Source organism: Micromonospora sp. C31 (genome assembly GCF_018070575.1).
Classification (GTDB): Bacteria; Actinomycetota; Actinomycetes; order Mycobacteriales; family Micromonosporaceae; genus Micromonospora.
Genome location: NZ_JAGPXN010000004.1, coordinates 169,314 through 225,828 on the forward strand (window position 1 = coordinate 169,314; position 56,515 = coordinate 225,828).

49 protein-coding genes (2 of these 49 only partly in view) are annotated in these 56,515 nt (G+C 73.7%); 27 read left to right on the forward strand and 22 right to left on the reverse strand.

Going from position 1 to position 56,515, the window contains the following annotated elements:
- Positions 1-185, forward strand: partial view of an ATPase gene (locus KBX06_RS08365; protein ID WP_210833665.1) — the 3' portion only. The gene continues 349 nt to the left of window position 1, outside the view; 185 of the gene's 534 nt are visible here — the last part of the coding sequence; the start codon falls outside the window, past its left edge; its stop codon occupies positions 183-185.
- 43 nt (positions 186-228) lie between these two features.
- On the opposite strand, the gene KBX06_RS08370 is transcribed toward KBX06_RS08365, so the two are convergent.
- From KBX06_RS08370 to KBX06_RS08380, 3 genes are all read right to left on the reverse strand, one after another.
- Positions 229-1,071: a hypothetical protein gene (locus KBX06_RS08370; RefSeq protein WP_210833666.1), complete on the reverse strand. Its 843-nt coding sequence runs from the start codon at positions 1,069-1,071 to the stop codon at positions 229-231.
- A 392-nt stretch (positions 1,072-1,463) separates the two neighbouring features.
- A complete protein-coding gene (locus tag KBX06_RS08375; protein ID WP_210833667.1) occupies positions 1,464-1,892 on the reverse strand; it encodes an OsmC family protein in 429 nt (142 codons plus the stop codon).
- A gap of 87 nt (positions 1,893-1,979) precedes the next feature.
- Positions 1,980-2,927 (reverse strand): serine/threonine-protein kinase, encoded by a 948-nt coding sequence (locus KBX06_RS08380; protein ID WP_210833668.1) that lies wholly within the window; start codon positions 2,925-2,927, stop codon positions 1,980-1,982.
- A 170-nt stretch (positions 2,928-3,097) separates the two neighbouring features.
- Here KBX06_RS08380 and KBX06_RS08385 point away from each other — a divergent pair, with 170 nt between their 5' ends.
- Positions 3,098-3,331, forward strand: coding sequence for a hypothetical protein (locus KBX06_RS08385; RefSeq protein WP_210833669.1), 234 nt, complete (start codon positions 3,098-3,100; stop codon positions 3,329-3,331).
- A 24-nt stretch (positions 3,332-3,355) separates the two neighbouring features.
- Here KBX06_RS08385 and KBX06_RS08390 read toward each other — a convergent pair whose 3' ends face one another.
- A complete protein-coding gene (locus KBX06_RS08390) occupies positions 3,356-4,207 on the reverse strand; it encodes an arginase family protein (RefSeq protein WP_210833670.1) in 852 nt (283 codons plus the stop codon).
- A gap of 37 nt (positions 4,208-4,244) precedes the next feature.
- Between KBX06_RS08390 and KBX06_RS08395 the strand changes: the two genes are divergently transcribed.
- Positions 4,245-4,931, forward strand: a complete 687-nt coding sequence (locus KBX06_RS08395; protein ID WP_210833671.1) for a helix-turn-helix domain-containing protein — start codon at positions 4,245-4,247, stop codon at positions 4,929-4,931.
- A 72-nt stretch (positions 4,932-5,003) separates the two neighbouring features.
- Here KBX06_RS08395 and KBX06_RS08400 read toward each other — a convergent pair whose 3' ends face one another.
- Positions 5,004-5,402 carry a VOC family protein gene (locus KBX06_RS08400; RefSeq protein ID WP_210833672.1) on the reverse strand — a complete coding sequence of 133 codons (399 nt, stop codon included), beginning with the start codon at positions 5,400-5,402 and terminating at the stop codon, positions 5,004-5,006.
- A gap of 189 nt (positions 5,403-5,591) precedes the next feature.
- Between KBX06_RS08400 and KBX06_RS08405 the strand changes: the two genes are divergently transcribed.
- From KBX06_RS08405 to KBX06_RS08420, 4 genes are all read left to right on the forward strand, one after another.
- The gene (locus KBX06_RS08405) at positions 5,592-5,741 is read left to right on the forward strand and encodes a hypothetical protein (protein WP_165947858.1); all 150 of its coding nucleotides are present in this window, start codon (positions 5,592-5,594) and stop codon (positions 5,739-5,741) included.
- A gap of 8 nt (positions 5,742-5,749) precedes the next feature.
- The gene (locus KBX06_RS08410) at positions 5,750-7,174 is read left to right on the forward strand and encodes a class I SAM-dependent methyltransferase (RefSeq protein WP_210833673.1); all 1,425 of its coding nucleotides are present in this window, start codon (positions 5,750-5,752) and stop codon (positions 7,172-7,174) included.
- A 61-nt stretch (positions 7,175-7,235) separates the two neighbouring features.
- A complete protein-coding gene (locus tag KBX06_RS08415; RefSeq protein WP_247685521.1) occupies positions 7,236-9,251 on the forward strand; it encodes a sulfatase-like hydrolase/transferase in 2,016 nt (671 codons plus the stop codon).
- Positions 9,252-9,496: 245 nt separating this feature from the next.
- A complete protein-coding gene (locus tag KBX06_RS08420) occupies positions 9,497-10,780 on the forward strand; it encodes a citrate synthase (RefSeq protein WP_210833675.1) in 1,284 nt (427 codons plus the stop codon).
- Positions 10,781-10,937: 157 nt separating this feature from the next.
- Here KBX06_RS08420 and KBX06_RS08425 read toward each other — a convergent pair whose 3' ends face one another.
- Positions 10,938-12,329, reverse strand: a complete 1,392-nt coding sequence (locus KBX06_RS08425) for a glycosyltransferase family 4 protein (protein WP_210833676.1) — start codon at positions 12,327-12,329, stop codon at positions 10,938-10,940.
- A gap of 331 nt (positions 12,330-12,660) precedes the next feature.
- On the opposite strand from KBX06_RS08425, the gene glgX reads away from it, so the two are divergent.
- Genes glgX through treZ form a run of 3 tightly spaced genes read left to right on the forward strand, consistent with a single transcriptional unit; the run spans position 12,661 to position 18,834 of the window.
- A complete protein-coding gene (gene glgX, locus KBX06_RS08430) occupies positions 12,661-14,778 on the forward strand; it encodes a glycogen debranching protein GlgX (RefSeq protein ID WP_210833677.1) in 2,118 nt (705 codons plus the stop codon).
- A 1-nt stretch (position 14,779) separates the two neighbouring features.
- The gene (gene treY / locus KBX06_RS08435) at positions 14,780-17,104 is read left to right on the forward strand and encodes a malto-oligosyltrehalose synthase (protein WP_210833678.1); all 2,325 of its coding nucleotides are present in this window, start codon (positions 14,780-14,782) and stop codon (positions 17,102-17,104) included.
- A complete protein-coding gene (treZ, locus tag KBX06_RS08440; protein ID WP_210833679.1) occupies positions 17,101-18,834 on the forward strand; it encodes a malto-oligosyltrehalose trehalohydrolase in 1,734 nt (577 codons plus the stop codon). The genes treY and treZ overlap by 4 nt, the downstream gene beginning before the upstream one ends.
- Positions 18,835-18,854: 20 nt before the next feature.
- On the opposite strand, the gene KBX06_RS08445 is transcribed toward treZ, so the two are convergent.
- The 4 genes from KBX06_RS08445 to KBX06_RS08460 all read right to left on the reverse strand — a co-directional run bounded on the left by KBX06_RS08445 (position 18,855) and on the right by KBX06_RS08460 (position 23,005).
- Positions 18,855-19,730: an alpha/beta fold hydrolase gene (locus KBX06_RS08445; RefSeq protein WP_210833680.1), complete on the reverse strand. Its 876-nt coding sequence runs from the start codon at positions 19,728-19,730 to the stop codon at positions 18,855-18,857.
- A gap of 116 nt (positions 19,731-19,846) precedes the next feature.
- Entirely contained in the window at positions 19,847-20,746 is a 900-nt protein-coding gene (locus KBX06_RS08450) for a hypothetical protein (protein WP_210833681.1), read from the reverse strand.
- Positions 20,747-21,121: 375 nt separating this feature from the next.
- On the reverse strand, positions 21,122-21,607 hold the full coding sequence (locus KBX06_RS08455; RefSeq protein ID WP_210833682.1) for an NUDIX hydrolase: 486 nt from the start codon (positions 21,605-21,607) through the stop codon (positions 21,122-21,124).
- Between the two features lie 39 nt (positions 21,608-21,646).
- Positions 21,647-23,005, reverse strand: coding sequence for a hypothetical protein (locus KBX06_RS08460; RefSeq protein WP_210833683.1), 1,359 nt, complete (start codon positions 23,003-23,005; stop codon positions 21,647-21,649).
- 231 nt (positions 23,006-23,236) lie between these two features.
- Between KBX06_RS08460 and KBX06_RS08465 the strand changes: the two genes are divergently transcribed.
- Positions 23,237-23,401, forward strand: a complete 165-nt coding sequence (locus tag KBX06_RS08465) for a hypothetical protein (RefSeq protein WP_210833773.1) — start codon at positions 23,237-23,239, stop codon at positions 23,399-23,401.
- Complete coding sequence (locus tag KBX06_RS08470) at positions 23,388-24,530, forward strand: helix-turn-helix domain-containing protein (protein WP_210833684.1); 1,143 nt, start codon at positions 23,388-23,390, stop codon at positions 24,528-24,530. The genes KBX06_RS08465 and KBX06_RS08470 overlap by 14 nt, the downstream gene beginning before the upstream one ends.
- A gap of 65 nt (positions 24,531-24,595) precedes the next feature.
- Here the strand turns inward: KBX06_RS08470 and KBX06_RS08475 are convergent, their stop codons facing one another.
- From KBX06_RS08475 to KBX06_RS08490, 4 genes are all read right to left on the reverse strand, one after another.
- Positions 24,596-25,078, reverse strand: coding sequence for a cation:proton antiporter regulatory subunit (locus KBX06_RS08475; protein ID WP_210833685.1), 483 nt, complete (start codon positions 25,076-25,078; stop codon positions 24,596-24,598).
- A gap of 119 nt (positions 25,079-25,197) precedes the next feature.
- Positions 25,198-26,781, reverse strand: a complete 1,584-nt coding sequence (locus tag KBX06_RS08480) for a class I SAM-dependent methyltransferase (RefSeq protein ID WP_210833686.1) — start codon at positions 26,779-26,781, stop codon at positions 25,198-25,200.
- A gap of 86 nt (positions 26,782-26,867) precedes the next feature.
- Complete coding sequence (locus tag KBX06_RS08485) at positions 26,868-27,485, reverse strand: TetR/AcrR family transcriptional regulator (protein WP_210833687.1); 618 nt, start codon at positions 27,483-27,485, stop codon at positions 26,868-26,870.
- Entirely contained in the window at positions 27,482-28,534 is a 1,053-nt protein-coding gene (locus tag KBX06_RS08490) for an alpha/beta fold hydrolase (protein ID WP_210833688.1), read from the reverse strand. The genes KBX06_RS08485 and KBX06_RS08490 overlap by 4 nt, the downstream gene beginning before the upstream one ends.
- Positions 28,535-28,932: 398 nt before the next feature.
- Here KBX06_RS08490 and KBX06_RS08495 point away from each other — a divergent pair, with 398 nt between their 5' ends.
- The 4 genes from KBX06_RS08495 to KBX06_RS08510 all read left to right on the forward strand — a co-directional run bounded on the left by KBX06_RS08495 (position 28,933) and on the right by KBX06_RS08510 (position 33,310).
- Entirely contained in the window at positions 28,933-29,916 is a 984-nt protein-coding gene (locus tag KBX06_RS08495; protein ID WP_247685484.1) for a serine protease, read from the forward strand.
- A gap of 366 nt (positions 29,917-30,282) precedes the next feature.
- Entirely contained in the window at positions 30,283-31,236 is a 954-nt protein-coding gene (locus tag KBX06_RS08500) for an SRPBCC family protein (RefSeq protein WP_307854515.1), read from the forward strand.
- A 26-nt stretch (positions 31,237-31,262) separates the two neighbouring features.
- On the forward strand, positions 31,263-32,435 hold the full coding sequence (locus KBX06_RS08505) for a zinc-dependent alcohol dehydrogenase (RefSeq protein WP_210833689.1): 1,173 nt from the start codon (positions 31,263-31,265) through the stop codon (positions 32,433-32,435).
- A gap of 170 nt (positions 32,436-32,605) precedes the next feature.
- Positions 32,606-33,310: a GNAT family N-acetyltransferase gene (locus tag KBX06_RS08510; protein WP_210833690.1), complete on the forward strand. Its 705-nt coding sequence runs from the start codon at positions 32,606-32,608 to the stop codon at positions 33,308-33,310.
- A gap of 103 nt (positions 33,311-33,413) precedes the next feature.
- On the opposite strand, the gene KBX06_RS08515 is transcribed toward KBX06_RS08510, so the two are convergent.
- The gene (locus tag KBX06_RS08515) at positions 33,414-34,892 is read right to left on the reverse strand and encodes a glutamate--cysteine ligase (RefSeq protein ID WP_210833691.1); all 1,479 of its coding nucleotides are present in this window, start codon (positions 34,890-34,892) and stop codon (positions 33,414-33,416) included.
- Positions 34,893-35,075: 183 nt separating this feature from the next.
- Between KBX06_RS08515 and KBX06_RS08520 the strand changes: the two genes are divergently transcribed.
- The gene (locus KBX06_RS08520; protein WP_210833692.1) at positions 35,076-35,414 is read left to right on the forward strand and encodes a DUF3817 domain-containing protein; all 339 of its coding nucleotides are present in this window, start codon (positions 35,076-35,078) and stop codon (positions 35,412-35,414) included.
- Between the two features lie 46 nt (positions 35,415-35,460).
- Here KBX06_RS08520 and KBX06_RS08525 read toward each other — a convergent pair whose 3' ends face one another.
- Positions 35,461-36,009: a hypothetical protein gene (locus KBX06_RS08525; protein WP_210833693.1), complete on the reverse strand. Its 549-nt coding sequence runs from the start codon at positions 36,007-36,009 to the stop codon at positions 35,461-35,463.
- 142 nt (positions 36,010-36,151) lie between these two features.
- Here KBX06_RS08525 and KBX06_RS08530 point away from each other — a divergent pair, with 142 nt between their 5' ends.
- The 3 genes from KBX06_RS08530 to KBX06_RS08540 are packed head-to-tail and all read left to right on the forward strand — an operon-like array spanning position 36,152 to position 40,166.
- The gene (locus KBX06_RS08530) at positions 36,152-37,276 is read left to right on the forward strand and encodes a Vms1/Ankzf1 family peptidyl-tRNA hydrolase (protein WP_210833694.1); all 1,125 of its coding nucleotides are present in this window, start codon (positions 36,152-36,154) and stop codon (positions 37,274-37,276) included.
- Complete coding sequence (locus KBX06_RS08535; protein ID WP_210833695.1) at positions 37,269-39,029, forward strand: thiamine pyrophosphate-binding protein; 1,761 nt, start codon at positions 37,269-37,271, stop codon at positions 39,027-39,029. The genes KBX06_RS08530 and KBX06_RS08535 overlap by 8 nt, the downstream gene beginning before the upstream one ends.
- Before the next feature lie 51 nt (positions 39,030-39,080).
- Positions 39,081-40,166 (forward strand): iron-containing redox enzyme family protein, encoded by a 1,086-nt coding sequence (locus tag KBX06_RS08540; protein ID WP_210833696.1) that lies wholly within the window; start codon positions 39,081-39,083, stop codon positions 40,164-40,166.
- A 58-nt stretch (positions 40,167-40,224) separates the two neighbouring features.
- Here the strand turns inward: KBX06_RS08540 and KBX06_RS08545 are convergent, their stop codons facing one another.
- Entirely contained in the window at positions 40,225-40,455 is a 231-nt protein-coding gene (locus KBX06_RS08545; RefSeq protein WP_210833697.1) for a CDGSH iron-sulfur domain-containing protein, read from the reverse strand.
- Positions 40,456-40,677: 222 nt separating this feature from the next.
- Between KBX06_RS08545 and KBX06_RS08550 the strand changes: the two genes are divergently transcribed.
- Positions 40,678-42,090 carry a hypothetical protein gene (locus KBX06_RS08550; RefSeq protein WP_210833764.1) on the forward strand — a complete coding sequence of 471 codons (1,413 nt, stop codon included), beginning with the start codon at positions 40,678-40,680 and terminating at the stop codon, positions 42,088-42,090.
- A gap of 229 nt (positions 42,091-42,319) precedes the next feature.
- Entirely contained in the window at positions 42,320-43,459 is a 1,140-nt protein-coding gene (locus tag KBX06_RS08555) for a SigB/SigF/SigG family RNA polymerase sigma factor (protein ID WP_210833698.1), read from the forward strand.
- Positions 43,460-43,563: 104 nt separating this feature from the next.
- Here the strand turns inward: KBX06_RS08555 and ctaD are convergent, their stop codons facing one another.
- From ctaD to KBX06_RS08580, 5 genes are all read right to left on the reverse strand, one after another.
- Entirely contained in the window at positions 43,564-45,585 is a 2,022-nt protein-coding gene (ctaD, locus tag KBX06_RS08560; protein ID WP_210833699.1) for a cytochrome c oxidase subunit I, read from the reverse strand.
- A 105-nt stretch (positions 45,586-45,690) separates the two neighbouring features.
- Complete coding sequence (locus KBX06_RS08565; RefSeq protein WP_210833700.1) at positions 45,691-46,419, reverse strand: ATP-binding protein; 729 nt, start codon at positions 46,417-46,419, stop codon at positions 45,691-45,693.
- Positions 46,420-46,525: 106 nt separating this feature from the next.
- Positions 46,526-46,978: a DUF4383 domain-containing protein gene (locus KBX06_RS08570; protein ID WP_210833765.1), complete on the reverse strand. Its 453-nt coding sequence runs from the start codon at positions 46,976-46,978 to the stop codon at positions 46,526-46,528.
- 191 nt (positions 46,979-47,169) lie between these two features.
- Entirely contained in the window at positions 47,170-48,327 is a 1,158-nt protein-coding gene (locus KBX06_RS08575; protein WP_210833701.1) for a glycosyltransferase, read from the reverse strand.
- Between the two features lie 73 nt (positions 48,328-48,400).
- Positions 48,401-49,399, reverse strand: coding sequence for a glucosyl-3-phosphoglycerate synthase (locus KBX06_RS08580; protein ID WP_210833702.1), 999 nt, complete (start codon positions 49,397-49,399; stop codon positions 48,401-48,403).
- A 208-nt stretch (positions 49,400-49,607) separates the two neighbouring features.
- Here KBX06_RS08580 and KBX06_RS08585 point away from each other — a divergent pair, with 208 nt between their 5' ends.
- From KBX06_RS08585 to KBX06_RS08605, 5 genes are all read left to right on the forward strand, one after another.
- A complete protein-coding gene (locus KBX06_RS08585) occupies positions 49,608-50,615 on the forward strand; it encodes a Gfo/Idh/MocA family protein (RefSeq protein ID WP_210833703.1) in 1,008 nt (335 codons plus the stop codon).
- On the forward strand, positions 50,608-51,696 hold the full coding sequence (locus KBX06_RS08590; RefSeq protein ID WP_210833704.1) for a zinc-binding alcohol dehydrogenase: 1,089 nt from the start codon (positions 50,608-50,610) through the stop codon (positions 51,694-51,696). Before KBX06_RS08585 ends, KBX06_RS08590 begins: the two co-directional genes overlap by 8 nt.
- A gap of 48 nt (positions 51,697-51,744) precedes the next feature.
- Complete coding sequence (locus KBX06_RS08595) at positions 51,745-53,559, forward strand: ABC transporter ATP-binding protein (RefSeq protein ID WP_210833705.1); 1,815 nt, start codon at positions 51,745-51,747, stop codon at positions 53,557-53,559.
- A 97-nt stretch (positions 53,560-53,656) separates the two neighbouring features.
- A complete protein-coding gene (gene secA2 / locus KBX06_RS08600) occupies positions 53,657-55,948 on the forward strand; it encodes an accessory Sec system translocase SecA2 (RefSeq protein ID WP_210833706.1) in 2,292 nt (763 codons plus the stop codon).
- A 182-nt stretch (positions 55,949-56,130) separates the two neighbouring features.
- Positions 56,131-56,515, forward strand: partial view of a GAF and ANTAR domain-containing protein gene (locus KBX06_RS08605; RefSeq protein WP_210833707.1) — the 5' portion only. The gene runs 356 nt beyond the window's last position; only the first 385 of its 741 coding nucleotides appear in the window; it begins with the start codon at positions 56,131-56,133; the stop codon falls past the right edge of the window.

A 56,515-nucleotide genomic window follows, 5' to 3' on the forward strand; every position in this document is an offset into this window, starting at 1 on the left:
AGGCGCTGCACGCCCGGCGCCGGCGCGAGGCCCGGGTGGACCGGATCCTCGACGGGCTGACCGTCGAACCGGTTGCCGCGGACACCCCGACCGCCGCGGCCGGCGTGCCGGCGACCCGGATCGCCGGCCGTGACGACGCGGAGGCTGCCGGCGAGCCACCGGGGGGCAGGGCCGGGAGCCGCTGACCTCCGCGTCCCCGTCCGGGCCGTGCGCGGCCCCGCGGCGCCGTCAGGTCAGTGCGGCGACGACCGTGGTGGCCAGCTTCTCGTGCTGGGCGTACGCGTCGGGGAAGGCCGAGACCTGTACGGCCTGGGCGGCGCCGGCCACGCTCATCTGCTGCCAGCCCGGCACGTCCCGCAGCGCCTCGTAGAAGGCCCGCGCGGCGTACGACGGGCGCATCAGTTCGCGTACCGTGCCCCAGCCGCTGCTCGGGCGCTGCTGGAACAGGCCCACCGAGTCGTGGTCGGCGCCGCTGCCCTGGTGCGGATACCGGCTGGACTCGGGAAGCACGTCGCTGGCGAGGTTGTGGAGCCTGCTCTCCTGCATCGCGGTCGCCACGGCGACGACCAGGGCGCGGCGGGGCATCTTCAGTTCGACGCCCACGTCGACGATGGTCTTGGCGTTGTCCATCTGCGCCTGGGTGAGCCCGGCGACCGGGCGTGGGCGGGGCGGCGGGGCGGGCTTGCGTGGGGCCTTCCGGGTGGCCGAGGGGGTCGGCTTCGGGGTCGGAGCGGGGCTGAGCGTGGGGGAGGGGGAAGCGGCCCGGTCGAGGGACCGCGAGGCGCGGTCGTCGTCGACGGCCCGCTCGGCCAGCGCCTCGGCGACGGGCTCCCGCGCGGCGTCGGCATCATCGCGCGTGCCGGCGAACGCGGCCACGCCGAGGCAGCAGGTGACGCCGGTGGCGAGCGCGACCCGGACGGGGGTCGAGGTGAGCAGGGTCCGGCCGACGCGACGCTGCCGTTCCGGAGCGCGATGACGGCCGATCGCCCGTTCGGTCGAGGCGGGGTCGTCCGGACGGGTGGCCGGTCGATCCTGGGTCGGGTTCTTCTCGAAGGGGGCGTCGGGGTGCACTCGCCGAGGTTAGAAAGGTGAGGGCGCCTTGCCATCGGCCGATCTGGTGGCTTGGGTCACAATATGTGCCGATCGGAGCGCTTGTTGGGCTCAAGGTGGCATCAATGGTGCCTTCTTTCCTTATTCATCCTTCCGCAAATATCCGATTGGCAGTGCCTAATCGGGCGAAAAGTCGATCTTGGGCCGGGAGTCGCGGGCGGAGCGGATCCTCCACCGAACGGTGGAGGTCCTTCCCGACCGGCCGGCCGGGCGTCCCTCGGTCCCCGGGGCGACCCGACGCGGCAGGACCGGCCGTGGCCCCGGTTCCTCCCGCGCCCGCCCCCGGGGCCACCCGCGGTCGGTCGGTCAGTGCCGACCGTGGCCCCGCGTCCGCCCGGGCCACCCGCAGTCGGTCAGTGCCGGCCGTTCTCCGCCGGGGTCACGGTGAGCCGGTGCCGGCTGCCGTCGCCGCTGGAGAAGGGCCACAGCCGGTCCGCGTGCTCCACGAGCTCCGCCAGCTGTTGCCGGCTGAGTCCCGCCGAGGAGATGGAGGCGTGCACGTCGGCCCGGTACCGGCCGTCGTCGTCGCGCCCGAGCTTCGCCTCCGCGCGTACCTGCACGGTGTGTGCCTCGTTGGTGATCTCGCCCGCCGCCTCCACCGCCGCGTGGTGCAGGCAGGACGCGAAAGCCGCGGCGAGCAGCTGCTCCGGGGTGAGCCCCGAGCAGTGCGGCGCCAGCGGAGACGCCAGGGCCGTGGACAGGCTTCCGTCGTCGGTGTGTACGTGGCCGCCCTCGGCGGTCGCGGTGGCCGTCTCGTTCAGCCAGGAGCTCGATTCCGGCATCGCGTTCCTCCCGTCGCTCAGCCGCCCGGCTACCCGGCCCCCGGGCCGTGAAACCGCAGGGGGCCGGCGGGAGGGCCGCGGGAGTGCTCAGCCGGCTCGGGTGGACCAGTCGGGCAGGGGGGCCGCCTCGGTCGCCTCGGCCGCCGCCCGCTCGGTCCACGGGGACATCGCCCCGACGCGCTGCCGCGGCACCGTGGGCTGCCGCAGCGGCACGTACACCCGGGCGTCCACCGCCTCCGCCAGCAGCAGCGCCGCCATCAGGCTGGACGGTCGCTCGGTCGGGTCGTCGGCCAGGCAGGTCGCGCACAGGTCGGCCACCTCCGGCGGCAGCCCCTCGATCTCCGGCAGCGGTCGCGGCGGATGCCGGAGCCGCGCGCCCAGCAGCTGGGTCGTGGTGCCCGCCTCGTACGGCAGCCGCCCGGTCAGGCAGTAGTAGAGCAGGACGCCGAGGGCGTACATGTCGGCGGCCGGGGTGGCGGGCGCCCGTTCCAACTGCTCCGGCGCGAGGTAGGCCGGCGTACCGACCACCATCCCCTCCGGTGACCGGTCGGGGGTGCCCGACGGGGTGGCGATGCCGAAGTCGAGCACCTTCACACCGGTCGGGGTCAGGATCACGTTCGCCGGCTTGACGTCGCGGTGCACGATGCCGTGCGCGTGGGCGGCGGCCAGCGCGGCGCTCACCTCCGCGCAGACCCGTACGGCGATGCGCCAGTCCAGCGGCCCGGCCCGCAGGTGCGCGGCCAGCGTCTCGCCCTCGGCCAGCTCCATGACGATGTAGGGAACCTGGTCCTCCGAGCCCGTTCCGCAGGTGCCGAAGTCGTGCACGGAGGCCACGTTGGGGTGCACCAGCCGGGCCGCGGAGCGGGCCTCCGCGCGGATCCGCTCCACACAGGTGTCCTGGCCCTCCTGCCCGGGGGACATCACCTTCACCGCGACCGGACGGTCCAGCACCGCGTCGTGGGCCCGCCAGACCTCCGACATGCCACCGATGCCGATGCGCTGTTCGAGCCGGTACCGCCCGTCCAGCGTTCTCATCGACTGCTCCCCGCGCCTCGTGGCCCGTCCCGTGACGGGTCGCCAACGCTGCGGTACCCGGGGTCCGATCAGGGCAAACCGCTGCCGGATCCGGGCGGGGCGGCCCGCTGTTGGGGTAGCTTGCGAGCCAGGGCCGGTGTCGGGCGGTAAGCGGGAAGGCGGGCGCGCGGATGAGCGAGGTGACCGTACGCTTCGTCGGCGGCCCGGCCCACGACCTGGTCCGGGCGGTGCCCGCCGAGCCCGACGGCTGCCCGCCCGCGCACTGGATCCTGCGCCACCCCGGCGGCGTGGGCCCGGCCACGGGTGGCGGGCCGGACCACCTCTACCGGCGCGAACCTCCCGTCGGCGACGACACCTGGACGATGCGCTTCGTGCACACCTACCCGGTGGGCATGACTGAGTGAGTCCACGCCCGGACGCGGGGCCGTTCAGTCGGCCAGCAGCTCGGCGAGGGCCTGCCCGATCCGCTCGGCGTGCCGCCCGTCCGGGTCCTCGTCGGCGTTGAAGTCGGTGACGCTCATCCCGATCAGCCGACCCGAGCGCACCAGTGGCCGGGCCAGCGCGATCAGGTCGGCCCAGTCCAGGCCGTCGGGCTCCGGGTAGCTGATCGCCGGCAGCACGAGCGGGTCGAGCACGTCGAGGTCGAGGTGCAGCCAGGCGGGGGTCGTACCGGCGGCGAGGTCCCGCCCCACCGTCGCCGCGTCGGCGCCGCGCAGCCGGGTGGCCGGCACCAGGTGGACGGCCGGGTCGACCCGCGGGGCCTCCCTGCCGGCCGTGGCCCGGTCGAGCGGCCGGTGGCCGAGCACGTGCACCTGGTCGGGGTCGACCAGCGGCCCCTCCCGGTCGAGGACCCCCGCCGGGCCGTGGTCGGTGACGATCGACAGGTCCATGTCCGCCGCCTCACCCGTGGGCGAGGTGCGGCCGTCCTCGAAGTCGAGGTGGGCGTCGAGGAACCACAGGTCGAAGCCGGAGGGCAGCCCCTGCAGGATGCCCGGCAGGATCGCGCAGTCGCCGCCGAGCACCAGCGGGTGGCGCCCCGTGCCGATCAGCGTCGTCACCCGTACGGCGATCGCGCGGGCGGCGCGGCGGACCTGGTCGACGCCGACCACCCCGGTCTCCGGATCCCGGACCGGGTCGGTGATCAGGGCGTCGACCGCGCCGGCGTCGGCCACGCCCAGCCGACCCAGCAGCCCGGCGGCCCGCAGTGCCGCAGGCGCCCGGTGCTCGCCCCGGCCACGTCCGGAGGAGTCGAGGGGAGCGTCCAGCACCGACCATCGCACCCCCGGAGGCTATCCGGACCGTGGCAGGCTGGGCGGCATGTACCAGGAACGTCCCGCCGGGTTCGCCGGCGCGGTGCTCTGGACCAGCACCACGACGGCCGGCGCCGCACCGACCCGGGTGCTCCCCGACGGCTGCGTCGACCTGCTCTGGTCGAGCCGCCGCGGGCTGGTGGTGGCCGGGCCGGACCGCACCGCCCACCTCAGCGGCGGCGGGCCGGCGGAGCGCTGGGTGGGGCTGCGGCTGCCGCCGGGCACCGGCCCGACGGTGCTCGGCGTACCGGCGGTCGAGCTGCGCGACCGGCGGGTGCCCCTGGCCGGGCTGTGGGGCGAGCGGGACGTGGCCCGGCTGACCGAGCGGGCGGAGACGGCCCCGGCCGCCGTGTTGACGGAGATCGCCGTGCGGCGGCTGCGGGCGGCCGGCGGGCCCGATCCGATCGGCGCCCGGGTCGCCGCCGCGCTGGCCGCCGGCGCCACCGTGACCGCGACCGCCGTCGCGGCCGGCCTCGATCCGCGCGCCCTGCACCGGCGGTGCCGGCACCTGTTCGGGTACGGCCCGAAGACCCTGGCCCGGATCCTGCGGATGGGACGCGCGCTGGCGCTGGCCCGCGCCGGCACCCCCCTCGCCGAGGCGGCGGCCCGCTGCGGCTACGCCGACCAGGCCCACCTCACCCGGGACGTGCGGGACCTGGCCGGGGTGCCGCCGACCGCGCTGCTGCCCCGCTGAGCTCCTGACTGCGCCGGCCGACCGCCGATCGGGCGCCCGGGGCGCCTGGCACAGGGGTCCGCCAGCGCGCGGTCACCCCTGCGGCGGGAGGGGGGCGAACAGGTCCACGCCGTTGCCGTCCGGGTCGCGCACCACCGCGTACCGCTGGCCCCAGTGGGCGTCCCACGGGGGCAGGTGGCCCTCGTGGCCCTCGGTCACCAGTTCCGCGTAGAGCCGGTCCACCTCGGCCGGGTCGGCGCACCGGAAGGCGAGGCCGGCCCCGCCGCCGCTCCCGGGCTTCCAGTCCGGGTCGAACGCGCGGACGGTGTCGGCGGTGTCCCAGGCCAGCCGCAGGCCGCCGGGGAGGGTGACCTCCACGTGCGGCGCGGTGTCGGCGTCGGCGGGGATGTCGAGGCCCAGCCGCCGGTAGAAGGCGAGGGAGCGGGGCAGGTCGGTGCTGACCAGGCCGATGAGGTCGAGTGTCGGTGCCATGGCTCCCACCGTAGGGGGCGCCCCGACGGGCGTCTTGAACGAAACGGACAGCGGACGGACTGCCGGGTGTGGGCTCCACGAGCGGGACGAACGGCGTAGCGTGTCAGACAACTCCGGCTTTGCGGGCAAATCACCCAGTGGCTTCTGCCCGTGTACGCCGATCTCGAGACGCGAGGGAAGGAGCGGTCGGTGGAACACCTGGCCTACCTGGACGCGGGGTCCGGCAGCCTGATCGTGCAGGCGGTGGTCGGCGGAGTGGCCGGCGCCGCGGTGGCGGCCAAGCTCTACTGGCGGCGACTGGTCGACCGGTTCCGCCGCCAGCCCACCGATCAGCGCTGACCCGGCCGATGCCGAACTCCCGCACCGGCCCGCGCGCCGAGCCCGCTTCCTTCCGCGACCCCGCCAACCGGGTCTTCCACCTCGACGGCGACGTGCTGCGTGGGCTGGACGAGCAGGCCGCCGGGGAGTGGCGCGCGCTGACGGCCAGCGAGTTCTTCCCGCCGCTGCTCGCCACGGGCAAGGTGTGCGGCACCGAGGCGGTCGAGTCGCCGACCGTGCCGTCGGGCGCCCGGTGGGCCGCCGTTCTCCGCCACGAGCGCATCCCGTTCGTCTCCCACCCGTACGAGTGGTCGTTCACCATGCTGCGCGACGCGGCACTGCTGCACCTGGAGATCCTGCGCGCGGCCCTGCCGGCCGGGTTCACCACGAAGGACGGCTCGGCCTACAACCTCCAGTGGCGGGGCGTCGAGCCGGTGTTCATCGACGTCGGCTCGTTCACCCCGGCACGCGACGGCGAGCCCTGGGCCGGCTACCGGCAGTTCTGCCAGACGCTGCTCTACCCGCTGCTGCTCGGCGCCCACCTCGGGCTGGACTTCCAGCCGTGGCTGCGTGCCCGGGTCGACGGCATCGAGCCCGACCAGATGCGCCGGCTGTTCGGCGGCGCCCGGCGGCTGCTGCCCGGGGTACCCACCCACGTGCACCTGCACGACGCGATGCAGCGGCGCAACGCCCGCGCCAGCACCGCCGACGTGCGGTCCCAACTGCGGGCGGCCGGCTACTCCCGGGAGTTGGCGCTGGCCACCGTACGCGGGATCGAGAAGCTCGTGCGGCGGCTGGAGCCCCGCCCGGCGGCCAGCCACTGGGTCGACTACCAGCGCACCTGCGCGTACACCGCCGACGACCGGGCCGCGAAGGAACGCTTCGTCACCGAGGCGCTGGCCGACGGGCCGCGGCCCCGTCTGGCGCTGGACCTCGGCGCCAACGACGGCCGGTACGCCCGGCTCGCCGCCCGGCACGCCGACTACGTCGTCGCGGTCGAGCAGGACCCGGGCGTGGTGGACGGGCTCTACCGGGACCTGCGCGCGGCGGGGGAGCGGCGGATCCTGCCCCTGGTGATGGACCTCGCCGACCCGTCGCCCGGCGGCGGCTGGCGCGGCGTCGAGCGGGCCTCGTTCGCCGACCGGGCCGACGCCGACGTGGTCCTCGCCCTGGCCGTCGTGCACCACCTGGCGATCGGGCGCAACGTGCCGCTGCCCGAGGTGCTGGACTGGCTGGTCGGGCTCGCCGCCCCCGGCGCCCGCGCGGTGGTGGAGTTCGTCCACCCCGGCGACCCGATGGCCCGGCGGCTGCTGGCCAACAAGCCCGAGGGGCTCTTCCCCGACTACCGGCCGGCCGAGTTCGAGCGGCTGCTCGCCGCGCGCTGCCGGATCGTGCGACGACTCGACCTGCCCTCGGGCACCCGGACGCTCTACGCGGCGGTCGTTGGTGGCTGAGCCGGCGCCGGCCGACCGGCCGCCGGGCGACCCCGCGTCCGGTGACCGGCCGACGGTCGGGTTGCCCGCTGGCGACCCTGCGCCCGCTGGCCGGCCGGGTGGCTGGCGTACGGAGCTGGGCCGGCTGGCCGAGGTGGCCGGGCTGGTCGGGCTCGTGGTGACCCAGCCGCTGCTGGACGTCCTCGGGCGCAGCCCCGACTTCTTCCTGTTCCACCGGGCGGACCGCCGGGAGATCCTGCTGCTGGTGGCGTTGGTCGCGCTGGTGCCCACCACCGCCGTGGCGCTGCTCGGCGCGCTGTCCCGGCTGGCCGGCCGAGCCGCCCGATCGGTGACGCACACGCTGCTGGTCGGCCTGTTGCTCGCCGCGCTGGCCGTGCAGGTCGGCCGGCACGGTACGCCGCTGCGGGGCGTACCGCTGCTGCTGCTCGCCGCGGCGGTCGGGGCCGCCGTGGCCGCCGCGCACCGGCGGTGGCGGGCGCCCGGGCGGGTGCTGCGCCTGGCCGCGGCCGGGCCGCTGCTGTTCGTGGGGCTGTTCGTGTTCGCCTCGCCCACCTCGACGGTGGTGCTGCCCCGCGGCGAGGGCGGCGCCGCCGGGGTGCCCGGCCCCGGCCACCACCCGCCGGTGGTCGTGCTGGTCCTCGACGAGCTGCCCCTGGTGTCCCTGCTCGGCCGCGACGGGCGCGTCGACGCCGCCCGGTTCCCGCACTTCGCGGAGCTGGCCGGCGGCTCCACCTGGTACCGCAACGCCACGGGCGTCAGCGGCTGGACGCCCTACGCGCTGCCGGCGATGCTCACCGGCCGGTACCCGCAGCGCGCGGCGGCGCCGCACCACTCGCAGTACCCGGACAACCTGTTCACCGCCCTCGGTGGCCTGTACGACGTGCGCGCCGAGGAGAGCATCACGCGGCTCTGCCCGCCCAGCCGCTGTGAGCAGCCGGTCGGCCCGGAGCAGGGGATGGGCGTGCTCGTCCGGCAGGCCGGCGGGCTGCTGCGCCAGGTCGCCGCCCCGGTCGACAGCCGCGTCGACCCGGCGGACTCGTACCGCGAGCGGACCCGCGCGGAGGCGGGCGTCGACGCCGCCGAGCCGGTGCCGACGGACCCGAAGTTCCGCTGGGACAGCCTGGACGACAACCAGCCGGCCCGGTTCACCGGCTTCCTCGCCGGCCTGCGGCCGGCGCCCCGACCCACCCTGCACTTCCTGCACCTGCTGATGCCGCACTCGCCGTGGGCGTACCTGCCGTCGGGGGCGCGCTACGACGCCCCGGACGACCTGCCGAACGACGGCGACGGCTGGCCGGAACTGGCCCGCCGCAGGCACCTGGCGCAGCTCGGCTACACCGACCGGCTGATCGGGGAGACCCTGCGCACCCTGCGTTCCACCGGCCTCTACGACCAGGCCCTGCTGGTGGTCACCGCCGACCACGGCGTCAGCTTCACCCCGGGCGCCCAGGGCCGGGGTATGGGCGCCGTCCGGACCGCCCCGGGCGAGGTCGCCTGGGTGCCGACGTTCGTCAAGACCCCCGGCCAGCGCGCCGGGCGCATCGACGACCGGAACTGGCAGCACGTCGACCTGCTGCCCACCATCGCCGACGAGGCGGCCGTCCGGCTGCCGTGGCCGGTCGACGGCCGCTCCGCCCGGCAGGCGCCCCGTACGGAGGGGGGCAAGGTCTTCTACGACCGCCCCGGCGAGCCGACCTCCATCGCCGGCGGCGTGCCGGACCCGGTCCCGCCGCCCGCGCCCCACCCGCTGGTGGGCACCGCCGTCGGCGACCGCCCGGCGGGCGGCACCGCCCGCGTCGCCAACCTGGCCGCGTTCGCAGCGGTGGACCCGGACACCGGGCGGCTGCCGGCCGCCGTCTGGGGCGACGTGCCGGACGAGGTGCCCGACGGCACGCCGCTGGCGATCGCCGTCAACGGCCGGGTCGGCGCGGTGGTCCCCGTGGTCGCCCGCGATGCCGGCGGACGCCGGTTCGCCGCCCTGCTCGCCGACGACCGCCTCTACCACGTCGGGGCCAACCGCCTCGCCGTCTACCGCGTGGCCCCCGACGGCGCCCTCCTCCGCCTGACCCTCACCTGAGCCCTGCCCTTTCACCCCCGCCCCACCTCCCCCGCCGCCAGGACGCGCGATGATCAAGGGGTTGCGGGCCTCCCTGCGTCGTCGCTGCCCGAGCGTCCGAATTGCGCGGGTTTCCCGGCTCGCTGGTCGGGAAACGGGTGACGCATGCCTCACCGTCGAACCACGACGGGCGGTGTCACCTCGACCGTGATTACGGTAAAAGCGAAGGCAATTCAACGCAGATCTGCCGGCGAAGCGAGGGAAACATGACGGAAGTCAAGCTCGATCACCCCGGTGGGCAGCTTTCGATGCCGGTGCAATCCGCGGTCGAGGGCCCCGCCGGCATCGGGGTGGGCAAGCTGCTGAAGGAAACCGGGATGACGACGTACGACCCCGGTTTCGTCAACACCGCGGCCTGCTCGTCCGCCATCACCTACATCGACGGCGACGCGGGGATCCTGCGCTACCGCGGCTACCCGATCGAGCAGCTCGCGGAGAAGTCCTCCTTCCTGGAGGTCTCCTACCTGCTGATCTACGGTGAGCTGCCGACCCAGCAGCAGTTGACCGAGTTCACCGAGCGGATCCGCCGGCACTCGCTGCTGCACGAGGAGATGCGCCGCTTCTTCGACGGCTTCCCGCGCGAGGCGCACCCGATGGCCGTGCTCTCCTCGGCCGTCAGCGCGATCTCCACCTTCTACCAGGACAGCCTGGACCCGTTCGACTCCTCGCACGTCGAGATGTCCACGGTGCGGCTGATGGCGAAGGTGCCCACCATCGCCTCGTACGCCTACAAGAAGTCGATCGGGCAGCCGCTGCTGTACCCGGACAACTCGCTCGGCTACGTGGAGAACTTCCTGCGGATGACCTTCGGCGTGCCGGCGGAGCCGTACGAGGTCGACCCGGTGATGGCCAAGGTGCTGGACATGCTGTTCATCCTGCACGCCGACCACGAGCAGAACTGCTCCACCTCGACGGTGCGGCTGGTCGGCTCCAGCAACGCCAACCTCTTCGCCTCGGTCTCGGCCGGCGTGAACGCGCTCTTCGGCCCGCTGCACGGCGGCGCCAACCAGGCCGTGCTGGAGATGCTGGAGAAGATCCAGGCCGACGGCGGCGACGTCGGGTCCTTCGTGCGCAAGGTGAAGGACAAGCAGGACGGCGTGAAGCTGATGGGCTTCGGCCACCGGGTCTACAAGAACTACGACCCGCGCGCGGCCATCGTGAAGAAGGCGGCCCAGGACGTGCTCGGCCGGATGGCGAAGCCGGACCCGCTGCTGGACATCGCCATGCAGCTGGAGGAGATCGCCCTCGCCGACGAGTTCTTCGTCTCCCGCAAGCTCTACCCGAACGTGGACTTCTACACCGGCCTGATCTACAAGGCGATGGGCTTCCCGACCAAGATGTTCACGGTGCTCTTCGCGCTGGGCCGGCTGCCCGGCTGGATCGCGCAGTGGCGCGAGATGATCAACGACCCGGAGACCAAGATCGGCCGCCCGCGGCAGATCTACACGGGCGCCCCCGAGCGGGCGTACACCCCGTTCGAGCAGCGCTGACCCCCGGCCGTACCGACGGCGGAGGCCGCCGACCCGCACCCCGGGGCGGCGGCCTCCGCCGTCTCGCGCTCCGTGCCCCGTCCCCCACCCGCCACCGGTAAGGAAGGGCCCCTTCCTCTACCGGAAACGATAGGAAGGGGCCCTTCCTTACACCCCGTCAGCGCAGGCCGGCGGCGGCCAGCAGGTTGCCCCCGGGGAGAGACGGCACGGCGCGACCCCGGGTCACCCGCTCCGCGGCGAACGATCCCGAGGTGGCGATCGCCGCCGCGTAGGCCGCGGCCGTGCGCTGCGCGATGGCCGACCAGCCGTAACGCTCGTGCACCATGACGCGGGCGCGGCGGGCGAGCTGGCGGGCCCGCTCCCGGTCCGACAGCAGCGCGTCGACGGCGTCGGTCAGCCCGTCCGGGTCGTGCGGCCGGAAGGTCATCCCGGTCACCCCGGGCTCGACGATCTCGGCGAGCCCGCCGGTCGCGGCGACGGCCAGGGGCGCGCCGGCGGCGGCGCCCTCAAGGGCCACCATGCCGAACGGCTCGTAGATGCTCGGCACGGCGAAGCAGTCCGACGCGGCCATCACGGCGGGCAGGTCGGTGCCGCCGAGGAAGCCCGGGAGGCTGACCGTGCCGCCGAGGCCCAGGCGGTGCACCTCGGCCTCCAGTTCCGCGCGGTACGGCCCGTCGCCGACGATGACCGCGCGCAGCCCGGGGTGCCGCTCGCGCAGCCGGGGCAGCCCGGCGATCAGGTGCTGCACGCCCTTCTCGTAGACCAGCCGGCCGGCGAAGGTGACCAGCGGCCCGTCCCCGGCGAAGCGGGCGCGGGCGTTCGCCACCGCGGCGGCCGGGACGCGCCAGCGGTGCGGCTCGACGCCGTTGGGCACCACGTCGACCCGGCCCGCCGGTACGCCGAACAGCCCGGTCACCTCGTCGCGCATGTAGCCGGAGCAGACGATGACCCGGCCCGACTCGCCGGCCAGCCAGTGCTCGACGCCGTGGATGGTGCGGTTCATCTCCTCCGGCAGCCAGCCCTGGTGCCGGCCGGCCTCGGTGGCGTGGATGGTGCTGACCAGCGGGATGTCCAGGTGCTCGCGCAGGGTCATCGCGGTGTGTGCGACGAGCCAGTCGTGGGCGTGGACCACGTCGTAGGAGCCGGCCTCGGTGGCGCGCAGCGCGGCGCGGGTGAGGGTGTGGTTGAACGCCATGGTCCAGGCCAGCAGGGAGGAGGTGGCCAGCGGGAAGGTGACCGGGTCCTCGGCGGCGCGGACGATGCGGACGCCGTCGGCGTACTCCTCCAGGGGTGCGCCGTCGCTGTGGCGGGTGACGACGGTGACCTCGTGGCCGGCGGCGGCCAGGGCGACCGACAGGGCGTGCACGTGCCGGCCGAGGCCGCCCACCAGGACCGGCGGGTACTCCCAGGAGAGCATGAGGATGCGGCGCGTCTGCGGGGGCGTGCCCGGTCCGGCCGCCGTCGGGAGCTGCGGCCGGGAGGTGAGGGTGGGCCGGTGGACCCGGCCCGGGATGGTGGTGGGCTGCTCGTCGACCCGCAGGGTCGTCACATCAGTCTCCGTCCATGCATGGTGGATCGCGCCGGCGACGGTGGCGGCGAAAAGGGTGAGAGGTGGCCGAAGGGCCGAGTGGCGGGCGCGCGGGCGTGCCCCCGCACACAAGCAAAGGGCATCCGGACCGATCGCGCACCTCGAAAGGGGCCAAGGTGACGGACGCCACCTGAAGGTTCACCGCAGATCAGTCGGGTGGATACCGGTCGTCGGCCGATCGGGTGGATTGGCGGCGGAACGTGCGGGGCAATACCCGCACGCGTGCCGCCGGCCCTCGCCGTGTGGTGCGCTCACGGTGCGGTGCGCGCTCATGATCTCGCGAAGGAGCGACATGCAGGTCTGGCCGGGTGAGCGGTACCCCCTGGGGGCCACCTACGACGGGATGGGCACCAACTTCGCCATCTTCTCGGAGGTGGCCGAGCGGATCGAGCTGTGCCTGTTCGACGAGTGGGACACCGGGGCGGAGCGGCGCGTCGAGCTGCGGGAGGTCGACGCGTACGTCTGGCACGCGTACATCCCCGGCATCGAGCCGGGGCAGCGCTACGGCTACCGCGTGCACGGCCCGTACGACCCGGCGAACGGGCTGCGCTGCAACCCGGCCAAGCTGCTGCTCGACCCGTACGCCAAGGCGGTCGACGGCGACGTGCGGTGGGACCCGGCCGTCTACGACTACGAGCACGGCGACCCGGAGCGGATGAACACGACCGACTCGGCGCCGTTCATGCCGAAGTCGGTGGTGGTGAACCCGTACTTCGACTGGGGCAACGACTCGCCGCCCCGGGTCCCCTACCACCACTCGGTGATCTACGAGGCGCACGTGCGCGGCCTGACGATGCGCCACCCGGACATCCCCGAGGAGCTGCGCGGCACGTACGCCGGCCTCGCCTCGCCGCCGATGATCGAGTACCTCACGAAGCTCGGCGTGACCGCCGTCGAGCTGATGCCGGTGCACCAGTTCGTGCACGACCACCGGCTGACGGACCTGGGGCTGCGCAACTACTGGGGCTACAACACCGTCGGCTTCTTCGCCCCGCACCACGGCTACTCGGCGCTCGGGCACCTGGGCCAGCAGGTGCAGGAGTTCCGGGGCATGGTCAAGGCGCTGCACGCCGCCGGCATCGAGGTCATCCTCGACGTGGTCTACAACCACACCGCCGAGGGCAACCACCTCGGCCCGACGCTGAGCTTCAAGGGCGTCGACAACGCCAGCTACTACCGGCTCAGCGAGGACGACCGGCGCTACTACGTCGACTACACCGGCACCGGGAACAGCCTCAACGTCCGCAGCCCGCACTCGCTCCAGCTGATCATGGATTCGCTGCGGTACTGGGTGACCGAGATGCACGTCGACGGGTTCCGCTTCGACCTCGCCGCCACCCTCGCCCGCGAGTTCTACGAGGTCGACCGCCTCTCCACCTTCTTCGAGGTGGTGCAGCAGGACCCGGTGGTCAGCCAGGTCAAGCTGATCGCCGAGCCGTGGGACGTGGGGCCGGGCGGCTACCAGGTGGGCAACTTCCCGCCGGTGTGGACCGAGTGGAACGGCAAGTACCGCGACACCGTGCGCGACTTCTGGCGCGGCGAGCCGGCGACCCTGGCCGAGTTCGCCTCCCGCATCTCCGGCTCCGCCGACCTCTACCAGGACGACGGGCGCCGCCCGTTCCACAGCATCAACTTCGTCACCTGCCACGACGGCTTCACCCTTCGCGACCTGGTGTCGTACAACGACAAGCACAACGAGGCCAACGGCGAGTCCAACCGCGACGGCGAGAGCCACAACCGGTCCTGGAACTGCGGCGTCGAGGGCGACACCGACGACGAGGCGGTACGCGCCCTGCGGGCCCGCCAGCGCCGCAACTTCCTGGCCACCCTGGTGCTGTCGCAGGGCGTGCCGATGATCGGTCACGGCGACGAGCTGGGCCGCACCCAGCGCGGCAACAACAACGCCTACTGCCAGGACAGCGAGCTGGCCTGGGTCGACTGGGACGACGCGGACACCGACCTGCTGGAGTTCACCCGCAAGCTGGTCGACTTCCGCCGTCGCCACCAGGTGTTCCGCCGGCGACGCTTCTTCACCGGCCTGCCGGTGCGCTCCCGGCTGGTCGACGAGCCCCTGCCGGACCTGGCCTGGTACACCCCCGACGGGCGGGAGATGACCGGCGAGGACTGGGGCAACGACTTCGGCCGCGCCGTCGCGCTCTTCGTCAACGGCGAGGGCATCCGCGAGCGCGGCCCGTACGGCCAGCGCCACCTGGACGCCTCCTTCCTGCTCTGCTTCAACGCCCACGACGCGCCGCTGGACTTCACCGTGCCCGGCCCCGAGTTCGGGCAGCGCTGGGAACTGGTGATCAGCACCGCGGAACCGGAACCGGAGAAGACCACCGTGGTCGAGGCGGGCGGCACCCTCTGCGTGCCCGACCGGTGCGTGGTGGTGCTGGAGAGGAATGCCTGACATGTCGAACACCCCTCGACCCGACGCGCCCCGGGTGGGCGCCACCTACCGGGTGCAGGTGCGCCCCGGCTTCGACCTCGACGCCACCGCCGAGCTGGCCGACTACCTGGCCGGCCTCGGCGTCACCCACCTCTACAGCGCGCCCCTGCTCACCGCCACCCCCGGCTCGGCGCACGGCTACGACGTGGTCGACCACCGCGCCGTCAACCCGGAGCTGGGCGGCGAGGCGGCCCGGCTGCGGCTGCTGCGGGCGTTGCGCGCCGCCGGGCTCGGTCTGGTCGTGGACATCGTGCCCAACCACGCCGGGGTGGCCGTGCCCGCCGCGAACCCCGCCTGGTGGGACGTGCTGCGCCAGGGCCGGGGCTCGGCGTACGCGGCCTGGTTCGACGTCGACTGGGACCGGGGCCGGCTGCTGCTGCCGGTGCTCGCCGACTCCCCGGACGCCCTCGACGACCTCAAGCTCGCCGACGGGGAGCTGCGCTACCACGAGCACCGCTTCCCGGTCGCCGACGGCACCGGCGACGGCACCCCCCGCGAGGTGCACGACCGGCAGCACTACGAGCTGGTCTCCTGGCGGCGCGGCGACGCCGAGCTGACGTACCGCCGGTTCTTCGCCGTCTCCGACCTGGCCGGGCTGCGGGTGGAGGACCCGGAGGTCTTCGCCGCCACCCACGAGCAGGTCCTGCGGTGGGCGGCGGCCGGGGAGGTCGACGGCATCCGCGTCGACCACCCGGACGGGCTGCGCGACCCCTCGGCCTACCTGGCCCGGCTGCGCGCCGCCGCCGCTGACGTGTGGCTGGTGGTGGAGAAGATCCTGGAGTACGGCGAGGAGCTGCCGGACTGGCCGGTGGACGGCACCACCGGCTACGACGCGCTCGCCGCCGTCTGCGGGCTCTTCGTCGACCCCGACGCCCAGGGCGACTTCACCGCCCTGGACACCCACCTCGTCGGCCGGCACACCTCCTGGGAGGACCTCACCCACGACACCAAGCTCGCCGCGGCCACCCGGCTGCTGTCGGCCGAGCTGACCCGCCTCGCCGCGCTCGCCGGTGACGTCGACCGCGACGCCGCCCGGGACGCGCTGGCCGAGCTGGCGGCTGCGTTCGCCGTCTACCGGGGCTATCCACCGGAGGGCGCCCGGCACCTGGCTGCCGCCCGCGCCGAGGCCGGCCGCCGCCGCCCCGACCTGACCGGCACGCTCGACGCGCTCACCCGCCGGCTGCGCGACCCCGACGACGAGTTGGCGAAGCGCTTCCCGCAGCTCACCGGCGCGGTCATGGCCAAGGGCGTGGAGGACACCGCCTTCTACCGGTGGAGCCGCTTCGTCGCGCTCAACGAGGTCGGCGGCAGCCCCGCGCACTTCGGCGTGCCGCCGGCGGAGTTCCACCGCTTCGCCGCCGCCCGGCAGGTGCGCTGGCCGGCGAGCATGACCACGCTCTCCACCCACGACACCAAGCGCTCCGAGGACGTCCGGGCCCGCCTCGCCGTGCTCAGCGAACTGCCGGGCCGCTGGGCCGACCTCGTCGCGAGGTGGACGGCCCGCGCGCCGCTGCCCGACCCGGCCTTCGCGCACCTGCTCTGGCAGACGGCCGTGGGCGCGTGGCCGATCGAGCGGGAGCGGCTGCACGCGTACGCCGAGAAGGCCGCCCGGGAGGCGTCGGTGTCGACGAGCTGGGCCGACCCCGACGCCGCCTTCGAGCGCGCCATGCACGACGTGGTCGACGCGATGTACGACGACGCGCGGTTGCACGCCGAGCTGACCGCCTTCGCCGACGAGATCACCCCCGCCGGCTGGTCCAACTCGCTGGGGCAGAAGCTCGTGCAGCTCGCCATGCCCGGGGTGCCCGACACCTACCAGGGCACCGAGCTGTGGGACAACTCGCTGGTGGACCCGGACAATCGCCGCCCGGTCGACTTCGCCGTACGCCGGGGGCTGCTGGCCCGCCTCGACGCCGGCGGGCCCCCGCCGGTGGACGCGGACGGCGCGGCGAAGCTGCTCGTGGTGTCGCGGACCCTGCGGCTGCGCCGCGACCGCCCGGAGCTGTTCACCGGCTACCGGCCGGTGCCGGCGCACGGGCACGCCGGGCGGCACGCGCTGGCCTTCGACCGGGGCGGCGCGGTGGCGGTCGCCACCCGCCTGCCGTTGGCACTGGCCCGCGCCGGCGGCTGGGGCGACACGACCCTGTCACTTCCCGTTCACGAGTTGACCGATTTGTTCACGGGCCGGGTCTACAGTGGCGGGCAGGCTCCGCTGGCCGACCTGCTGGCCACCTACCCCGTCGCGCTACTGGCTCCCACCACCGAGTCCGTGGAGGCTGCGAAATGACCGAATTCACGGTGTGGGCGCCGCAGGCCGCCCGCGTCCGGCTGCGACTGCCGGGCGACGCCGACCACGAGATGCGCTCCGGCCCCGACGGCTGGTGGCGCGTCGAGGTGCCCGCCGCCGGCTCCGGCACCGACTACGCCTTCCTGCTCGACGACGACGGCCGGGCGCTGCCCGACCCCCGCTCGCCCTGGCAGCCGCACGGCGTGCACGGCCCGAGCCGGCGCTACGACCACACCGCCTTCGAGTGGACCGACCAGGCGTGGACGGGCCGGCAACTGCCCGGCGCCGTCCTCTACGAGCTGCACGTCGGCACGTTCACCCCCGAGGGCACCTTCGACGCCGCCATCGGCCGCCTCGACCATCTCGTCGACCTCGGCGTCGACATGATCGAGTTGCTGCCGGTCAACGCCTTCAACGGCGAGCACAACTGGGGCTACGACGGGGTCTGCTGGTATGCCCCGCACCAGCCCTACGGCGGGCCGGACGGCCTGAAACGGCTGGTCGACGCCGCCCACGCCAAGGGCCTGGGGGTGATCCTCGACGTCGTCTACAACCATTTCGGGCCCTCCGGGGCCTACGCGCCGATGTTCGCGCCGTACCTGACCGAGCAGAGCAACACCTGGGGCCGCACCGTCAACCTCGACGGCCCCCACTCCGACGGCGTGCGCCGCTACATCGTCGACAGCATCCTGATGTGGCTGCGCGACTACCACGTCGACGGGCTGCGGCTCGACGCCGTGCACGCCATGCCCGACTCGCGTGCGACCTCCTGGCTCGAGCAGGTGGCCATCGAGGTCGAGGCGCTCGCCACGCACCTCGGCCGGCCGCTGTCGCTGATCGCCGAGTCCGACCTCAACGACCCCACGCTGATCACGCCCCGGGAGGCCGGCGGCTTCGGCCTGCACGCCCAGTGGAACGACGACGCCCACCACGCCCTGCACACGCTGCTCACCGGCGAGCGGCAGGGCTACTACGGCGACTTCGGGTCGCTGGAGTGCCTCACCGACGTGCTCACCGGCGGCTTCTTCCACGCCGGCACCTGGTCCAGCTTCCGCAACCGCCACCACGGCCGGCCCGTGGACCGCCAGCGGACCCCCGGCCACCGGTTCGTCGCCTACCTGCAGAACCACGACCAGATCGGCAACCGGGCCACCGGCGACCGGATCTCCGCCACCCTCTCCCCGGGGCTGCTGCGCGTCGGCGCGACGCTGCTGTTCACCGCCCCGTTCACCCCGATGCTGTTCATGGGGGAGGAGTGGGCGGCCAGCACCCCGTGGCAGTTCTTCACCAGCCACCCGGAGCCGGAGTTGGCGACCGCCGTGGCCACCGGCCGCAAGCGGGAGTTCGCCGCCCACGGCTGGCCGGAGGGCGACGTGCCGGACCCGCAGGACCCGCAGACCTTCGCCCGTTCCCGGCTCGACTGGGCCGAGCTGGACAAACCCGAACACCGCGAGATGTACGAGTTCCACAAGCGGCTCATCGCGCTGCGCAAGAGCCGCCCCGACCTGTCCGACCCGAGGCTGCACGCCGTCGACGTACGCCCCGGCGACCAGTTCCTGGTGATGCGCCGGGGCGAGACGCTGGTGGCGGCGAACCTGGCCGCCAAGCCGCAGCGGATCACCTTGCCGGGGGTGGCCCGCCGGGTGCTGCTGGCCACGGGGGAGGGGGTGTCGGTGACCCGCGACCGGATCGAGCTGCCGGCGGAGACGGCGGCGGTCGTGGCGCTCTGAGCGGCGGAGTCCCGCGAGGGTCAGCCGGCGTCCAGCACCTCGCGCAGCCTGGCCGCGAACTCGACGGGCTTGCCCGCGTAGCCGTACTCGCCGCCGAGGAAGCCGCCGTGGTGGCTCGGGAAGACCACGGCCTCCTGGCCGAGCAGCGCCGCGGTGGCAACGGCCGTACGCGCCGTGTAGGTCTGCGCCGACTCCTCGCCGACCGCGATCACGACCCGGGCCGGCGTCGCGGTGAGCGCCGCCACGTCAAGGTGGTAGTCGGTGACCGCCCCGGAGTCGTTCGACAGCAGCGGGTCGTCGCGGGAGCCGTCGTCGTCGGCCGTCAGGCCGAACGCCGCCGGATCGGGTGCGGGCTGGGCGAAGTAGGCGTCGGTGAACTCGCCCTGCCAGGAGACCATGGCCAGGAAGGCGGCCATGCCGACGCCGGCGCCCTTCGCCTGGTAGGCCTCGTGGACGGCGTGCTGCGCGCGCTCGGCGGCCTCGGCGTCGGGGAGCACGGAGTTGATCGGCGGCTCGTGCGCCACCAGCGTGCCGACGTCGCCGGGGTGGGCCACGACCAGTTCGAGCGCGGTCACCGCACCGCCACTGCTGGCGAACACGTCGACCGGGCCGCAGCCGAGCGCCTCGATCAGCAGGTGCAGGTCGGCCGCCTGCTGCTGCGGCGTGTGGTCCGACCGGCCGTCGGTGCGTGCGCTGCGGCCCAGGCCGCGCGGGTCGTAGGTGACGACCGTCCGGTCGGTGAAGTGGGCGGCGAGCGCGCCGAAGCCCTCCGCCGTCATCGGTTGGCCGATCATGAGCAGCGTGCGGTGACCGCCGGGGGCCGACCCTGGACTGCGCACGTCGTAGACCAGGTCGACGCCGGGCGCGGCGAGCGTGCGGGTCTCTGTCGTCGTCATGCCGGCGAGCGTACGACCGACGGGCGACAGAACGGGTGCCACGCGCGGGAGCGGCACCGGACAGAACCGGGAGCCGCCCGCGGTGGGACGGCTCCCGGGTGGATCCCGTCGACGGGCTACCTGGTCGCGCAGATCGCGTACGACCGTAGGGTCCAGTTGCCGGCGAACGCGTCCTCCTCGTATGCCCCCGAGGTGACCGCGGTGGGCGCGGTGACGGCGCTGCCGAACGGCCGGAAGTCGTCTACCACGACCTCACCGAGCGCCCCGTTGACCTCGAAGCCGGCCCCGGTCATCTCCTGTCCGTTGACGCAGGCCGTGGTGGTGAAGCGGGAGTCGTTGGAGTTCAGGGCGCTGATCGTCGTGACCCGCACCAGCCCCGGGATGGGGTTCGCGCACATCGCGTACGCCCTGACGTTCCAGCTGCTCAGGAAGGTGTCCACCTCGTACGCCCCGACGGTGACGGCGTTGGGCGCGCTGACCGGGCTGCCGTTCGGGCGCAGGTCGTCCACGACCCCCTTGCCGGTGATGCCGGTCATCTCGAAGCCGGTGCCGGTCAGCACCTTGCCGATGGGGCAGGCCGCGGTGGCGGCGTGGAAGTCGTTCAGGTCGGTGGCGCTGACCGCCGTCACCCGGATCAGACCGGGCAGCGGGTTGGCGCAGATGGCGTAGGCGGTCACGTTCCAGTTCCCGGCGAACGCGTCCGCCTCGTACGCTCCGACGGTCACGGACGTCGGGGCGGTGACGGTGCTGCCGTTGGGCCGCAGGTCGTCCACCACCACCTCGCCCAACGCGCCGTTGATCTCGTACCCGGTGCCGGTGAGCACCTTGCCCGCCGGGCAGGTCGCGGTGACCGAGCGGAAGTCGGTGGAACTGGTCGCGCTGACCGCGGCGATCCGTACCAGGCCCGGCACGGCGGCCGAGGCCGGTCCCGCCGGGAGGACCGTCACCCCGGCGATGCCGAGCACGAGGACGAGCACGCGGACGGTGAGGCGGCGGGCTCCTGTTTGATGTGACATTGCGTCGCTCCTGTTCCCCTACTCCGGCGCAGGCGCCGGTGCGCCCCGCTACGGGGCGGCTATCTAACGTGCTCACGTTAGGTAGTTGAGCGACCAGGGGTTATCCAAGATCTGACTACTGCCAGTAATGGACCGAACGCTACTCAATTGGCATTGATGGGCATACCATGGCTGATCCGCCCGAACGCTGGTGAATCCAGTCAGCGGTGGTGGGCTTGCGGCCACCGTCCGGCAGAACTGGCGTGCCGTCGCCCGTCCGCCTTCGGCGAGCCCGACCAAGGGTGTGGTGGAGATCCCCGACGGGTGGGCGTCGCGAAGCTCAGCGGCGTGCCGACCCCGAACCGGTACGCCGTGATCGACTTCAAGGTGGGCGTGTCACGGTGAGGTAGCGGCGCCGCCGGCAAGGTAGACCGGGATTTGTCGGACTCGGGCTCGTGCCGCCGCGTCGGCGCGGGGAGCGACGTTCGCTGGGAGTCGCCGCTCAACCTCCTCAGGCGAGAAGAAGGCGACATCTTCCAGTTCCTGGCCAGGTAGGTCGATGTCCGCAAGGCTGGCGAGCGTCCCGCAGTCGAAGGTGAAGTGGATCAGGGCGCGTGGCCGCTGCCCCGCAGGAGGTGCCCAGTCCACGACGAGGAGATCACCCACCGCCACCGTCAGGCCCAACTCTTCGTGGACCTCGCGGGCGCAGGCGTGATGCGGATATTCGTCCTCTTCCACGTACCCGCCGGGGAAGGCCCAGTGGTCGCGGTACGTGGGTTTCACGAGCAGAAGCCTTCCTGCCGGGTCGGTGATGAGCGCTCCTGCGGCAGCGTGGAAGGCGGGCAGGTTGGCATACCAGGTGGCGGGATCCGTCCAGGTCACGTCCGTGACGCTAGCCGCCGTGTCTCGATGTTGTCCGCGTCAGTTGTGGGCCGTGGGAGCCGGGAGAGTCCGAAGGAACTCGTTCACCTGCGAGGTCGTCCGGTATGGGCTCAGCGTGGCGGTGAGTTCGTGGACGCGGTGCGTCACGCGAGCGGAGCGGACGACTGGCACGTGCACCGCCAGCTCCCGCCCCCACTCGCAGGCCGCCTCGATGTCCCCGGCACGGGCATGGATCGTAGCGATGAGCGCAGTATGGAGAGCGCGCGTCCGGGCGTTCTGATTGGCCAGATCGACCGCCCCGGGCGCGTGTCGCAGGGCCTGCCGGTGCAGGTGCAGGTCGCTCAGGCACTTCAGCGCAGCGCCGGCGAAATGGGCCGTGCCGAAGTAGGCAGCCCAGCGTGGGCTGCTACCTGCGTCCGTCCGGTCCAATGCACGTTCGGCCTTCGCGAGTGCGTGTTGGCAGGCGCGTCGTTCGCCTGACCGGCCGTATGCGCTGGCGGCGGTCGTGTAGAGCCGGGCGCGGACTGCGGCGGGCGCGCGGCCTGCTCCGTCGATGGCGGCCTCGGCGAGCCGGGAAGCGTCCTGAGCGTGCCCGAGGTAGAGGGCCTGCGTGGCGAGGTTGGCCAGCAGATGGGCGCCGTAGAGGCGATCGTCGGCGGCTTTGGCTAGCCGTAAGGCGACGGTCAGAAGGTGTTGGGCGACGGCCTGGTCGCCTGCGTCGTAGGACATGAAGGCGAACTGGCCGGAGAGCGTCGCGGCTGCGCGCACGAGATCGCGCCCGACGGCATCCGTGTAGGTGCCGCGCAGCATGGGGGAGACCTGGCGGGCGAGAAGATCGGCCATGAGCGTCCGGGTGCGCGGCGAGCCACCCCCGTGACGTCGGTCCAGATCGGTGAAATGGTCGGCGAGGGCGTACAGCGAGTCGACGTCGGCAGTCGTGACCGGCTGCCGGCCGCTGTGCGCGACCGTCTCGTCCGGGAGGTCGTACCGCCAGGCGAGCGCAGCATGAAGGGCAGCGTCGCGCTGGAACGTCCCGCTCGACTGTGGACCGAGCTGCCTGGCGAGCATCGTCCAGAGTCGCTCGGCGGCATCGATCGCGTGGCTCGCGGCGCTGGGATAGGCGGTTTCGGGGGCGAGCAAGGCGGCGGCGAATCCCAGCTCCGCGACGAGGACGGCACGGCCGAGTTTCCGGGCGAATGCCTTGGCCATGGTGGTTTGGACGTGCTCGGCCGGGCAACGTCCTCGCAGCCACCAGTACACGCTGGCGGCGTCGTAGCGCCAGGTGCCGTGGATGCGACCGGCGTGGTTGAGCTGGCGGGCGAAGGCGGCGTGGGCGTTGCCGTAGCCGGCGGCGCGAAGCAGCGCTTCGAACGCCGTGTTCGTGACCGGCCGCGCCATGGATGCCCTCCAGATATCGAGCGACTACCAGCAGTTACGAGCCTATGGGCTGCTGCGGCACCGTGGGGCCCCGCGCAACCCGACGCAACACCACACCGAGGGCGACGCAACCACGCACATCGCTTGCCATCTGGTCTGTCGATCATCAGTCGACTTCGCTGGCCTCAGGAGCCCGTGGGCGCGGCGACAGGAAGTCCTACCGTCGCGCCCTTCCAGTCGAGGGAGATGCGGATGCAGGGCGACGAGTCGGCGCGGAGCCGGGGTGAGCAGGTCGAGGCGGCTGAGCGGGAGGCTGCCAAACAGCGCCTCCTGGCACAGGCCGAGGCGCAGCGCGTACCGGTGGAGGAGACCACCCGGGCGGTGCCGGACCGGCGGTGGCGGCGTGACCAGCGCTGACGAGCCGATCGGCCGCCGCGTCGCCCGCTGGCGGGCGCGGCGGCGGATGACGCAGCAGATGTTCGCCGACCGGCTCGGCAGGTCGAAGAGCTGGGTGGACAAGACCGAGCGGGGCGTACGGCCGCTGGACCGGTACCCGGTGATCCTGGAGATCGCCCGGGTGCTGCGCGTCGACCCGCTGGTGCTGCTCGGCGAGCACCGCCCGCCGCCGGTCGGGGCCGGCCCGGTAGCCGGGGTGGATGGCGTACGGGCCGCCCTCGCCCGCTACGACGACCACCGGGCGACCGCGTCCGTGGTGGAGACGGGCCGGTACGTCGCGCACGCCTGGCTCACCTACCAGCACGCGCACTACGCCCAGGTGGTGCGGCTGCTGCCGAGGCTGCTGCACGCCGCGCAGGGCGTGCGGGCGCAGGAGCCGGGGCTGCTGGTGCAGGCGTACCGGATCACCTCGTCGGTGCTGGTGAAGCTCGACGAGGCGGACCTCGGTTGGCTGGCCGCCGACCGGGCGGTGGCCGTGGCGGGCGGCGACGCGGTGCTGGCGGGGGCGGCGGCCGTGTCGGTCGGTCAGGCGCTGCGCGCGTCGGGCCGGGACCGGTTGGCGCTCGTGGCGACGCTGGCCGCCGCGCGTCGCGCCGCGCCCGCGTCGGAGGCGGTGCACGGGGCGTTGCTGCTCCAGGCCGCGCTGTCCGCCGCCGGCTGCGGCGACGCCCGCCGCAGCGAGGAGCTGATCGAGCGGGCCGTCGAGGTGGCGGCGCGGGTCGCCGGTGACGACCCGCACCGGACCGGCTTCGGGTCGGGCGCCGTCGGGGCGGCCCGGGTGGTGGCGGCTCTCGAGCGGGGAGACGCCGGGGAGGCGGTGCGCCGGCACGAGCAGACGGTACGGCAGGAGGCGTGGCGGCGGCTGCCGGCCGAGTGCCGGGCCGCCTACCTCGTGGACGCCGCGCGGGCGTACCTCCAGATCGGCGACCTGGTCGGGGCCGGGCGGTCGTTGGTCGAGGCCGATGCCGTCGCGCCCGCCGAGGTCCGGTGCCGGCCCGTGGCGCGTACGGTCGTCGCCGAGGTCGCCCGGGCCCACCCGGCGCCGGCCGGCGTGGCACGCCTGGCGACGCTGCTCGGCCTGACCCGCTGACCGGACCGGCACCTCGGCGTTCGGCGGACGACCAGCGTCGCCCCGGCACCGGTGGCGGTGGTGGCTCAGCCGTCCGTGAACACCTCACGGAGCCTGACGAGGCCGGCACCGTCGCCGACGACCACCAGCGAGTCGCCGGACTGCAGCGTGAAGTCGGCATCCGGCGACGGGATCACGTGGGCGTCCCGGAGCACGGCGACGATCGAGGCGCCGGTGCGGGTCCGCGCACGCGTGTCACCGAGTCGGCGACCGACGTACGGCGAGCGGGCGGGGACCGGCATGCGCACGGTCTCGACGCCTTCCACCGGCGGCGTCGACTCCGTCAGGTGGTCCGTGACCAGGGGAAGGCCGAGCAGTTCGGCGATCGTCCGGGACTCCGTGCCCTCCAGCGTCAGGGTGTGCCGGACCCGTTCGGGGTCGTCGGGGTCGTAGAGCACGATGTCGCGTCGGCCGTCGAAGTGCACGATCACGGCGCCGCGCTGACCCGTCCCGGTGGCGAAGGCGTACGACTCCCCGACGCCGAGCAGCCGGGTCCTCTCCAGGTCCACGTTTCCGCCCTCCGAGGATCATGCGCCGCAGTCGGACATCCCGACGCTCAGACTAGTCCCCCCGTTCGGCCGTGGTGACGATGCCGCGGGCGGGCCTGCCGGGCCTGGTGGTTCACGCGTCAGGTGTTGAGCGGACGACGGGCGACCAGGCGCACGTGGGTGACCGGCCAGTCCAGCGGCTCGCCCGCCGGGGTGCTGAGGGCGGCCACCGGAGCGAGACGGTTGTCGACGATCCAGTCGTTGCGGGACGTTCCGCTCGCGGCGTCGATCTCGAAGCCGACGTCGGTGAGCAACGACTTCCATTCGGCGTACTCCATGCCGCAGAACTGTTCCTGGGTCTCCGACAGCCAGTTGTCGGTGTAGTCCTTGCGGGTGAGGAAGTCCATCGCCGCGCCGAGGGTCAGCTCCACCACGTCGTGCGTCCCGTCCACCCGGCGGTACGCGAACGGGAAGCGGTAGTCGACCGCGAACTGGTCCAGCCGGGCCCGGGTCGACAGGCCACCGACGTACGCCGCCACCTCACCGGGCGGCCCGGCCGCCAGGTCGGTACGCGGCCGGGGCGGGTTTCCGCCGTCCGTCGTGGCCAGACGCAGGTGCACCGTCCGGTCCCGACCGTCCGGGCCGCACACGTCGCTGTTGATCCACACGCCGCCCGGCACCGTGTGGTCGTAGAGGGCCCGCACGAACCGGCGCAGCGAGGCCATCCGCTCGCCGTACGACCAGATCTCGTGGGTCAGCGCGAAGGTCATCGTGGTGTCCACCGAGCGCGGCGCGAACACCGCCCCGCCGAGCACGTTGCGCCGGTAGAAGAAGACGTTCGGGTTGGCGAACACGCCCTGCGCCTTCTTGTGCACGCACTCCTCGAACAGGTGCCGGGCCACCTCGACGCCGATCAGGTCGCTCTCCCGCAGGGCCGGCTCGCGGTCGGCCAGTTCCAGGACGGCGCCCGCGCCGCAGCCGACGTCGACGATCCGCCCCGGCCGCACGTGCTCGCGTACCGCGTCCCACTTGCGCTGCGCGGCGTCGCTGAACGCCTCGGCGTACGTCCGGTAGTCGCGGGTGGCGGTCAGGCCGCCCTCGTCGCCGACCACCGGGTCGTTCACCACCGAGCGGACCAGGTCGTCGAGCCGGTAGCGGCGGTACACGTCGACGGTGGCCGGGTGGGTGAGGTCCCGCCAAGACGGGTCGTCGCCCGCGAGCCGCAGCAGGACGTCCCAGGGGCGCACCGGTGCCGGCTCGACGTCGGCCTCCACTCCGGCGATCCGGAAGCCGAGCCGTTCGTACATCGCGGCGACCTCCGGCGTGGAGCAGGCGACCACCGTGTCCGCCGGGGTCAGCTCCAACCCGGTGGACGCCGCGACGGTCTTGAGCGTCACCTCGGCGAACCTGTCCGTCGGTGCGGTGTCGAAGACCGGGACCACCACCGACCGGAGCCCGGCGAGCACGCTGAACCGTTCGATCGCCGCCTCCCGCCGGTGGTACGGGACCGGGTTGCGCCGGGTGTTCTCGTGGTTGGCCGAGGTCACCGCCCACACCACGGTCGCCCCGCCGGCGTCCGCGCCTCCGGTCACGCCCTCGCCTCCGGCCGGGCCGTCACCCTCGGCGAGGCCGTCGTCGCCCCGCGCCGCGAGCCGGCGGAGGTACTCGGCCTGGAAGCGGGTCAGCAGGTGATGGCGGCCAGGAAAGAGCAGGTAGCGGGGCATGGCACGTTCCTAGCCGATGCCGGGTGGGCGGTGCGCGGCAGGGGTGGGTGTCGTCGACCGGCCGGGGCCGGACTCCCGGCGATGCGTCACGCCGGCGGTAGTGCCGTGCGGTGCAGCATGTCGACGACGACGTCCGCGGCGGCGCGCAGGTCGTAGCAGCGGTCGGTGAGGGACTCCGCGACCACCGCGTCGATCGCGCCGCCGAGCACGATCGCGGTGGTGCGCGCGTCGAGTGTGGCCCGGTACGCCCCGGCCGCCTTGGCGGCTTCCACCAGGTCGGCGAGGGGTCGCCAGCGTTCGGGCGAGCCGGGCCGGTCGGCGATGCCGGTGTCGTGGTCGTCGTCGAGCGCCTCGACGATGACCCGCACGTGGTCGGGGTGCGCGCCCATGTATCCGATGAGCCCGCGCACGTAGGCGTCCACCTGGCCGGCCGGCGTCGCCGCCTGCGCGATCAGCGCCCCGACGTGCTCGGTCAGCCCGGTGATCACCGTGTCGTAGGCGGCGCGGATCACCGCCCGCTTGCTGGCGTAGTGGTAGATGACCGCCGCCTTGGTGATGCCGGCCGCCTCGGCGATGCGTTGCAGCGAGCAGCCCGCGTAGCCGTGCGCGGCGATCAACTGGATGGTCACCTCGACCAGTTGGGCGCGGCGGGCCTGCTCGGTGAAGGTGAGCTGCCGGGCCCTGGCCGGGCGGCCGGTGGTCACGGCGTCGCCGCCAGGAACGCCCCCACGTCCGCGGCGATCCGCTCGGGCTGCTCGCCGTTGACGGCGTGGCTGGCGCCCTCGTAGAAGCGGACGGTGGCCTGGGTGAGCGTCGCCTCGGCCGTGCGTCGGGCCTGCCGGGCGTCGTGCATGACCGACGCCTCGGCGATGATCACCAGCGCCGGCAGGTCGAGGCCGCGTAGCTGCGCGTCGGTGAACCGGGTGGGGGCGGGCAGGTCGAGCGAATAGTGCCGCATGCCCGACTCGATCATTTCGGCGACCGGCTCGTCCTCGACCGGCGCGCCACCGGCCGTCCAGCTGTTGAAGCTGTCCCGCCACGACTTCGGCGTCCACGGCACGGACGCGGGGATGGACCGCACGATCGTCTCGAACGGCAGGTCGGCGAATGTCACCACCGGGTCGATGAGCACCACACCGGCGATCTTCCCAGGCTGGCGGATCGCCACGTTCGCCGCGGTCCAACCGCCGATGGAGTACCCCACGAGGTGGACCCGCGGCTCCGGCAGCCGCAGCAGCACCTGGTGGAACCACGCCGCCTGGTCCGCGTGATCCTCGATCGGGCGGGCCTGCACGCTCATGCCCGGCTCGCCGAGCAGGTCCATCGTGTACACCGAACGCAGCCGCAGCAGCTCGTCGAGGTTGTCGGCCCAGAGCGGCGAGGCCGCGGCCCGGCCCGGAACGAGCACGAGCGGGGCCCGCCCGGGGTTCGCGCCGTCGAACCGGTAGAGCCGCACCACGCCGTACGTGGTCCGCACGTCCAACGTGGCGGCGGGCGGTGGCAGCTCGGCCATCGCCCGATCGTAGGCGGCGGCGAACCGGTCCCGGCCCTCGGCCGAGGTGAAGTACCCGACGGGGGTGGTGTCGCGCAGCGCCAACCAGCCGACGAGGACCAGCAGCACGGCGATCGTGGCCACCTTCAGCCAGCCGCGGGGGTGGCGCCACCACCGCGGCCGCCGGGGGCCGGCGGCGGACTGCGCGATGTCGTTCGGCGTGGTCGGCGGTTCGGGGGCGGCGGTGCCTGTCTCGGTCATCGTGCTGCTCCTTCCGACCGTTCGCGTCGGATCGACGACGGCGATCGGTGGCTGACCGCCTGGTATGAACACTAACCGCATGGTTAGTAGATGTCGAGCCGACGCGTCCCCGTGAGCGCAATTCCCAGCCGTCGACAACTGCGATCGCTCTCAAGCTGACGATTCGGATTCGCGGCGATGGGAATTGCGAGGTCAATATCGGGGCTTCTGTTCGGGCTGCACGTGCCTTGCTTGTCGCCGGCCGCGGGCCCATTCCGGTCGCCAATGAGTCAGTGTCGCCTACCTGCCATGCGAATCCCATTGCGATTGGAGCACTTCAATCGCTACGTTTCGCTGGTCAGAATTGGAGTACCCGAAAAAGGGGGCAACTGTTGAGATCAACCCTACGCTGGTCCGCAATGGCCGGCATGGCGCTCGCGCTGGTGCTGACCGGTTCGGCGGTCGCTCAGGCGAAGCCGCCCACGAGCGACAGGAACGGCAACACCACCACCGTCGCCCGCACCAGTGACGGTCGGGCGATCACCAACCAGGCGGTCGCCAGTGAGGTCACCGCGTTCTGGACGCCGGAGCGGATGGCGAACGCCGTCGACCTGGACATCGTCAAGTCCGCGAACGCCACCGAGTCGCTGAACCGTGCGCCGAAGCCCGACGGGCCGGCGGGCTCGGTCGCGCCGGTGCGGCCGAGCGTCGCCAGCGGCGCCGACGTCGGCATCCAGCTCAACGAGTCGGCGACCGTCGGCAAGGTCTACTTCACCACCCCCAACGGCGGCACCGCCTCGTGCTCGGCGAGCGCGGTGGCCAGCGGCAAGGCGCGACTGGTCATGACCGCGGGGCACTGCGTGCACCAGGGCGCCGGCGGGCAGTGGTACAGCAACTGGCAGTTCGTGCCGCGCTACCGCAACGGCGCGCGGCCGTTCGGCACGTTCGTGGCCTACCAGCTCGCGGCCCGCACCGCGTGGATCAACAGCAGCAGCTACGACGAGGACATGGCCATCGCCATCATGCACAACGGCGGTAACTGGGGCCTGAAGGTCGTGCAGACGGTCGGCGGCCACGGGATGCGCTGGAACTGGGGCTACAACATCTCCCTGATGACGGCCCTCGGCTATCCGTCCAACCTCGGCGGCGGCGAGAGCCAGTACTTCTGCCAGAGCGGCACCTGGCACGCCGGCAGCCAGCAGATCCGGATGTGGTGCAACATGACCTACGGCTCCAGCGGCGGGCCCTGGTTGCAGGAGTACAACGACCAGAACGGCCTCGGATTCATCAACAGCGTCGTGAGCCACGGCGACAACCCGGGCAACGGCCAGTTCGACGGCCCGTATTTCGACAATGACGTCAAGAGCCTCTACGACTTTGCCGAAGGCCTCTCTCCGGCCTGACCGTACGTGATCGGCAGAGCCCCGGCCGCGGCCGGGGCTCTGCGCGTCGTGCTCCGTTCTGTGTCCGCATTCCTCGGCGGGCTCGAATTCGCTCAGGAAAGCCCTCGAAGGGACCCACGCGACACGCCACCGAAAAAACGCCATGCTCGGTCGGTCGGCCGGCGAACTGGTCGGACCCTGGACCGGACTACCGCCGCCGCCCCGGGCCGGTCCCGCCCGGTCGGCCGCCCGACCCGCGATGGTCCGGGGGGTCTGTCGGGATTCGGGGTTCGTGGGACGTTTCTCGGGCATAGCGTCAGGCATGGCGGCTTCCCGCCGCCGGGCCCTCCCGGGGGGCGGGTCAGGACGATCTGACGGTGGTGCGACGTGGACGAGACCGATCCGATGATGCTGGACCAGCGGAAACGACGTGACCGGGGCACCGGGCTGCCCCGGGTGCTGGGCGTGGTCAGCCTCGCCCTCGGCTCGGGCGGGCTGCTGGCCCCGCGTACGGTGGCCCGGCTGACCGGGGTGGACGACTCACCCGCCGCGCGCGCGGTCATTGCGGCGGTGGGAGCCCGCGAGCTGGTCCACGCGGCCGGCCTGCTCGCCGGCCGCCGGCCGGCCGGCTGGACGTGGACCCGGGTGGCCGGCGACGCCGTCGACCTCACCCTGCTCGGCCGGACCTGGGCGGACCGGTGCGGCGAGCGGCGCCGGCGGGTCGCCCTGACCACCGCCGCCATCGCCGGCATCGCCGCCGTGGACCTGATCGCCGCCGTGCGCGCCGGGCGGGCCCGGGCCGCGCTACGGCGGGTGATCGACATGGAGGTCGCGGTCACCGTCAACCGTTCCCCGGCCGAGGCGTACCGGTTCTGGCGGGACCTGGAGAACCTGCCCCGGTTCATGTCCCACCTGGACGCGGTACGCACCGACGACCTGCGCCGGTCGCACTGGATCGCGCGGGGCCCGGCCGGCCGCCGGATCGAGTGGGACGCGGAGATCGTCGACGACCAGCTGAACCGGTCGCTCGCCTGGCGCTCGCTGCCCGGCACCCGGGTGCCCAACGCCGGCCGGGTCCGCTTCGTGCCCGCCCCCGGCGACCGCGGCACCGAGGTCCGGGTGCGGCTGCGCTACGCCCCGCCGGCCGGCGCGCTCGGTCGGGCGGTGGCGAAGCTCTTCGGCGAGGAGCCCGAGCAGCAGGTCCGCGACGACCTGCGCCGGTTCAAGCAGGTGGTGGAGACCGGCGAGGTGGTCCGCTCCGAGGGCAGCCCGGACGGCATCTCCCTACGCCAGCAGGTCATGCAACGCCCCGCCCAGCCGTTGCCCGTCGCCCGCCGCTGACCGCCCGCGACCCGAGAGGACGAACGATGAAGGCCACCGTCTGGATGGGCAAGGACAGCGTCAAGGTCGTCAAGGTGCCCGACCCGACCATCATGAACGCCCGCGACGCGATCGTGCGGGTCACCTCGACCGCGATCTGCGGCTCCGACCTGCACCTCTACCACGGCTACATCCCGGCCATGCGCAAGGGCGACATCCTCGGCCACGAGTTCATGGGGGAGGTGGTGGAGGTCGGCCCGCAGGTGCGCAACCTGCGCCCCGGCGACCGGGTGGTGGTGCCCTTCCCCATCGCCTGCGGCCACTGTTCCTCCTGCCAGCGCGGCCTCTACTCGGTCTGCGAGAACTCCAACCCCAACGCCGGGACGGCCGAGAAGATCATGGGGCACTCGCCGGCCGGGATCTTCGGCTACTCCCACCTGCTCGGCGGCTACGCCGGCGGTCAGGCCGAGTACGCCCGGGTGCCGTTCGCCGACGTGGGCCCGGTCAAGGTGCCCGACGAGGTGCCCGACGACCAGGCGGTGATGCTCGCCGACGTCCTTCCCACCGGCTTCATGGGCGCGGAGATGTGCGACATCAAGCCGGGCGACGTGATCGCCGTGTGGGGTGCCGGCCCGGTGGGGCTGCTCGCCGCCGCCAGCGCCCGGATGCTGGGCGCGGCGCGGGTCATCGTCATCGATCGGTATCCGTACCGGCTGCGGCTGGCCGAGGAGCACGTCGGCGCGGAGACCGTCAACTACGAGGACACCGACGTGCTCGACGCGCTGAACGCGATGACCGCCGGCCGGGGGCCCGACGCCTGCATCGACGCCGTCGGCCTGGAGGGGCACCACGGCAACGCCGCCGTGTACGCGTACGACCGGGCCAAGCAGGCCGCCCGGGTCGAGACGGAACGGCCGTTCGCGCTGCGCCAGGCGATCCTCGCCTGCCGCAGCGGCGGCGTCGTCTCGGTGATCGGGGCGTACGGGGGCTTCGTCGACAAGTTCCCGATGGGCGCGTTCATGAACCGATCGTTGATCATGCGTACGGGTCAGTGCCACGTCCAGCGCTACACCCGTCCGCTGCTCAACCGGATCCAGCGCGGGGACATCGACCCCAGCTTCATCATCAGCCACCGGATGGCGCTCAAGGACGCCGCCAAGGGCTACAAGATCTTCCAGAAGAAGCAGGACGAGTGCACCAAGGTCGTCCTCAAGGTCTGAGTCGAGGGTGGCAGGTCCCGGTAGGGGGAACGCAGGGAGCGCGGGCGACGTCGTCCGCGCTGTCCGGGCTGCCGTCGACCCGGTGACCAGTGGGCGGGAATGCCGCGCTTGTTGCCAATAGCTGGCAATAAGCTGGAGGATGGGCCGCCGCCGCCGTGAAGGGACCAGCCATGCCGGACGCGCTCACCCGTACCGCCGTGGACGGCTCGCCGCACACCGTGTCGGAGCTGATGACGGCCTGGGGGCGCGGCTGGGCCGTCTCCCGGGGCACGCCCGCCCCGGTCGCGATCCCCGGGGGCTTCCGCGTCGACGTGGGCCTGCCGGGCCATCGCGTACGCCACGTGCTGCACACCTACGACGCCGACACGCTCGGGCGCCTCGGCCGGGCGTCGACCGCTCCGGGCACCTGGATCAAGATCAGCGGGGCCCGTGCCGGCCTGCGCGCCGCCCTGCCCGAGGCCTGGACGCTGGACAGCGCCGGACACCTGATGAGCGCACCGTTGACGCCGGGCGCGGTCGAGCCGCCGGCACCGTACGCGACGCGGGTCGTCGCCGAGGGCGGGGTCGTCGTCGCGACCGTCCTCGACGCGGCCGGGCGCGGGGTGGCCTCCGGGCGGCTGGCCGGCGCCGGGGAGTTCGGCGTCGTCGACCAGGTCGAGACGGAGCCCGCCCACCGGCGGCGCGGGCTGGGCGTCGTCGTCATGCGCGCGCTCTGCGACTACGCGGCGAGGCGCGGAGCGCGCACCGGGATTCTCGTCGCCACCGACGACGGACGTGCCCTGTACCGCGCGCTCGGGTGGACCGTGCGCTCGGAGGTGTCGGGCGCCTACCTCGGGGAGGGACCGGACCACGGGGAGGGACCGGGCCCGCTCTGACGCTCGCCCGCGCGGGCGACGTCGGGAGCGACCGTCAGGCACCGGGGCGCCGGCAGGCACCGGGGGCGCCGGGCGGCACCGGCCCGGCGGGCGGCCACTCCGGTCAGGGGATGGGCCACTCGTGGACCGGTCGGTTGCTGTGCATCAGCGTCACGTAGTGCCGCACCACCTCGCGCAGCGCCGCCGGCCGGTCGAGGTGGTCGGCGGACTCCAACCGGTGCAGGGTCTCCACCTGCCAGCTCGCGCCGTTGCGCCCGGTCAGGCACCGTTGCTCGATGATGCCGAGCAGCCGGTCCCGCTCGGCCGGATCCAGGCCCCACCGGTCCAGCCCGTGGTGGGCCAGCGGCAGCAGCCGGCGCAGCACCAGCTCGGTGACCGGGAGGTAGCCGAGGCCGGGCCAGAAGACCTGGGCGTCGATGCCGTGCCGGGCGCAGGCGGTGAAGTTCTCCTCGGCCGCGCTGAACGACATCTGCGACCACAGCGGCCGGTCGGCCTCGGCGAGCGCCCGGACGAGGCCGAAGTAGAAGGCACCGTTGGCCACGGTGTCGAGCACCGTCGGACCGGCCGGCAGCACCCGGTTCTCCACCCGCAGGTGCGGCCGGCCCTTCAACACGTCGTACACCGGACGGTTCCAGCGGTAGACGGTGCCGTTGTGCAGCCGCAGCTCGGCGAGCCTCGGCACGTCGCCCCGGGCCAGGGCCTCGGCCGGGTCCTCCGCGTCGCAGACCGGCAGCAACGCGGGGAAGTAGCGCACGTTCTCCTCGAACAGGTCGAACACGGTGGTGATCCAGCGCTCGCCGAACCACACCCGGGGGCGTACGCCCTGGGCCTTGATCTCCTCCGGCCGGGTGTCGGTCGCCTGCTGGAACAGCGGGATGCGGGTCTCCCGCCACAGCTCCCGGCCGAAGAGCAGGGGCGAGTTCGCGCCCAGGGCCACCTGGATGCCGGCGACCACCTGGGCGGCGTTCCAGTAGTCGGCGAACTGGGCCGGGCTGACCTGGAGGTGGAACTGGGTGCTCGTGCAGGCCGCCTCCGGGGTGATGGTGTCGGCGGTGACCGCGAGCCGTTCCACGCCGTTGATCGCGATCCGCAGATCCTCGCCGCGGGCGGCGAAGATCTGCTCGTTGAGCAGCGCGTAGCGCGGGTTGGCCGACAGCGTCTCGGCGGTCAGGTGCTCCGGGCGCAGCGTCGGCAGGATGCCGATCATCACCATGTGGGCGCCGACGTCGCGCGCCTTCGTCTCGGCGGCGTTGAGGCTGCCCCGCACGCTCTCCTCGAACTCGCGGGTGCCGGTGCCGGCCAGCCGGCGCGGCGCCACGTTGATCTCGACGTTGAACTGGCCCAGCTCCGTCTGGAAGCTCGGGTCGGCGACGGCGGCCAGCACGTCGGCGTTGCGCATGGTCGGCATCGAGTCGTCGTCGACCAGGTTCAGCTCGATCTCCAGCCCGGTCATCGGCCGCTCGACGTCGAACCGGGACTCCCGGAGCATCTCGGCGAAGACGTCCAGGCACCGCCGCACCTTCTCGCGATAGCGGGCCCGGTCCTCGCGACTGAAGGTCCGTACGCCGACGTCCTCGCCCATGGTCACCGCCCTGTCACCGTTGGTCCCCCTAACCTCGCACGCGCGGGGCGGGCCGGGGAAGAGCCGAAGATTCCTGTACGTACCCACGCGGGGCCCGCGTGATCCCTGTCGCCTCCGCCCGTCGTGCGGCCGGTGCGGCCGGCGACACGGTTAGCATGTGCGGCAACCGGTGGGGGAGTGACGATGCGCGAGAAGATCACCAGACTCTTCGTGGCGGCGGCGATCGCCGAGGCATGCTCCTGGCTGGCCCTGCTCGTCGGGATGGCCGTCAAGTACGGCCCCCCGGGCAACGAGATCGGCGTGCAGATCTTCGGCCCGATCCACGGCGCGCTCTTCGTCGCGTACGGTCTGCTGGTGCTCGCGATGGCCCGGCTGCACCGCTGGCGGGCATGGCCCACCCTCGTGGCCCTGGCCTGCGCCGTGCCACCGTTCGCCACTCTGGTCTTCGAGCGCTGGGCCGCCCGGCGCGGCATGCTGCGCACCGCCGGCGAGGCGGGCCGACCGCTGACTTCCGTCGGCTGACCCGCCGGCTCCCGGCGAGGCGCGCGGGCCGGGAATTCCCGGGCCGTCAGGTCAGCGCGGACCAGGCCACCAGTGCGCCGACCAGCAGCGCGCCCAGCACCGCCTGGAGCAGCAGCGGCGGCCCGAGGTGCGACCACAGGGTGGCGGTACGCGGGGTGAGCAGCTGGCCCGTCGTGAGGTTGACGATCCGCTCGATCTTCGGCGGCAGGTCCGGGTCGCCCTGCCGGCGCAGTGTCAACTGCACGTGGTCGGCCGGGTGCAGGGCACTCTGCGGCAGGTGCCCGTGCAGCTCGACCTCGCAGAGCCGCCCGGCGGCGTCACGCAGCCGCACCGGGGTGACCAGGTATTCCGGGCCCTTCTTCAGGTCCTTGAACCGACGGCGGGCCGAGCCGGAGCCGGCGGAGAGCAGGGACCGCGCCAGCGCCATCAGCAGGCCGGCGATCCCGGCCGCCGCGAGCACCGCGACCAGCACCGGCTGACCGATGCGCACCTCGCGCGGGTAGCCGTCCATCAACCGGACGATCCGCCCGGTGACGATCCGGCCGGTCGGGTGGACGATCCGCCGGATGTGCAGGTCGCTGTCCATTTCCACCACCCATAGTCCGGTTGCGTTCACTCATGGTATCGGTCAATCGGGTTGAACGACATGAATGAACTTCGGTCACGCGCTCGCGGCGGTCAGGTGACAACCGGGGCGGCGCGGGTAAGCGGGGGGCCGAGCTGGAAAGGGGTCGAGCATGCAGCTGTCCTTCCTGCGCCCGCTCTACGACCGGCCGGGGCCGTGGGTCTCGGTGTACCTGGACGCCTCCGCCAACACCGAGGACGCCCGTCCCGCGCTCGATCTGCGCTGGCGGGCCCTGCGACAACAACTTCAGCAGCAGCGCGCCGACGTGGACACCATCGACGCCGTCGAACGCGTCGTCCGGGAGCACGACCCGATGCCGGGCAGCTACGGCCTGGCGGTCTTCGGCGCCCGGGGCCGGGTGGTGCTGTCGGAGTACCTCGCCGCCCCGCCGCTGCGGGACCTCGGCGCGTACACCCCGTTGCCGCACGTGATGCCCATGCTGGCGCAGCGCGGCGAGCAGGTGGCCTGGGTGCGGGTGCTGGCCGACCGGACCGGCGCCGACGCCCTGGCGATCAGCGCCGGCGGCGTGCCGCGCCGTGCCCACGTGACCGGCCGGGAGGACTTCCAGCTGCGTCGGGTGCAGCCCGGCGGCTGGTCGCAGTCGCACCACCAGAAGGCCGCGATGGAGGCCTGGCACCACAACGCGGGCGACATCACCGCCGCCACCGTGCAGCTGGCCGAGAAGGTCGGCGCGGAGGTGGTGGTGGTCGCCGGCGACGTACGCGCCACCGGCATGATCGCCGCCCAGCTGCCGGAACGCTGGCAGGACCTGATGGTGCGCACCGACGCCGGATCCCGGGGCGGCGGCGCCGACCAGAGCCTGCTGGACGACCTCACCGTGCAGACCATCGCCGAGGTGGCCGACCAGCGGATCTCCACCGTGCTCAACCGCTTCGGCATGCAGGAGGAGGTCGGCGCCGGGCTGGACGCCGTGGTGTCCGCCCTGCAACGCAACCAGGTCGAGACGATGCTCATCGTCGACGACCCGTCCGCGACCGGGGAGCTCTGGATCGGGCCGGACCCGACCGAGATCGCCACCGACCCGGGGCAGCTCACCGCCATGTCGGTGCGCGACCCGGAGAAGGTCCGCGCCGACGCCGCGCTGGTGCGCGCGCTCGTCGGCACCGACGCCGAGCTGACCGTGCTGGGCCCCGACGAGGCACCCGAGCTGACCGACGGCGTCGGGGCGGTGCTGCGCTACGTCGACGCCGGCACGCCGGGTCGTGGCGATGGCTGAGCGTACGGTGGCCGACCTGGTGGTCGAGCGACTGCGCGCCTGGCGGGTGCCGCGCGTCTTCGGCTACCCCGGGCAGGCCATCGCCCCGGTGGTCGAGGCGTTGGACGCCTCGGGCGGGGACCCGGCGTTCGTGCCGGCCCGGCACGAGGAGACCGCCTCCTACCTGGCCACCGGGCACGCCAAGTTCACCGGCGGCATCGGGGTCTGCCTGGCAACCCAGGGCCCGGGCGCCGTCCACCTGCTCAACGGCCTCTACGACGCCAAGCTGGACAGCAGACCCGTGGTGGCCATCGTCGGCGAGGACGTCTCGGGTCCGCTCGGCGGCGTCCAGCAGGAGATCGGGTTGAGCCGGCTGTTCGCCGACGCGTGCAACCAGTTCGTCCGGTACGGCCGCATCCCGGAAGGGGTGCCGGGCCTCTTCGACCAGGCGTTCCGCATCGCCGCGGCCACCCGCAGCCCGGTCTGCGTGGTGCTGCCGCGCCAGTTGCAGGAGGCCAGCGTGCCCGACCTTCAGGCGCACGCGGCCGGGGTGATCTCGGCGACGCCGGGCGAGCCGCTGGCCCGGGTCATGCCGAACGAGGTCGACCTGGACGCCGCCGCGCAGCTGTTCGCGAACGGCCAGCGGACCGCGATCCTGGTCGGGCAGGGTGGGCGGGGCGCGGCCGACGAGATCGTCGCCCTCGCCGACCGGCTCGGCGCCGGGGTGGCCGTCTCGTTGCTCGGCAAGCCGGTGCTCGACGAGCGGCTGCCCTTCCACGCGGGTGTGCTCGGCGAGGTCGGCACCCCGGCCGCCGTCGAGCTGATGGGCGGTTGCGACACGATGCTGCTGGTCGGCACGAACAATCCGTGGACGGACTACTACCCGGTGCCGGGGCAGGCCCGCACGGTGCAGATCGACATCGACGGCCGCCGCATCGGCACCCGCTACCCGGTGGACGTGCCGCTCGTGGGCGACGCCAGGGAGACCTTGCGGGCGCTGCTGGCCCGGGTCTCCGACCGGCCCAACGCCCGATGGCGGCAGACCGTCGAGGGCTCGGTCGAGCGGTGGCGGGCGGAGCGGGCCGGCCGCGCCGCCGCGCCCGCCGAGCCGGTGAACCCGCAGCTCGTGCTGCACGAACTCGCCACCCGGATCCCGCGCCGCGGTGCGGTGGCGGTGGACGTCGGATCGGTCAGCTACTGGTACGCCCGGCACGTGGAACTGCCCCCGGGCGTCAACGCGCAGCTCTGCGGCACGCTCGGTGCGACGGGCTGTGCCCTGCCGTACGCCGTGGCGGCCAAGCTCGCCGCCCCGGACCAGCCGGTGATCGCCCTGCTCGGTGACGACGCGATGCAGCTCAACGGGCTGACCGAGCTGATCACCGTGGCGCACCACTGGCAGAGCTGGCGCGATCCCCGCCTGGTGGTGCTGGTGCTCAACGACCGGGACCACGCCGGCACGGGCGGCGGCCGTACGCCCACCGAAGCGACGCACCGCCTGCCCGACGTGCCGTACGCCGGCTGGGCGCGGCTGCTCGGCCTGCACGGGGTTCGGGTCGACCGGCCGGAGCTGGTGGGGGCGGCCTGGGACGAGGCGTTGGCCGCCGACCGGCCCTGCGTGCTGGAGGCCGTGGTCGACCCCGCGGTGCGGCTGGAGCCGCCCGAGCCCGCGTTCGCGGACCTCAGCCAGGTGTTCGCCGAGGGCGTCGCCGCCCGGCGGGTGCGCGACCGGATGCTCGCCGTCGCGGTGGCCGAGGAGGTCGACGACCTCGTTTAACGGCACGACGGACGGGCACTGAGGACGGGCAGTTCGACGCTGGAGGTCACCTTGTCAGAGTCCCCGGACCGCCGGTACGGTTCCGCGCCCCTGCCGCAGCCCCGTGGACCGGTCTCGGCGGCGCTGCTGGACGCGCTGCGGGAGGCCCCGCACGACCTTCCGGCGGGGCTCGGCGACGGGCTCGACCCGGCCGATCCGCTCACCGACGAGGACCTCCAACTCACGCTCTTCTGCTGTTACGAGCTGCACTACCGCAGCTGGCAGGGCGTCGACGAGGGCTGGGAGTGGCAGCCGTCCCTGCTCGCGCTGCGCGCGTACGCCGAACGCCACTTCGAGGCGGCGGTGCGGGCGCTGGTGGGGCCGCTGCCGGCGGCGCTGCCCGGCGGGGTGCCGGCGGCCCTGGCCGAGGTGGTCGCCGCCGACGACGGGCCGTCGCTCGCCGGATACCTGCAACGCCGGGCGTCGCTGACCCAGTTCCGCGAGTTCGTCACCCACCGCTCGATCTACCACCTGCGCGAGGCCGACCCGCACAGCTGGGCCCTGCCGCGCCTCGGCGGGCCGGCGAAGGCCGCGCTGGTCGAGATCCAGATGGACGAGTACGGCAACGGGCGGCTGGACCGGATGCACGCCGAGCTGTTCCGGGTCACCCTGGGCCGGCTGGGGCTCGACACCGGCTACGCCGCCCACCTGGACGCCGTGCCGGCGGTCACCCTCGCCACCAACAACCTCATGTCGCTGTTCGGGTTGCACCGGCGGCTGCGCGGGGCGCTGCTGGGGCACCTCGCCGCGTACGAGATGACCTCCTCGCTGCCGAACCGCCGGTACGGCAACGGGCTGCGCCGCCTGGGCCTGGACGAGGCGGCCACCCGCTTCTACGACGAGCACGTCGAGGCCGACGCGGTGCACGAGCAGATCGCCGCGCACGACATGTGCGGGGGGCTGGTCCGGGTGGAGCCGGGGCTCGCCCCCGACGTGCTGTTCGGCGCCGCCGCCGCGCTGGCGGTGGACCGGCGCTTCGCCACGCACCTGCTGGACGCCTGGACCGTCGGCCGCACCTCCCTGCGCACCGGCGCCCCGATCCGCATCGACCTGCGGGAGCGCCCCCGGACCGGTGACGTCCCCGCCGCCGCGGCCTGACCCGCCCACCACAACGGAGTGAGCGCGCGGGCGCGGGGGAGCGCGGAAGGGGCGCCAATCAGGGGTTGTCGCTGGTGCTGCCGGCGCGGAAGCCGACGGCCTTGTGCGTACCGTCGCAGAAGGGCTTGAGCGCCGACTTGCCGCAGCGGCACAGCGCCACCGTGCCCCGTCTCGCGTCGATGGTCTCGCCGTCGGGGGTGACCAGGGCGAAATCGCCCCGGACCAGCAGCGGCCCGTCCTGGTAGGGCGTGATGGTGGCCGCCGCGGGGGCGCCGTCGTCGGTGCGCATGGGCGCAGATGTGCCCCTTGCCGTGCCACTGAAACCCTGGTCACCGGCGTGCCGTGGCGGCGGTGACCGGCACCATGGCCCTCCTTCGGCGCACCCGCGCCGGCCCGCCCGGGATCTTCTGATTGCTCCCGCCCGGTGGGGGATGCCCTGTTTGAACCCCATCGGGACGGGAAGCCGGGCCGCGTGGTGAGCGAACGAGGCAAGGTGGGGCCGGTGCACAAGGTGCGCGAGGGGCTCACGGCCGACGGTGCCGGGCTGGCGGGCGACCGGGTCGTGGCCGCGGGCAGCGCGGCGCGGGTGCTGGTGGCCGCCACCGCGCGGGCGCTGCGCGGGGCCGACTGCGCCGACCTCGGACACCCGGGACACCCGGGGCCGCTGTCGAGGTTCACGGGCGCGCCCGAGCCGGTGCGCCGGGCGGCGGTCGTCCGGGCCGCCGGCCGGGTGGCGCTCACGCCCGGCCAGACGGCCGAGGTCGACGCGGGCCGGATCGCCCGCTGGTTCGCCGACCAGTACCCGCGCCGGCGCTACCCGGGCGCCCTGATCGGCTCCCCGCACGGCGCGACCGCGCACCTGGCCATGGCCCTCGGCGTGCCCTGGCTGCCGGCCGGGTTCGAGATGAGCGTGCACTGGGCGCAGGGCGCCGTCGACCGGCCGCAGGCCGCCCTGGACCACGGGGCCGCGCTCACCGCCCGCATCCTCGGCGGCAACGCCGACCTGCACGTACGCCAGGTGCACTGTCCCGCGAGCCGGGGCGCGCTGGCCGGCGTCACGGTGTCCCTGGCGGCCCGGTGGCGGTCCCTGCCGGCCGCGTACGCGCGGTGGCTGGCCGACCGGCTGGAACCCGGCGCCCCGGTGCTGCTGCTGGGCGACGCCCGCACCTGGCCGGTGTTCGACTCCGCTCCGGGCCACAGCTTCCAGGTCGGCTGCCCGGGCAGCGGCCTCGACCCGGTCGACTTCCACCCGGACAGCCACGCCCTGCGCCAGGTGCTCCGCTCGGCCGGCGGGGACGGCGCGCACTGGCAGCCGCCGGAGGTCACCTCGCCGCCCGAGCCGGCGGAACACGGCGTGGACTCCGGTTTCGAGGCCGCCGTCCGGGAGTGGACCGGCCGGCACCGGCATCCGCTGCACCGGGTCCTCGTGTCGCGCCCGGAGGCGCTCAGCGCCGCGACCGCCGACCTGTACCGGCGGTGGCTGCGCGCGGCCGGCAAGACCGGTGACCGGCTGGTGGTGGAGTGCGGCCGGCTGCTCGACCCGTGGCAGGTGGTGCGGGCCGGGATGGTGCCGTACTGGTGCGAGAACGCCACCCGACGCAGCGTGGAGGGGGTGGAGTGGTGGCTCGCCGGGAGCGAGCCGTTCAGCTCGGTGGACGTGCTGCCCGAACCGCCCGGCCTGCGGTCGCCGGCGGTGGCCGGGCTGCCGCAGTGGCTGGCCGTCGCCGGCTTCGGCCGCCGAAGGCGGGCGCTGGACCGCACCTCGGCACGCGGCTACCCGGTCACCTCGGTGCCCACCCGTCGGGCCACGGAGGTGCTGCGGGCACAGCCGTACGACCTGCCGACGCCGCCGCCGATGACCGTCGCCGATGCCCTCGTGGCGCTGCGCGACGGCGGCGCCGGCCAGGGCTTGCTGGTCTGTTGAGCCGGCCCCTTCGAAACATCCTCGCGAACCCCGGGTCCCGTGATTGAGTACCTACGGAGCGGGAACACCGCTGGCTGCGACGGCCTGATCACGCCGTCCGGCGTGGCGTCGTCGCCCGCTGACATCCCAGTCATGTGACCCACTTTTCCGGCCCGGGCGTGGTGCGACCACGCGCGCGCACGACCGGTTTCCTGAATCCGGGCGGGGGACCTTCCTGAGGGAGGCGCGGATGTTCGGACAGACCACCACGACCACACCACCGCCGACGGAGCGGGGCCTGGAGGACCTCGACGCGGCCGCACTGGCGTACGCGGCCCGCATCGAGGGCCTACCGCCCGAACGACGCCAGGAGGCGCGGGACGACCTGGTCCGCTTCGCGCTGCCGTTCGCGGGGCGGCTGGCCCGCCGCTACCGGGGGCGCGGCGAGCCGCTGGAGGACCTGGAGCAGGTCGCCCGGCTCGGCCTGGTCAACGCCGTCGACCGGTACGACCCGGAGCGGGGTTCGTTCACCGCGTACGCGGCCATCACCATCGTCGGCGAGATCAAGCGCCACTTCCGCGACCGCACCTGGGGCGTGCACGTGCCCCGCCGGCTGCGCGACCTGATCCTGGAGGTGGGGCAGGCGACCTCCGCGCTGACCAGCGAGCTGTCCCGGGCCCCGACGGTCGCCGAGCTGGCGGAACGGTTGGAGACGCCGCAGCAGGAGATCCTCGCGGCGCTGGAGTCCGCCGCCGGCTACAGCCCGGCCTCGCTGAACGCCCCCGTCGGCGGCGAGAGCTCGGCCGAGTTCGGCGACCTGGTCGGCGAGTCCGACAACGCGCTGGAGTCCGTCGACGACCGGGTGACGGTCAGCGGGCTGCTGCACCGGCTGCCCTGGCGGGAGCGGCGCATCCTGGCCATGCGCTTCTACGGCAACCAGACCCAGGCGGAGATCGCCGCCCGATTCGGCATCTCCCAGATGCACGTCTCCCGGCTGCTGTCGCGGGCGTTGACCTGGCTGCGCCAGGCGATGCTCGCCGACGCCCCGCCACCGTGGCAGAGCGGGGCCGCCGAGTCGGAACCGGCGAAGACCAGGATCTCGGTGCGGCACAACGGCGACCGGGTGGTCGTGGAGGTCGGCGGTGAGGTCGACCGCGACGGCGCGGACCAGCTGCGCCGGGCGATGCTGGCGGCGGTGACCGGGCAGCCCGCCGAGGTGGTGGTCGACCTGGACGGCGCGGGCGGCTTCGACGCCGGCGGCATCGCCGCGCTGATGGCCGGCCGCGAGGCCGCCGTGCGCACGGGGGTGCCGCTGCGGCTGACCCGGGTCCAGCCGGCCGTGCGCCGCTCACTCACCGCGGCGGGACTCGCGGCGGCCCGGGAGGGCTGACCGCACGCCCGTGGGCCGGCGCCGCTCGGGTGCCGGCCCACGGGCGTACGCGCGACAGGGGCCGGCACCGCCTGTGCGGTGCCGGCCCCGGCGGTGCCCGCCGGTCACCGAGGTCGATCGTCACCGCCGTCGCTGTGCGGGTGCCGCCAGCGACCCGGGCTGCGCCGGCCACTGCGGTCGGAGTCCAGCGGGTTCGGGTTCTCACTCTCCTCGCCCGGGGCGTCGCTGTCCTCGAAGCTGGGGCGGCGTACGTCCTCCGGCTCCGGGACGTCGACGGGCCGGGCGCCGGACTGCGGCGCGGGCTGGTACGCGACGGCGTCGCGGGCGCCCCGCGCGCCCCCGGCGGCCGGTGACTCCGGCGGGTGCTTCTCGCGGTGCAGCTCTTCGCGGAAGTCCTGCGGGGGCTTGGTGGTGCGCTGCGGCAGGTCCCGGCCGAGGTCGGCGACGAGGGGGCCGTACTTGGCGTCGAAGGCGGGCCGCTCGGAGCGGATGCGGGGCATCCGGTCGAAGTTGCGCAGGGGCGGCGGGCAGGTGGTGGCCCACTCCAGCGAGTTGCCGAAGCCCCAGGGGTCGTCGACGTTCACCAACGCCCCGTACCGCCAGGACTTCCAGGCGTTCCAGATGAAGAACAGCGTGGACGCGCCGAGCACGAAGGAGAAGATGCTGGAGATCGTGTTCAGCGTGGTGAACCCGTCGGTGGGCAGGTAGTCGGCGTACCGGCGGGGCATGCCCTCGCTGCCCAGCCAGTGGTGCACCAGGAAGGTGCCGTGGAAGCCGATGAACATGGTCCAGAAGTGGGCCTTGCCGAGTCGCTCGTCCAGCAGCCGCCCGGTCATCTTCGGCCACCAGAAGTAGAAGCCGCCGAAGAGCGCGAAGACCACCGTGCCGAACACGACGTAGTGGAAGTGCGCCACCACGAAGTAGGTGTCGTGGGTGTGCCAGTCGGCTGGCGGGCTGGCCAGCAGCACTCCGGTGAGGCCGCCGAGCAGGAACGTCACCAGGAAGCCGATCGCGAAGAGCATCGGCGTCTCGAAGGTGAGCTGTCCCTTCCACATGGTGCCGATCCAGTTGAAGAACTTCACCCCGGTGGGCACCGCGATCAGGTAGCTCAGGATGCTGAAGAACGGCAGCAGCACCTGGCCGGTGGCGAACATGTGGTGCGCCCACACGGTCATCGACAGCACGGTGATCGCGATGGTGGCCAGCACCAGCCCCGTGTAGCCGAAGATCGGCTTACGGGAGAAGACCGGGATGATCTCCGTGATGATGCCGAAGAACGGCAGCGCGATGATGTACACCTCGGGGTGGCCGAAGAACCAGAACAGGTGCTGGTAGAGCATCGGCCCGGCGGTCGACGGGTCGTAGACGTGGGCGTTGAGCAGCCGGTCCGCCGCGAGCGCCATCAGGGCCGCGGCGAGCAGCGGGAACACCAGGACCACCAGCAGGCTGGTGAAGAGCATGTTCCAGGTGAAGATCGGCATCCGGAACATGGTCATGCCGGGCGCGCGCAGGGTGAGGATCGTCGTGATCAGGTTGACCGCCCCGAGGATCGTGCCCAGCCCCGAGACCACCAGTCCGATAACCCACATGTTGGCACCGGCGCCGGGGGAGTGCTCCGGGCTGCTCAGCGGCGAGTACGCCGTCCAGCCGAAGTCGGCGGAGCCGCCCGGGGTGAGGAAGCCGCCGATCACCATCAGCCCGCCGAACAGGTAGAGCCAGTACGCGAGGGCGTTGAGCCGGGGGAACGACACGTCCGGGGCGCCGATCTGGATCGGCACGATGTAGTTGGCGAAGCCGAACGCGGCCGGGGTGGCGAAGAGCAGCAGCATGACCGCGCCGTGCGAGGTGAAGAGTTGGTTGTACTGCTCGGAGGAGAGGATCTGCATGCCGGGCCGGGCCAGTTCGGCCCGCATCAGCATCGCCTGGATCCCGGCCACCAGGAAGAAGCTGAACGAGGTCAGCAGGTAGAGCAGCCCGATCTGCTTGTGGTCGGTGGTGGCCAGGAACCGGGTCAGCTTTCCGCCGGGGAGCGGCTTGCGCAACGGCCCGGGATAGCCGCCGAAGCGGGCTGGCGCCAAGATCGCCGGTCCCCGGTCGCGTGGTTCCCTGGTTACCCGCTTGGGCATGTGACCCTCACCCCGCCAGACGACAGATAGGACGGCGCGGCTAGCCGCCCCGCACCCCATGAAACCAGGCGACAGCGGTCTTTCAGGCGAGAGTGGTAAATCCGGTCAATTGGCGGGCAGGATGGCCCAGACGACCTTTCCGTCGCCGGCCGGCGCGCTGCCCCACCCCTGGGCCAGCTCGCGCACCAGCATCAGCCCCCGGCCGCCCTCGGCCCGCGCGTCGGGACAGCCGGCCCGCACCAGGTTGCGGTCGCCGTCGGACACCGCCACGTGCAGGTACGGCCGGCGCAACGTCAGCGTCACCCGCATCGGCGTACCGGCGTGCCGGACCACGTTGCCGACCAGTTCGCTGAGCACCAGCGACGCCGGACCGACGGACTCCGGCAGGTTCCACCGCCCGCAGGCGTCGGTGACCAGTTCCCGCGCCCGCCGGCAGGCCTCCGCAACCGGTTCGAGCCGGGCCCGCAGTCGGGGCGCCGCCGCCGCGTTCGCCGCCCGGGTCGCCTCGTCGCAGTCGCGGCGTACCGGCACCACCCGGCAGGCGGTCGACTGCGCCAGCCACACCGCCGTCTCGGGCGGCGGGGCACACAGCACGACGGGCACCCCCGGCCAGCCGGCCGCCCGGCGGGCGATGGCGGCGAAGACCGAGAGGGCGAGCGGGTCACGGACGGTGACGTCGGTGAGGTCGACCACGAGCGCGTCGGGCTGGCTGGCCAGGCAGCCGTCCAGCACGTTGTGCACCGTGCGCATGGTGCCGAGGTCGAGGCCGCCACGAAGGCGTACGACGGTCACCGGTGACCGGTCGCGCACCTCGCAGGTGATCCGCCGCGGCATGGGCGCCCTCGTTTCGCGTCGTCGTCGGGGATCTCCGGACTACCCGGACGCGGGCAGGGCGAAACCGGGCCGGTCGGGGCGGCGAGCCCCGGCCGGTCGCACTGCGTCACCGACCGGCCCGGCCCCGGGTGGTCAGGACGCCGAGCGCGATCATGCCCAGGCCGAGGAACAGGTGCAGCCAGTTGTCGGCGTCGTTGACCGGGATGAAGTTGGCCCCGCTGTCGTGGTCGATCACCAGACCGTAGAGCAGGAGCACCAGGTAGATCGCGCCGCCGCCGATCAGGTAGGCCCGCGCCCCCGCGACGGTGCGGGCCAGCACCAGCCCCGCCACCCCGAAGAGCAGGTGGACGAAGTTGTGCAGCACCGAGACCTGGAACAGGCCGAGCAGCCTGGCGTCGGAGTCGTGCCCGGCGAAGCGCAGGTCGCCGAAGTCGCTGGTGATGCCCGGCACGAAGCCGAGCACGCCGACCAGGAGGAACACCACCGCCACGGCGGTGGCGGCCCGCCGGACGGGAGCCTTGCCGTCGGCCGGGTCGTGCCGGGCGCGGGAGCGCGCCATGGGACCGGTCACCGCCGTCTCCTCACCGTGTGGGAACGCTGGGCGCAGCGCGCCTTCCCGCTGCTCCCACCGGCAAACCCGCGGCCGGGGTCGCCCGGTCGCCGTACCGGGGCCGGCACGCCACGAGGCCGGCCCGAAACCGGGGCCGGCCCACCGTCACGGCGGGCCGGCCCCGGGACGCGGACCCGTGGTCAGGCCGGCAGCAGACGTCCGGCGGCGGCGAGCCGGCGGACCCGCTCGTAGAGGCCGACGTACTTCTCGGCCATCGCCGCGGGGGTGAAGCGGACGGCGGCCTCGCGCCGGCACTCGTCCGCATCCAGCAGGCCGGCGGCCAGCAGCAGGTCGCCCAGCTCCTCCTCGTCGGTGGTGAGCAGGCCGGTGCGGCCGTGCTCGATCAGCTCGGGCAGGCAGCCCCGGGCGGTGGCGACCACGGGCGTGCCCAGGGCCAGCGACTCGACCACCGCCGTGCCGCCCGGCTCCTCCCAGCGCAGCGGGAACAGCGAGGCCCGGGCGCCGGCCAGCAGGTCGTCGCGTTCCTGCCCGGCCACGGTGCCCACCCAGCGGACCAGGTCGCCGTCGACGTGCGGCGCCACCTCGTCGTAGAAGAACCGGACGTCCGGGTTCTGCCGGGCCCCGTCCCCGGCGGCGGCCAGGTCCTCCGGCCGGTGGTACGGGCCGACCGGCCCGGCGAGCACCAGCGGCACCCCCACCCGCCGGGCGAGGCGCGCGCCCACGTCCTGACCCTTGCCGGGGTTGATCCGGCCCAGGATGATCAGATAGTCGCCCTTCTCCGCCCGGGGCCGACGGTCCGCGTCGACGGCGAGCGGGGTGGACAGGTGCACGTGGCCCACCGAGTGCTCCTGCAAGGCCCGGGGCGCGCGGGCCAGCTGCGAGGCGGAGACCCCGTTGACCCGCACCCGGTCGCCGCCGTCGAGGTTGCCGTAGAGCGCCGGGTGTTTGGCCAGGTCCCAGTGCAGTGTGTGCAGGGCCGGCGGGGCGTCCGGGCCCATCGCGGCGAGCGTGGCCAGACCGACCGCCTCCACGTGGTCGTGCACCAGGTCGATGTCGTCGCGCGAGTGCAGCGCGCGCACCACGCCGTTGAGGTGTGCCTGTGAGATGCCGCAGACCTGGTTGTACGGCCGTTGCAGGGCGTGGAACTGCCCGTCGGGGAAGACGGAGAACTTCTCGTCGACCGGGAGCGTGCTGCTGTCGACCGAGGCGAGCACCACCCGTACGCCGAGGCGGCGCAGCTCGGGTACCAGCGTCGCGATGACGTTCTCGATGCCGCCGTAGCCGGGCGGCGGCACGGACAGCCACGGACCGGCGTTCATCAGGACGGTGAGGCTCATACGGGGTTCCTTCCCTCGGCGGGGCCCTGGGCCGTCCGCACCCGGTCGTTCGGGGTCGCGACAGGTCGCGTGCTCACGCCGCGGCGACCCGTCGGCGGGGGATCCGGTGCCGCAGCTCCGCCAGGGGCGGTCGCTCCTCCACCGAGACGTCGCTGACGACGATCTCCCGGTCCAGGTTCGGCAGGGCGTCGGAGCCGCCGCGCCGGAACTGGGTCAGCAGGGCGGCGGGCGTCGCGCCCGGCACCGCCCAGCCGCGTCGCTGCAACCGTGACCAGGCGGTCAGCATGATCTGGGCCGACATCCGGCCCAGCGCGGCCGTGTCCTGGTGGCGGTGCTTGCGTTCGCCCAGGTCCACCTGGGCCAGCGCGTCCAACCCGACCAGCTCGAGCAGGTCGATGAGCATCGCCGTCTCGACCCCGTAGCCGGAGACGAACGGCACCCGCTCCAGCACCTCCCGGCGGCCGGCGTACTCACCGGCGAGGGGCTGCACGAAGCCCGCCAGCTCGGGCCAGAACAGGTTCAGCATCGGCCGGGCCATCAGCTCCGTCACCCGCCCGCCGCCGTCGGCCTCCACGCTGGACGCCCCGACCAACGGGCGGTGGTAGAAGCCCTTCACGAAGTCCACCGACGGATCGGTCAGCAGCGGACCGATCAGCCCGGTCACGAAGTGCGGACGGAACTCGCGCAGGTCGGCGTCGACGAATGCCACCACGTCGCCCTCGGCCGCCGCCAGCCCCGCCCACAGCGCGTCCCCCTTGCCGGTGAGCCGAGGAAGACCCCGGGTCATCGCGTCCTGGCTGACCACCTCCGCGCCGGCGGCACGCGCCACCGCGGCGGTGCGGTCGGTGGACCGGGAGTCCACCACGATCAGCTCGTCGACCAGGGCCACCCGCTCCATCAGGTGCTCCCGGATCGTCGAAACGATCGCGCCGACCGTCGCCTCCTCGTCACGGGCCGGCAGGACCACGCTGACCCTGCTGTCCCCCTTGGCGCGCATCAGGCGCCGTGCCGGCCAGTCACCAGCCGACGTGGTGCGGTAGGTGGCCCAGGCCTCCACCACCGGTGACACCATCGTTTCCGTATTCCGCACAGGCACCCCCAGATCGTGGCGGAAAAACCTTCACTGTTTTTCCCACTACCGCGCTCGCGCTAACCGCAGCATGCCTAACAGCTTGATCACGTCGGTGACGTGGCCGGGTTCCGCCCTGGTGAACGTTTGGTTGCGGGCACCCGGGGGGAGTTGCAGTCACCGAACGCGAAACTGTGGCGAAGGGGCTTTCATGCGCACGTGCCGGGTGGGACTGGTAGGGGCCGGCGGGGTGGCGCAACGCCATGCCCGGGTGTTGGGCGGCTTCGCGGACGTGGAACTGCTCGGGGTGACCGACGTGCTGCCGCAGGCGGCGGCGGAGCTGGCGCACGCGCACGGCACCCGCGCCTTCGACGACGTCGACGAGCTGCTGGCCGCCGGCCCGGACGCGGTCTACGTCTGCGTGCCGCCGTTCGCCCACGGGCCGGCCGAGGAGGCGGTCGTCGCGGCCGGGGTGCCGATGTTCGTGGAGAAGCCGGTCGCCGTCGACCTGGCCACCGCCGAGCGGATCGCCGACCTGGTGGCCCGGCGGGGGCTGCTCACCGGCGTCGGGCACCACTGGCGCTACCTGCCGGTGGTGCGGCAGGCCCGGGAACTGCTCGCCGAACGTCCGGTGCGGATGGTCGCCGGCGCGTGGTGGGACAAGGTACCCCCGGTGGCCTGGTGGTCGCGGCGGGACCGCTCCGGCGGCCCGGTGGTCGAGCAGGCCGCGCACGTGCTGGACCTCATCCGGTGCCTGGTCGGCGAGGCCACCGAGGTCACCGCGTACGGCGACGGAGCCCCGCCGCCGGTCGACGGGGCCGACATCGACTCGGTGACCACCGCGACGCTGCGCTTCGCCAACGGCGCGGTCGGCACGCTCACCGCCGCCTGCGTGCTCGGCTGGAAGCACCGCGCCGGGCTGGAGATCCTCGCCGACGGGCTGGCCCTGTCGCTGGGCGAGGACGGGCTCGTCGTGCGCGACGCCGACGGGGAACGCCGCTTCGACGCCGACCCGGAGGCCGCCCGGGTGGCCGTGGACCGGGCCTTCGTCGACGCCGTCCGGGGCGTCGGCGACGACGTGCGCGTCCCGTACGCCGAGGCCCTCGGCACCCAGCGCCTCGCCCTCGCGGTCGCCGACTCCGCCCGCACCGGCCGGCCCGTACGCCTGGACACGCCCGCCGCCGCGCCGCTGGCCACGGGGGTGACCGTCGATGCGTGACCGCGTGGTGGTGGTCGGCGGCCCGGGACAGGTCGAGCTCATCGAGCAGGACGCCGCCGAGGTGACCGACGGCACGTTCCGGGTCGAGACGCTGTTCAGCGGCGTGTCCGCCGGCACCGAACTCAGCTACGTCAAGGGCACCAACCCCTACCTCAACGTCACCTGGAACGCCGACCTCGGGCTCTTCCAACCGGGCGCGGCCAGCACCCCGTACCCGGTGACCCGGCTGGGCTACATGCAGGTCGGCCGGGTGGTGGAGAGCCGTACCCCGGCCGTCGCCGTGGGCACCGTCGGCGCGATGACGTACGGCCACCGCACCGGCTGGGTCGCCGACCCGGTCGCCGAGCGGTTCGTGCCGCTGCCCGCGGATCTCGATCCGCTGCTCGGCGTCTACGTCGCGCACATGGGGCCGATCTGCGCCAACGGGGTGCTGCACGCCGCCGCCGACCTGCACGGCGCCGACGTGCGGTCCCTCGGCGACGGGGTGCGGGGCCGCCGGGTCGCGGTCGTCGGCAGCGGGGTCGTGGCCCTGCTCACCGCCCTGTTCGCCAAGCGGCACGGGGCCGCCTCGGTGGTGGTGCTCGACCCGACCCCGCAGCGGCGGACCGTCGCCGAGGCGCTGGGCCTCGAGACCCTCGACCCCGAGGGCGACGACCCGGCGGTGGTGCTCAAGACCCGCTGGGCGCACGGCCCCGGCGACCGGGGCGCCGACGTGGTGTTCCAGTGCCGGGGGCAGGCGTGGGCGTTGCAGCTCGCGTTGCGCCTGCTGCGTCCCCAGGGCACCGTGGTCGACCTGGCCTTCTACCAGGCCGGCGCGGACGCGGTCCGGTTCGGCGAGGAGTTCCACCACAACGGACTGTCACTGCGGTGCGCGCAGATCGGCCGGGTGCCGCGCGGGCTCGCCCCCACCTGGGACCGCGAGCGCCTCTCCGCCGAGACGATCGACCTGCTGCGCGCGTACGGGGACGTCATCCGCAAGCACCTGGTGTCGGCGGTGGTGCCGTTCGAGGAGGCGCCGACCCTGCTGACCGATCTCGCCGAGCGGCGCCGCCAGGAACTTCAGGTGGTGCTGACCGGCTGAGCCCCGCTCCGCCCCGGGCGGGTGGTACGGGCGGCTACCGTTCCAGCCATGACCGCTGACGCTGCCGTCCTGACCGCCGACGACTCCGCCCCGGCCGCCGTCGACGGTTCCGGCGGGAGCGGGGACGACCGTCGGGTCGGCCTCGCCGCCCTGCTGCCGTACCTGCGCGCCCACCGCGGCACCCTGGCCGTGGTGGGCGCGCTGTCGCTGGCCGGTGCGGCGGCGTCGCTGGCCCAGCCGCTGCTCACCCGCTCGGTGCTGGACGGGCTCTCCGCCAGCCGGGGCGTGGCCGGGCTGGTCGCGACGCTGGTCGCCCTGGTGCTGGCGGGCGCGGCGCTCGGCGGGGTGCGGGACTACCTGCTGCAACGCACCGCCGAGGGGGTGGTGCTGGGCACCCGCCGGCGGCTGGCCGGGCACCTGCTGCGGCTGCCGATCGCCGAGTACGACCGCCGCCGCACCGGCGACCTGCTCTCGCGCGTCGGCTCGGACACCACCCTGCTGCGCGCCGTGGTCACCTCCGGCCTGTTCGAGGTGGTCACCGGCGCGGTGATGGTGCTCGGCGCGGCGGGCGCGATGGTCCTGCTCGATCCGGTGCTGTTCGGGGTGACCCTGCTCGGGGTGGCCGGTGGCATCGCCATCGCGGTCGCCTTCGCCCGCCGCGTGCGGGGCCTGGCCCGTGCCGCCCAGGAACGCATCGGCGAGATGACCTCCGCGGTGGAGCGGGCCATCTCCGCCGCCCGGACGATCCGCGCGGCCCGGGCGGAGCGGCGCGAGGCCGACTCGATCGGCGTCAGCGCCACCCAGGCGTACGCGGCGGGGCTGCGAGTGGCCCGGGTGCAGGCGTTCGTCGGCCCCGCCAGCAGCGTCACCATCCAGGGGGCGTTCCTGCTGGTCCTCGGGGTGGGCGGGGCGCGGGTGGCGGCGGGCGCGATCACCGTCGGCGACCTGGTCGCCTTCATCATGTTCCTGTTCTTCCTGGTCCTTCCGCTCGGGCAGGCGGTGCACGCCTACACCCAGTTGCAGACCGGCCTCGGCGCGCTCCAGCGCATCGAGGAGGTGCTCGCCGTGCCGGCGGAGGGAGCGGCCGACCGGCCGGCGGGCACCCCGGTCCGGGCGCTGCCGGGCGGGGCCCCGGCGTCCGTCGAGTTCGACCGGGTGGGCTTCGGCTACCCCGGCGGCCCGCCGGTGCTGCGCGAGGTGAGCTTCACCGTGCCGGCCGGCACCCGGACCGCCCTGGTCGGCCCGTCGGGTGCCGGGAAGTCCACGCTGCTGGCGCTGGTCGAGCGCTTCTACGAGGTCACCGAGGGCGCGTTGCGCCTCGACGGCGTCGACGTGCGGGACCTGCCCCGCGACGCGCTGCGCGCCCGGATCGGCTACGTGGAACAGTCCGCGCCGGTGCTGGCCGGCACGCTGCGCGAGAACCTCCTGATCAGCGCGCCGGACGTCACCGAGGCCCGGCTGCGCGCGGTGCTCGGCGAGGTCAACCTCGGCCACCTCGCCGAGCGCGCCCCCGACGGGCTGGACGTGCAGGTGGGCGAGGGCGGGGTGCTGCTCTCCGGCGGCGAGCGGCAGCGGCTGGCGATCGCCCGCGCCCTGCTGGCCGAGCCACCGGTGCTGCTGCTCGACGAGCCGACCAGCAACCTCGACGCCCGCAACGAGGCCGCGCTGCGCCGGGCCATCGACGCGGTGGCTGCCCGACGCACCCTGCTGATCGTGGCGCACCGCCTCTCCACCGTCGTCGACGCCGACCAGATCGTGGTGCTCGACGGCGGCCGGGTGGCGGCCACGGGCACCCACGACGAACTCACCGGAACGAGCCCGCTCTACCGTGAGCTGGCCACCCACCAGCTCCTGGTGAGCTGAGCGGCCCACGCGCGCGACCAGCCCGGCGCCGACACCCGCGCGGCGGCGCGCCGGGCGGGCCGCCAACGTCGGCTGCGGTCGCGTACCGTTGCCGCTCATGGGTGTGTCGCAACGCTTGAAGAGCAGGTTCCGCCGGTTCCTCCAGCGCCCGGGGACGACGGTCGACCTGGGACCGTTGGAGAAGCTGCTGCCAGCCGCCGAGGCGCGCGAAGAGGAGCTGTCGGCGCTCGACGACGCCGAGCTGACCGAGGCCGCCGGCAAGGCCACGGGCTACGAGGAGATCTGCGCGATCGGCCGCGAGGCCGCCCGCCGCGGCCTCGACCAGCGGCCGTACGACGTGCAGCTGCTGGGCGCGATGGCGCTGCTCTCCGGCAAGGTCGCCGAGATGGCCACCGGTGAGGGCAAGACGCTCACCGCGGCCATCGCCGCCTACGGGCACGTCCGGCTGGGCAACGGCCCGGTGCACGTGCTCACCGTCAACGACTACCTGGCCCGGCGCGACGCCCTCTGGATGGAGCCGGTCTACACCCTGCTCGGCCTGACCGTCGGCTGGGTCAACGAGGCCTCCACCCCGCAGGAGCGGCGCGACGCGTACGCCTGCGACGTCACCTACGTCTCGGTCAGCGAGGCCGGCTTCGACTACCTGCGCGACCAGCTCGTCACCGACGTGGAGGACCGGGTGCAGCCGCCGCTGCGCACCGCCATCGTCGACGAGGCCGACTCGATCCTCATCGACGAGGCCCGGGTGCCGATGGTCCTCGCCGGCGCGGTCGCCGGCGAGCAGGACCCGGTGCACGCCGCCGCGGCGCAGGTGCGGGGCCTGCGCAAGGGCAAGCACTACACGGTGGCCGAGGACGGCCGCAGCGTCGCCTTCACCGCCGCCGGCCTGGCCGCCGTCGAGGCCAGGCTCGGCATCGACCTGTACGACGAGGAGCACGTCGCGCAGCTCTCCGCGGTGAACGTGGCCCTGCACGCGCACGCCCTGCTGCACCGCGACGTCGACTACATCGTCCGCGACGGCTCCGTCGAGTTGATCGACGAGATGCGCGGCCGGGTCGCCCAGCGCCGCCGCTGGCCGGACGGGCTCCAGGCGGCCGTGGAGGCCAAGGAGGGCCTCGACGCCACCGCCGAGGGCGAGGTGCTCGGCACGATCGCCGTGCAGGCCTACATCGCGCTCTACCCCAAGGTGTGCGGCATGACGGCGACCGCGGTGCTGGTCGGCGACCAGCTGCGGGAGTTCTTCGGCCTCGAGGTGGCGGTGATCCCGCCGAACACCCCGTGCGTGCGCGAGGACGAGCCGGACCGCATCTACGCCACCCGGGCGGAGAAGGAGGAGGCGCTGGTCGACGAGATCAGGCGCAACCACGAGCGCGGCCGGCCGGTGCTGGTCGGCACCCTGGACGTGAAGGAGTCCGAGGGGCTGGCCGCGGGCCTGAACGCCGCCGGGGTGCCCTGCGTGGTGCTCAACGCGAAGAACGACGACGAGGAGGCGGCGATCATCGCCGAGGCCGGCGCGTACGGCGCGGTGACCGTCTCCACCCAGATGGCCGGCCGGGGCGTCGACATCCGGCTCGGCGGCAGCGACCAGGCCGACCGGGACCGGGTCGCCGAGCTGGGCGGGCTCTACCTGATCGGCAGCGGCCGGCACGACAGCCGGCGCGTCGACGACCAGCTGCGCGGCCGGGCCGGTCGGCAGGGCGACCCGGGTGGGTCGGTCTTCTTCGTCAGCCTGGAGGACGACCTGGTCGTCCGGCACGCCGGCGACGCCGTCCCGGCCTCGCCCCGGATGAACGCCGACGGTCTGGTCACCGACGACCAGGTCGAGTACGCCGTCGAGCACGCCCAGCGGGTCGCCGAGGGCGTCAACCACGAGATCCACCGCAACACCTGGCGCTACAGCGTCGTCGTCGAGCAGCAGCGCAAGGCCCTCGCGGAGCGCCGGGAACGGCTGCTGACCAGCGACGTGGCGGCGCTGATGCTGCTGGACCGGGTGCCCGACAAGGCCGGCGAGATGGACGAGGACCTGCTGGCCCGCGCCGCCCGGTGGATCGCCCTCTACCACCTCGACCGGCTCTGGGCGGAGCACCTCGCGGAGCTCTCCGAGGTGCGCGAGGGCGTGCACCTGCGCGCCCTGGGTCGGCTCGACCCGCTCGACGAGTTCCACCGGGCGGCGGTGCCGGCGTTCAACAACCTGGTTCCGGAGATCGAGAGGCGCACCATCGAGACCTTCGAGGAGACGGAGTTCGGCGACGACTGGGAGCCGGACGAGGCCAAGCTGGTGCGGCCGAGCGCGACCTGGACGTACCTCGTGCACGACAACCCGTTCGGCTCGGAGCTGGACCGGTTGATCGCCTCGGTGGGGCGGCGGCTCAGCTCCGCGTCGCGCTGACGCTCCGGTGGCCCCTTCCTGCCCCGTCGGCCGGGAAGGGGCCTCCTTTGCGCCGTTTCGATCCCGGTTTGCGAGGGTAGTAGGCCGGGTCCGAGGAGTCGGGGGAGACAGACGATGAGACAGGTGACGGCGCCGGTCGGGCGTGCGGCAGCACGCGCCGGGACGGTGGGGGCAGTGGAGCGGTGAACCTGGAGATGCGGGACCCGGCGGTGGAGCGGCTCGGCGTCCTGGAGACCGCCGCCCTGCTGCGCGAGCTGACCGCCGCGCTGATCGCGGTGGACGACTTCGACGAGGCGCTGACCGCGCTGGTGCGTACCGCCCGCGACGCCGTGGCCGGCGTGAGCTGGTGCGGCTTCACCGCGCTGCGCGCCGGCGAACCGGCCGGCGTGGCGGCCTCCGACGCCCGCCTGGCCGGCCTGGACGATCTGCGGCACGGCCCCGACTCGCCGGCGATGGACGCCATCCGGCGGCGGGAGATGATCCTCTCCGACCAACTGGACCGCGAGGAGCGTTGGCCGGCCTGGACGTCGCGGGCACGGGAGCTGGGCGTGTACGGGGTGATGTCCG

What these genes read in the sequence shown, in the direction of transcription:
- KBX06_RS08465 (WP_210833773.1), top strand. Translation starts at nt 23,237, where the DNA reads ATGCAGGGCGACGAGTCGGCGCGGAGCCGGGGTGAGCAGGTCGAGGCG.
- KBX06_RS08530 (WP_210833694.1), top strand. Translation starts at nt 36,152, where the DNA reads ATGCAGCTGTCCTTCCTGCGCCCGCTCTACGACCGGCCGGGGCCGTGG.
- KBX06_RS08585 (WP_210833703.1), top strand. Translation starts at nt 49,608, where the DNA reads ATGCGCACGTGCCGGGTGGGACTGGTAGGGGCCGGCGGGGTGGCGCAA.
- KBX06_RS08445 (WP_210833680.1), bottom strand. Translation starts at nt 19,730, where the DNA reads ATGACGACGACAGAGACCCGCACGCTCGCCGCGCCCGGCGTCGACCTG.
- KBX06_RS08380 (WP_210833668.1), bottom strand. Translation starts at nt 2,927, where the DNA reads ATGAGAACGCTGGACGGGCGGTACCGGCTCGAACAGCGCATCGGCATC.
- KBX06_RS08535 (WP_210833695.1), top strand. Translation starts at nt 37,269, where the DNA reads ATGGCTGAGCGTACGGTGGCCGACCTGGTGGTCGAGCGACTGCGCGCC.
- KBX06_RS08590 (WP_210833704.1), top strand. Translation starts at nt 50,608, where the DNA reads ATGCGTGACCGCGTGGTGGTGGTCGGCGGCCCGGGACAGGTCGAGCTC.
- KBX06_RS08385 (WP_210833669.1), top strand. Translation starts at nt 3,098, where the DNA reads ATGAGCGAGGTGACCGTACGCTTCGTCGGCGGCCCGGCCCACGACCTG.
- secA2 (WP_210833706.1), top strand. Translation starts at nt 53,657, where the DNA reads ATGGGTGTGTCGCAACGCTTGAAGAGCAGGTTCCGCCGGTTCCTCCAG.
- KBX06_RS08520 (WP_210833692.1), top strand. Translation starts at nt 35,076, where the DNA reads ATGCGCGAGAAGATCACCAGACTCTTCGTGGCGGCGGCGATCGCCGAG.
- KBX06_RS08505 (WP_210833689.1), top strand. Translation starts at nt 31,263, where the DNA reads ATGAAGGCCACCGTCTGGATGGGCAAGGACAGCGTCAAGGTCGTCAAG.
- KBX06_RS08555 (WP_210833698.1), top strand. Translation starts at nt 42,320, where the DNA reads ATGTTCGGACAGACCACCACGACCACACCACCGCCGACGGAGCGGGGC.
- KBX06_RS08515 (WP_210833691.1), bottom strand. Translation starts at nt 34,892, where the DNA reads ATGGGCGAGGACGTCGGCGTACGGACCTTCAGTCGCGAGGACCGGGCC.
- KBX06_RS08450 (WP_210833681.1), bottom strand. Translation starts at nt 20,746, where the DNA reads ATGTCACATCAAACAGGAGCCCGCCGCCTCACCGTCCGCGTGCTCGTC.
- KBX06_RS08575 (WP_210833701.1), bottom strand. Translation starts at nt 48,327, where the DNA reads ATGAGCCTCACCGTCCTGATGAACGCCGGTCCGTGGCTGTCCGTGCCG.
- KBX06_RS08420 (WP_210833675.1), top strand. Translation starts at nt 9,497, where the DNA reads ATGACGGAAGTCAAGCTCGATCACCCCGGTGGGCAGCTTTCGATGCCG.
- KBX06_RS08395 (WP_210833671.1), top strand. Translation starts at nt 4,245, where the DNA reads ATGTACCAGGAACGTCCCGCCGGGTTCGCCGGCGCGGTGCTCTGGACC.
- KBX06_RS08460 (WP_210833683.1), bottom strand. Translation starts at nt 23,005, where the DNA reads ATGGCGCGGCCGGTCACGAACACGGCGTTCGAAGCGCTGCTTCGCGCC.
- KBX06_RS08510 (WP_210833690.1), top strand. Translation starts at nt 32,606, where the DNA reads ATGCCGGACGCGCTCACCCGTACCGCCGTGGACGGCTCGCCGCACACC.
- treY (WP_210833678.1), top strand. Translation starts at nt 14,780, where the DNA reads ATGTCGAACACCCCTCGACCCGACGCGCCCCGGGTGGGCGCCACCTAC.
- KBX06_RS08570 (WP_210833765.1), bottom strand. Translation starts at nt 46,978, where the DNA reads ATGGCGCGCTCCCGCGCCCGGCACGACCCGGCCGACGGCAAGGCTCCC.
- KBX06_RS08565 (WP_210833700.1), bottom strand. Translation starts at nt 46,419, where the DNA reads ATGCCGCGGCGGATCACCTGCGAGGTGCGCGACCGGTCACCGGTGACC.
- glgX (WP_210833677.1), top strand. Translation starts at nt 12,661, where the DNA reads ATGCAGGTCTGGCCGGGTGAGCGGTACCCCCTGGGGGCCACCTACGAC.
- KBX06_RS08595 (WP_210833705.1), top strand. Translation starts at nt 51,745, where the DNA reads ATGACCGCTGACGCTGCCGTCCTGACCGCCGACGACTCCGCCCCGGCC.
- KBX06_RS08580 (WP_210833702.1), bottom strand. Translation starts at nt 49,399, where the DNA reads ATGGTGTCACCGGTGGTGGAGGCCTGGGCCACCTACCGCACCACGTCG.
- KBX06_RS08490 (WP_210833688.1), bottom strand. Translation starts at nt 28,534, where the DNA reads ATGACCGAGACAGGCACCGCCGCCCCCGAACCGCCGACCACGCCGAAC.
- ctaD (WP_210833699.1), bottom strand. Translation starts at nt 45,585, where the DNA reads ATGCCCAAGCGGGTAACCAGGGAACCACGCGACCGGGGACCGGCGATC.
- KBX06_RS08480 (WP_210833686.1), bottom strand. Translation starts at nt 26,781, where the DNA reads ATGCCCCGCTACCTGCTCTTTCCTGGCCGCCATCACCTGCTGACCCGC.
- KBX06_RS08545 (WP_210833697.1), bottom strand. Translation starts at nt 40,455, where the DNA reads ATGCGCACCGACGACGGCGCCCCCGCGGCGGCCACCATCACGCCCTAC.
- KBX06_RS08400 (WP_210833672.1), bottom strand. Translation starts at nt 5,402, where the DNA reads ATGGCACCGACACTCGACCTCATCGGCCTGGTCAGCACCGACCTGCCC.
- KBX06_RS08375 (WP_210833667.1), bottom strand. Translation starts at nt 1,892, where the DNA reads ATGCCGGAATCGAGCTCCTGGCTGAACGAGACGGCCACCGCGACCGCC.
- KBX06_RS08410 (WP_210833673.1), top strand. Translation starts at nt 5,750, where the DNA reads ATGCCGAACTCCCGCACCGGCCCGCGCGCCGAGCCCGCTTCCTTCCGC.
- KBX06_RS08495 (WP_247685484.1), top strand. Translation starts at nt 28,933, where the DNA reads ATGGCCGGCATGGCGCTCGCGCTGGTGCTGACCGGTTCGGCGGTCGCT.
- treZ (WP_210833679.1), top strand. Translation starts at nt 17,101, where the DNA reads ATGACCGAATTCACGGTGTGGGCGCCGCAGGCCGCCCGCGTCCGGCTG.